General features: G+C 69.9%; 59 protein-coding genes, 1 tRNA gene and 1 pseudogene (2 of these 61 only partly in view). 32 read left to right on the top strand and 29 right to left on the bottom strand.

The features are described from left to right. The 5 genes from OVA26_RS05655 to OVA26_RS05635 form a co-directional block, all read left to right on the top strand. Positions 1-103, top strand: partial view of a small multidrug efflux protein gene (locus tag OVA26_RS05655; RefSeq protein WP_268103360.1) — the 3' portion only. 398 nt of this gene lie to the left of the window's left edge; 103 of the gene's 501 nt are visible here — the last part of the coding sequence; the start codon falls outside the window, past its left edge; the stop codon is at positions 101-103. 158 nt (positions 104-261) lie between these two features. After that, on the top strand, positions 262-732 hold the full coding sequence (locus OVA26_RS05650; RefSeq protein ID WP_268103359.1) for a hypothetical protein: 471 nt from the start codon (positions 262-264) through the stop codon (positions 730-732). 32 nt (positions 733-764) lie between these two features. Beyond that, positions 765-1,106, top strand: a complete 342-nt coding sequence (locus OVA26_RS05645; RefSeq protein WP_268103358.1) for a hypothetical protein — start codon at positions 765-767, stop codon at positions 1,104-1,106. Continuing rightward, on the top strand, positions 1,103-1,339 hold the full coding sequence (locus OVA26_RS05640; protein WP_268103357.1) for a DUF1653 domain-containing protein: 237 nt from the start codon (positions 1,103-1,105) through the stop codon (positions 1,337-1,339). Before OVA26_RS05645 ends, OVA26_RS05640 begins: the two co-directional genes overlap by 4 nt. A gap of 85 nt (positions 1,340-1,424) precedes the next feature. Further along, entirely contained in the window at positions 1,425-2,060 is a 636-nt protein-coding gene (locus OVA26_RS05635) for a hypothetical protein (RefSeq protein ID WP_268103356.1), read from the top strand. Here OVA26_RS05635 and OVA26_RS05630 read toward each other — a convergent pair. Beyond that, positions 2,057-2,908 carry an NAD(P)/FAD-dependent oxidoreductase gene (locus OVA26_RS05630; protein ID WP_268103355.1) on the bottom strand — a complete coding sequence of 284 codons (852 nt, stop codon included), beginning with the start codon at positions 2,906-2,908 and terminating at the stop codon, positions 2,057-2,059. The genes OVA26_RS05635 and OVA26_RS05630 overlap by 4 nt on opposite strands. Before the next feature lie 222 nt (positions 2,909-3,130). On the opposite strand from OVA26_RS05630, the gene OVA26_RS05625 reads away from it, so the two are divergent. Next, the gene (locus OVA26_RS05625) at positions 3,131-3,532 is read left to right on the top strand and encodes an aldehyde dehydrogenase (protein WP_268103354.1); all 402 of its coding nucleotides are present in this window, start codon (positions 3,131-3,133) and stop codon (positions 3,530-3,532) included. A gap of 47 nt (positions 3,533-3,579) precedes the next feature. Here OVA26_RS05625 and OVA26_RS05620 read toward each other — a convergent pair whose 3' ends face one another. The 4 genes from OVA26_RS05620 to OVA26_RS05605 form a co-directional block, all read right to left on the bottom strand. Further along, positions 3,580-3,837 carry a nuclease gene (locus OVA26_RS05620; protein ID WP_268103353.1) on the bottom strand — a complete coding sequence of 86 codons (258 nt, stop codon included), beginning with the start codon at positions 3,835-3,837 and terminating at the stop codon, positions 3,580-3,582. Positions 3,838-4,067: 230 nt separating this feature from the next. Continuing rightward, positions 4,068-4,799 carry an adenylate/guanylate cyclase domain-containing protein gene (locus OVA26_RS05615; RefSeq protein WP_268103352.1) on the bottom strand — a complete coding sequence of 244 codons (732 nt, stop codon included), beginning with the start codon at positions 4,797-4,799 and terminating at the stop codon, positions 4,068-4,070. A gap of 8 nt (positions 4,800-4,807) precedes the next feature. Beyond that, on the bottom strand, positions 4,808-5,398 hold the full coding sequence (locus tag OVA26_RS05610) for a Pycsar system effector family protein (protein ID WP_268103351.1): 591 nt from the start codon (positions 5,396-5,398) through the stop codon (positions 4,808-4,810). Next, positions 5,395-6,336, bottom strand: a complete 942-nt coding sequence (locus tag OVA26_RS05605) for a hypothetical protein (RefSeq protein ID WP_268103350.1) — start codon at positions 6,334-6,336, stop codon at positions 5,395-5,397. The genes OVA26_RS05610 and OVA26_RS05605 overlap by 4 nt, the downstream gene beginning before the upstream one ends. Positions 6,337-6,788: 452 nt before the next feature. Here OVA26_RS05605 and OVA26_RS05600 point away from each other — a divergent pair, with 452 nt between their 5' ends. The 4 genes from OVA26_RS05600 (at position 6,789) to OVA26_RS05585 (ending at position 12,833) form a co-directional block, all read left to right on the top strand. Further along, entirely contained in the window at positions 6,789-8,177 is a 1,389-nt protein-coding gene (locus OVA26_RS05600) for an MFS transporter (RefSeq protein ID WP_268103349.1), read from the top strand. A gap of 4 nt (positions 8,178-8,181) precedes the next feature. After that, positions 8,182-10,455: a molybdopterin oxidoreductase family protein gene (locus tag OVA26_RS05595; RefSeq protein WP_268103348.1), complete on the top strand. Its 2,274-nt coding sequence runs from the start codon at positions 8,182-8,184 to the stop codon at positions 10,453-10,455. Then, the gene (locus OVA26_RS05590; protein WP_268103347.1) at positions 10,448-12,013 is read left to right on the top strand and encodes an FAD-dependent oxidoreductase; all 1,566 of its coding nucleotides are present in this window, start codon (positions 10,448-10,450) and stop codon (positions 12,011-12,013) included. Before OVA26_RS05595 ends, OVA26_RS05590 begins: the two co-directional genes overlap by 8 nt. A gap of 187 nt (positions 12,014-12,200) precedes the next feature. Beyond that, positions 12,201-12,833, top strand: coding sequence for a LysE family translocator (locus OVA26_RS05585; protein ID WP_268103346.1), 633 nt, complete (start codon positions 12,201-12,203; stop codon positions 12,831-12,833). 103 nt (positions 12,834-12,936) lie between these two features. On the opposite strand, the gene OVA26_RS05580 is transcribed toward OVA26_RS05585, so the two are convergent. Then, on the bottom strand, positions 12,937-14,418 hold the full coding sequence (locus OVA26_RS05580; RefSeq protein ID WP_268103345.1) for an FAD-dependent oxidoreductase: 1,482 nt from the start codon (positions 14,416-14,418) through the stop codon (positions 12,937-12,939). 164 nt (positions 14,419-14,582) lie between these two features. Here OVA26_RS05580 and OVA26_RS05575 point away from each other — a divergent pair, with 164 nt between their 5' ends. Then, entirely contained in the window at positions 14,583-15,251 is a 669-nt protein-coding gene (locus OVA26_RS05575) for a TetR/AcrR family transcriptional regulator (RefSeq protein ID WP_056226574.1), read from the top strand. A 187-nt stretch (positions 15,252-15,438) separates the two neighbouring features. Beyond that, on the top strand, positions 15,439-16,680 hold the full coding sequence (locus OVA26_RS05570) for an acyl-CoA dehydrogenase family protein (RefSeq protein WP_268103344.1): 1,242 nt from the start codon (positions 15,439-15,441) through the stop codon (positions 16,678-16,680). Between the two features lie 40 nt (positions 16,681-16,720). On the opposite strand, the gene OVA26_RS05565 is transcribed toward OVA26_RS05570, so the two are convergent. Further along, positions 16,721-18,400 carry a PAS domain-containing sensor histidine kinase gene (locus tag OVA26_RS05565; RefSeq protein WP_268103343.1) on the bottom strand — a complete coding sequence of 560 codons (1,680 nt, stop codon included), beginning with the start codon at positions 18,398-18,400 and terminating at the stop codon, positions 16,721-16,723. 134 nt (positions 18,401-18,534) lie between these two features. Here OVA26_RS05565 and OVA26_RS05560 point away from each other — a divergent pair, with 134 nt between their 5' ends. From OVA26_RS05560 to OVA26_RS05550, 3 genes are all read left to right on the top strand, one after another. Continuing rightward, positions 18,535-18,882 (top strand): response regulator transcription factor, encoded by a 348-nt coding sequence (locus OVA26_RS05560; RefSeq protein ID WP_268103342.1) that lies wholly within the window; start codon positions 18,535-18,537, stop codon positions 18,880-18,882. 100 nt (positions 18,883-18,982) lie between these two features. After that, the gene (locus OVA26_RS05555) at positions 18,983-20,155 is read left to right on the top strand and encodes an AI-2E family transporter (protein WP_268103341.1); all 1,173 of its coding nucleotides are present in this window, start codon (positions 18,983-18,985) and stop codon (positions 20,153-20,155) included. A gap of 5 nt (positions 20,156-20,160) precedes the next feature. After that, the gene (locus OVA26_RS05550; RefSeq protein WP_268103340.1) at positions 20,161-21,204 is read left to right on the top strand and encodes an ATP-dependent DNA ligase; all 1,044 of its coding nucleotides are present in this window, start codon (positions 20,161-20,163) and stop codon (positions 21,202-21,204) included. Positions 21,205-21,375: 171 nt separating this feature from the next. Here the strand turns inward: OVA26_RS05550 and OVA26_RS05545 are convergent, their stop codons facing one another. After that, entirely contained in the window at positions 21,376-22,647 is a 1,272-nt protein-coding gene (locus tag OVA26_RS05545) for an MFS transporter (protein WP_268103339.1), read from the bottom strand. 55 nt (positions 22,648-22,702) lie between these two features. Here OVA26_RS05545 and OVA26_RS05540 point away from each other — a divergent pair, with 55 nt between their 5' ends. Beyond that, positions 22,703-23,653: an ArsR/SmtB family transcription factor gene (locus OVA26_RS05540; protein ID WP_268103338.1), complete on the top strand. Its 951-nt coding sequence runs from the start codon at positions 22,703-22,705 to the stop codon at positions 23,651-23,653. Here OVA26_RS05540 and ligD (OVA26_RS05535) read toward each other — a convergent pair. Beyond that, positions 23,650-24,675, bottom strand: coding sequence for a non-homologous end-joining DNA ligase (gene ligD / locus OVA26_RS05535; protein ID WP_268103337.1), 1,026 nt, complete (start codon positions 24,673-24,675; stop codon positions 23,650-23,652). The two genes, OVA26_RS05540 and ligD (OVA26_RS05535), sit on opposite strands and share 4 nt — an antisense overlap. A 437-nt stretch (positions 24,676-25,112) precedes the next feature. Between ligD (OVA26_RS05535) and OVA26_RS05530 the strand changes: the two genes are divergently transcribed. Further along, positions 25,113-25,739, top strand: coding sequence for a DUF1684 domain-containing protein (locus tag OVA26_RS05530; RefSeq protein WP_056226561.1), 627 nt, complete (start codon positions 25,113-25,115; stop codon positions 25,737-25,739). Positions 25,740-25,792: 53 nt separating this feature from the next. Here OVA26_RS05530 and OVA26_RS05525 read toward each other — a convergent pair whose 3' ends face one another. The 3 genes from OVA26_RS05525 to OVA26_RS05515 form a co-directional block, all read right to left on the bottom strand. Then, positions 25,793-26,887, bottom strand: a complete 1,095-nt coding sequence (locus OVA26_RS05525; protein WP_268103336.1) for an SseB family protein — start codon at positions 26,885-26,887, stop codon at positions 25,793-25,795. Positions 26,888-27,442: 555 nt separating this feature from the next. Next, entirely contained in the window at positions 27,443-29,878 is a 2,436-nt protein-coding gene (locus OVA26_RS05520; RefSeq protein ID WP_268103335.1) for an ATP-dependent helicase, read from the bottom strand. A 175-nt stretch (positions 29,879-30,053) separates the two neighbouring features. Beyond that, a complete protein-coding gene (locus OVA26_RS05515; RefSeq protein WP_268103334.1) occupies positions 30,054-30,530 on the bottom strand; it encodes a general stress protein in 477 nt (158 codons plus the stop codon). A gap of 140 nt (positions 30,531-30,670) precedes the next feature. On the opposite strand from OVA26_RS05515, the gene OVA26_RS05510 reads away from it, so the two are divergent. Further along, positions 30,671-31,078, top strand: coding sequence for a YccF domain-containing protein (locus OVA26_RS05510; RefSeq protein WP_268103333.1), 408 nt, complete (start codon positions 30,671-30,673; stop codon positions 31,076-31,078). Between the two features lie 3 nt (positions 31,079-31,081). On the opposite strand, the gene OVA26_RS05505 is transcribed toward OVA26_RS05510, so the two are convergent. Both OVA26_RS05505 and OVA26_RS05500 read right to left on the bottom strand, forming a co-directional pair. Continuing rightward, the gene (locus tag OVA26_RS05505) at positions 31,082-32,020 is read right to left on the bottom strand and encodes a hypothetical protein (protein WP_268103332.1); all 939 of its coding nucleotides are present in this window, start codon (positions 32,018-32,020) and stop codon (positions 31,082-31,084) included. A gap of 147 nt (positions 32,021-32,167) precedes the next feature. Continuing rightward, the gene (locus tag OVA26_RS05500) at positions 32,168-32,536 is read right to left on the bottom strand and encodes a VOC family protein (RefSeq protein ID WP_268103331.1); all 369 of its coding nucleotides are present in this window, start codon (positions 32,534-32,536) and stop codon (positions 32,168-32,170) included. A 55-nt stretch (positions 32,537-32,591) separates the two neighbouring features. Between OVA26_RS05500 and OVA26_RS05495 the strand changes: the two genes are divergently transcribed. From OVA26_RS05495 to OVA26_RS05470, 6 genes are all read left to right on the top strand, one after another. Beyond that, on the top strand, positions 32,592-33,029 hold the full coding sequence (locus tag OVA26_RS05495; protein WP_268103330.1) for a MarR family winged helix-turn-helix transcriptional regulator: 438 nt from the start codon (positions 32,592-32,594) through the stop codon (positions 33,027-33,029). Between the two features lie 36 nt (positions 33,030-33,065). Beyond that, a complete protein-coding gene (locus tag OVA26_RS05490) occupies positions 33,066-33,971 on the top strand; it encodes a DMT family transporter (RefSeq protein WP_268103329.1) in 906 nt (301 codons plus the stop codon). Next, on the top strand, positions 33,952-34,656 hold the full coding sequence (locus OVA26_RS05485) for a GntR family transcriptional regulator (RefSeq protein WP_268103328.1): 705 nt from the start codon (positions 33,952-33,954) through the stop codon (positions 34,654-34,656). The genes OVA26_RS05490 and OVA26_RS05485 overlap by 20 nt, the downstream gene beginning before the upstream one ends. 93 nt (positions 34,657-34,749) lie before the next feature. Further along, positions 34,750-34,822 (top strand) — tRNA-Met (locus tag OVA26_RS05480). 54 nt (positions 34,823-34,876) lie between these two features. After that, entirely contained in the window at positions 34,877-35,347 is a 471-nt protein-coding gene (locus OVA26_RS05475) for a helix-turn-helix domain-containing protein (RefSeq protein ID WP_268103327.1), read from the top strand. Beyond that, the gene (locus OVA26_RS05470; protein ID WP_268103326.1) at positions 35,344-35,760 is read left to right on the top strand and encodes an antitoxin; all 417 of its coding nucleotides are present in this window, start codon (positions 35,344-35,346) and stop codon (positions 35,758-35,760) included. The genes OVA26_RS05475 and OVA26_RS05470 overlap by 4 nt, the downstream gene beginning before the upstream one ends. A 12-nt stretch (positions 35,761-35,772) precedes the next feature. On the opposite strand, the gene OVA26_RS05465 is transcribed toward OVA26_RS05470, so the two are convergent. Then, entirely contained in the window at positions 35,773-36,111 is a 339-nt protein-coding gene (locus tag OVA26_RS05465) for a metalloregulator ArsR/SmtB family transcription factor (protein WP_268103325.1), read from the bottom strand. 66 nt (positions 36,112-36,177) lie between these two features. On the opposite strand from OVA26_RS05465, the gene OVA26_RS05460 reads away from it, so the two are divergent. From OVA26_RS05460 to OVA26_RS05450, 3 genes are all read left to right on the top strand, one after another. Further along, a complete protein-coding gene (locus tag OVA26_RS05460) occupies positions 36,178-36,945 on the top strand; it encodes a DUF2071 domain-containing protein (protein ID WP_268103324.1) in 768 nt (255 codons plus the stop codon). Positions 36,946-36,964: 19 nt separating this feature from the next. Further along, complete coding sequence (locus OVA26_RS05455) at positions 36,965-37,189, top strand: RNA-binding S4 domain-containing protein (protein WP_268103323.1); 225 nt, start codon at positions 36,965-36,967, stop codon at positions 37,187-37,189. 109 nt (positions 37,190-37,298) lie between these two features. Continuing rightward, positions 37,299-37,688: a nuclear transport factor 2 family protein gene (locus OVA26_RS05450; protein WP_268103322.1), complete on the top strand. Its 390-nt coding sequence runs from the start codon at positions 37,299-37,301 to the stop codon at positions 37,686-37,688. A 148-nt stretch (positions 37,689-37,836) separates the two neighbouring features. On the opposite strand, the gene OVA26_RS05445 is transcribed toward OVA26_RS05450, so the two are convergent. The 3 genes from OVA26_RS05445 to ykgO all read right to left on the bottom strand — a co-directional run bounded on the left by OVA26_RS05445 (position 37,837) and on the right by ykgO (position 38,652). Next, entirely contained in the window at positions 37,837-38,133 is a 297-nt protein-coding gene (locus OVA26_RS05445) for a hypothetical protein (RefSeq protein WP_268103321.1), read from the bottom strand. Continuing rightward, on the bottom strand, positions 38,130-38,438 hold the full coding sequence (locus OVA26_RS05440) for an ArsR/SmtB family transcription factor (RefSeq protein WP_268103320.1): 309 nt from the start codon (positions 38,436-38,438) through the stop codon (positions 38,130-38,132). Before OVA26_RS05440 ends, OVA26_RS05445 begins: the two co-directional genes overlap by 4 nt. A 91-nt stretch (positions 38,439-38,529) precedes the next feature. Then, positions 38,530-38,652, bottom strand: coding sequence for a type B 50S ribosomal protein L36 (gene ykgO, locus OVA26_RS05435; RefSeq protein ID WP_268103319.1), 123 nt, complete (start codon positions 38,650-38,652; stop codon positions 38,530-38,532). A 79-nt stretch (positions 38,653-38,731) separates the two neighbouring features. On the opposite strand from ykgO, the gene OVA26_RS05430 reads away from it, so the two are divergent. Further along, entirely contained in the window at positions 38,732-39,727 is a 996-nt protein-coding gene (locus tag OVA26_RS05430) for a GTP-binding protein (protein ID WP_268103318.1), read from the top strand. Positions 39,728-39,776: 49 nt separating this feature from the next. Further along, complete coding sequence (locus OVA26_RS05425; protein WP_268103317.1) at positions 39,777-39,986, top strand: hypothetical protein; 210 nt, start codon at positions 39,777-39,779, stop codon at positions 39,984-39,986. Between the two features lie 86 nt (positions 39,987-40,072). Here the strand turns inward: OVA26_RS05425 and OVA26_RS05420 are convergent, their stop codons facing one another. The 4 genes from OVA26_RS05420 to OVA26_RS05405 form a co-directional block, all read right to left on the bottom strand. Next, positions 40,073-41,146 carry an ABC transporter permease gene (locus tag OVA26_RS05420; protein WP_326493355.1) on the bottom strand — a complete coding sequence of 358 codons (1,074 nt, stop codon included), beginning with the start codon at positions 41,144-41,146 and terminating at the stop codon, positions 40,073-40,075. 11 nt (positions 41,147-41,157) lie between these two features. Then, positions 41,158-42,222, bottom strand: a complete 1,065-nt coding sequence (locus tag OVA26_RS05415; RefSeq protein ID WP_268103315.1) for an ABC transporter ATP-binding protein — start codon at positions 42,220-42,222, stop codon at positions 41,158-41,160. 132 nt (positions 42,223-42,354) lie between these two features. Then, positions 42,355-43,284 (bottom strand): NAD(P)/FAD-dependent oxidoreductase, encoded by a 930-nt coding sequence (locus OVA26_RS05410; RefSeq protein ID WP_268103314.1) that lies wholly within the window; start codon positions 43,282-43,284, stop codon positions 42,355-42,357. A gap of 118 nt (positions 43,285-43,402) precedes the next feature. Then, on the bottom strand, positions 43,403-44,395 hold the full coding sequence (locus OVA26_RS05405) for a glycerophosphodiester phosphodiesterase family protein (protein ID WP_268103313.1): 993 nt from the start codon (positions 44,393-44,395) through the stop codon (positions 43,403-43,405). A 142-nt stretch (positions 44,396-44,537) separates the two neighbouring features. Here OVA26_RS05405 and OVA26_RS05400 point away from each other — a divergent pair, with 142 nt between their 5' ends. After that, entirely contained in the window at positions 44,538-45,410 is an 873-nt protein-coding gene (locus tag OVA26_RS05400; protein ID WP_144782679.1) for a Bax inhibitor-1/YccA family protein, read from the top strand. A gap of 143 nt (positions 45,411-45,553) precedes the next feature. After that, complete coding sequence (gene ligD, locus OVA26_RS05395; protein WP_268103312.1) at positions 45,554-46,783, top strand: non-homologous end-joining DNA ligase; 1,230 nt, start codon at positions 45,554-45,556, stop codon at positions 46,781-46,783. On the opposite strand, the gene OVA26_RS05390 is transcribed toward ligD (OVA26_RS05395), so the two are convergent. Further along, the gene (locus tag OVA26_RS05390) at positions 46,750-47,307 is read right to left on the bottom strand and encodes a TetR/AcrR family transcriptional regulator (protein WP_268103311.1); all 558 of its coding nucleotides are present in this window, start codon (positions 47,305-47,307) and stop codon (positions 46,750-46,752) included. The two genes, ligD (OVA26_RS05395) and OVA26_RS05390, sit on opposite strands and share 34 nt — an antisense overlap. A gap of 69 nt (positions 47,308-47,376) precedes the next feature. Here OVA26_RS05390 and OVA26_RS05385 point away from each other — a divergent pair, with 69 nt between their 5' ends. Then, a complete protein-coding gene (locus tag OVA26_RS05385) occupies positions 47,377-48,090 on the top strand; it encodes an MBL fold metallo-hydrolase (RefSeq protein WP_268103310.1) in 714 nt (237 codons plus the stop codon). A gap of 187 nt (positions 48,091-48,277) precedes the next feature. Here OVA26_RS05385 and OVA26_RS05380 read toward each other — a convergent pair whose 3' ends face one another. The 6 genes and pseudogenes from OVA26_RS05380 to OVA26_RS05355 all read right to left on the bottom strand — a co-directional run. Beyond that, on the bottom strand, positions 48,278-49,645 hold the full coding sequence (locus OVA26_RS05380) for a glycosyltransferase (RefSeq protein WP_268103309.1): 1,368 nt from the start codon (positions 49,643-49,645) through the stop codon (positions 48,278-48,280). Between the two features lie 488 nt (positions 49,646-50,133). After that, positions 50,134-51,714, bottom strand: a complete 1,581-nt coding sequence (gene guaA / locus OVA26_RS05375) for a glutamine-hydrolyzing GMP synthase (RefSeq protein WP_056226495.1) — start codon at positions 51,712-51,714, stop codon at positions 50,134-50,136. After that, the gene (locus OVA26_RS05370; RefSeq protein ID WP_056226492.1) at positions 51,711-52,232 is read right to left on the bottom strand and encodes a DUF3817 domain-containing protein; all 522 of its coding nucleotides are present in this window, start codon (positions 52,230-52,232) and stop codon (positions 51,711-51,713) included. Before OVA26_RS05370 ends, guaA begins: the two co-directional genes overlap by 4 nt. Before the next feature lie 10 nt (positions 52,233-52,242). Beyond that, positions 52,243-53,136, bottom strand: coding sequence for an SURF1 family protein (locus OVA26_RS05365; RefSeq protein ID WP_268103308.1), 894 nt, complete (start codon positions 53,134-53,136; stop codon positions 52,243-52,245). A gap of 13 nt (positions 53,137-53,149) precedes the next feature. After that, on the bottom strand, positions 53,150-54,265 hold the full coding sequence (locus tag OVA26_RS05360; protein ID WP_141375816.1) for a GuaB3 family IMP dehydrogenase-related protein: 1,116 nt from the start codon (positions 54,263-54,265) through the stop codon (positions 53,150-53,152). A gap of 73 nt (positions 54,266-54,338) precedes the next feature. Further along, positions 54,339-55,250 (bottom strand): annotated as a pseudogene (locus tag OVA26_RS05355) (ABC-F family ATP-binding cassette domain-containing protein) (it continues 777 nt past the right edge of the window).

Below are 55,250 nucleotides of genomic sequence, written 5' to 3'. Positions count from 1 at the left end.
CGTCCCGCCGATGCGCGTCATCGCCTGGCAGGCCGCCGCGATCGCGCTGTGGACGACGATGATCACGCTGATCATCACGGGCGTGATCCGCGCCGTGGCGTGACGAGAGCGGCAGGGTGGATGCCGTGACCGAGGCCGCAACCGAGTTCTCGGCCGACTCGGTGAGGTCATAGCGAAGACCTCGGTGTACGCAACCTCCGCACAACGTGCGTATGCGTGGATGGAAGAACCCCGCCCGGATTCGAAAGGACCCTGAGCCCGATGCCGCAGCAGACCGTGACCCTGACTCTCGGAGAGCCGATCTACGCGCAGGCCCTCTATTACACCGCGATGTTCTCGCGGAAGCCGTTCCGCGAGGCGCTGCTCGTCTACCGCCGGGGCGGGACGTACACGATCCTCTCCCCCGGCGAGGATCATCACGGGTGCTGGGTATCGGCCACGGCCCCTCTCGATCCCCCGCGGCACGTCTCGTTCATGTCGTGGCCGTCCGCCGACTGGGACCACGACATCGCCGCCCACACCCTCACCTTCGCGCCCGATACCGGCGCGTTCACGCAGGAGCTGCGCCTGCCGGGCGAGCCCGTTCCGCGCGCGCAGCACGGATACGCCGTCGCCGTGCCGTCGCCCAGCGAGATCGATCCGGGTCTCGGGTGGGAGGCTCTGCGGGAGCGGTACGCGGCGACCTTCGGTGCGCTGCACGACCTCGTCGGGGTGCGGGGGTCGGGCAGCTGACCGACAGGCCGGTCCCCCGTTAGTCTCGACTCATGACCTGCTCCGCTCGCCCTACCTTCGCCGAGATTCACGAGTGGGTGACCGAGTACGAGAAGCACGACAGTGTCGCCCACGCCACGGTTCACGTGCTCCGCCAGGACGATCCCGAGCACCTCGAGTCCGGCATGGTGGCGATCCATCTCAACCACGGCCCCGCATCGATCTCGTTGAACGTGGACTGCGAGCGGACGTGGACGGCCTCGCTCTCGGAGCGCTCCGGCGAGTTCCCCCTGTCGGGCGGCAATCTCATCGCCCTCGGCGAGGAGCTCTACACGACGGGCAAGCTGTGCGAGTACCTGCAGGCGCGCACCGACGAAGCCGTCGCGGCCTCGTGACCGACGCCGAGCTGCCGCACATCGAGCCCGGCATCTACGAGCACTTCAAGGGCCAGCGCTACGAGGTCTTCGGTATTGCGAGGCACTCCGAGACCGAAGAGGTCTTCGTCTCGTACCGCACGCTCTACGGCGACCACTCTTTGTGGGTGCGCCCGATCGCGATGTTCACCGAGCACGTCGAGCGGGACGGGTACTCGGGGCCGCGGTTCCGGCGCGTCGGCCCTTCGAGCTGACATCGCGCCCGGTGTGCTCCGTCGGGTTCACGGCATCCGTTCGACGTTCCCCTCGACGGCAGCTCTCCCGTGACAGAGTGACGGCGTGAAACTGTATTCCGACTTCGCCGTGCAACGCGGGCGTCAGGTGATCGCCGACATTGTCGCTCTCGCGCTCATCGCGGTGAGCATTTTCGCGGGGATCACCGTCTTCTCCGCCGTCGACCAGTTCGCGCAGTTCGGCCGTCAGCTGCAGACCACCGGCGTGGACTTTCGCACGTCGATGACCGACGCGGGCACGCGACTCGGAGGAGTTCCTTTCATCGGAGAAGGGATCAGCAGCCCGTTCACCACGGCGAGCTCCGCGGGCGACACCCTCACGGCGGTCGGCCAGACGCGGCAGGACATCGTTCGCCAGGCGGCGATCGCGCTCGGCGTCGGAGTCGCGGCGCTACCGATCCTCATCGTTCTGCTGATCTGGCTGCTCCCCCGCCTCCGCTTCGTCTCGCTGGCGACGCGCACCCGGGCTCAGGTGCGCGCGGGCCTCACCACCGACCTTCTCGCGCTGCGGGCTCTCTCGCATCAGAAGGTGGGCACACTCACGAAGGTCGACCCCGACGCGGCGGCCGCCTGGCGCCGCGGCGACCCCGTCGTCATGCAGCGCCTCGCCGGTCTGGAGCTGAGGTCTGTCGGCATCCGAATCCCCTCACCGGGGCCGAATACCGCGGCGAGCGTGCGTTAGGACCGTCCGTCACGAACGAGGGCGACGGATGCCGCGATGTCGGCCGCCGCGGTCAGCCCCGACGCCATCGCGGTGACCACCGCAGCGGGGATTCGAGAATCGACCCTCTTCGCGACGTCGCCCGCTGCCCACACGCCCGCTCGGCTGGTGCGCCCGAGCGCATCGATCTCGATCCCCTCCGGGGCGGAGCGGATGCCGAGATCGTCCGCGATCCCCGATCGAGCGCGTGCGTTCGGGGGGATGAACGCGCAGGCAGCCTCGACCGCGTCGCCGTCGCGCAGGTCGATCCGCACCCCGGTAGCCGACCGGCTCACGGACAGGACATCTGCCGGTGCGACGACCGGTACGGATGACGACAGCCCGCGTAGCAGCCCGCCCACATGCTCGGCGTGGCCCCCGTCGGAGATGACGGCGATCGGGCCGGGCGCGAACTCGTGACCGTGGCAGTAGGGGCACGGCAGCACAGTGTCGCCCCAGAGTTCGCGAACCCCGGGGATGGGCAGCAACGCGTCGTCGACGCCGCTCGCGAGAAGGAGGTGTTCGGCGCTCCACTGCGCGCTCGGGGTGACGAGCACCAGCCCGCTCCCGTCCTCGCGCGCGGTCTCGACGCGCTCGGGCACGCGGCGCACCCAGGGATAGGCGACGAGTTCTTCATGCGCGGCGGCCCGGAGCGCTGCGGGCTCCGCGCCCGCCCACCCGAGCACATTGCCCATCACCGGCGAAGAGGCGTTCCGGTACCGCCCGTCGTCGAAGACGACCGTCTCAACGTGCATTCGCCCGAGGGTGAGAGCAGCCTGCAGGCCCGCGGGGCCGCCCCCGATGATCGCCGCCTGATACTTCCACGTCACTGGATCACTATGACGAATCCAGCGCCGACAGCCAAGGAAGATCGCCCGCTCGAGGGCGGTTGATCGGAGCCGCCCAAGACGATGTGAGCCGGCATCGGCGGTTTGATCAACCTCCCCTGAGCCCTGTCGAATCACGCGGCTCGCGGCGTAGCATCGCCGGTACGCCGGAGTCCCTCCGCGGCATCCGGTCCCTCCGAACCGACGAGAACACGGGAGATCCAGATGGACACGATGGCCATGATGAAGTCGATGGACATGGGCGAGATGACCATGGACATGGATGCCATGCAGGAATGCATGCAGTCCCTCAACGCGTGCGCGATGGCCGCGGCCATGTGCGCTGGCAGCGACATGATGCACGGTGCCGAGATGGCCACGTGCTGCGCCATGTGCTCGAACATGGTCGAGATGGCGCAGGCGACGATGCACATGATGATGCGTCCGGCCGGCATGAACATGGACGTGATGAGCGCCATGATGACCGCCTGCATGACCATGGGCAAGGCGTGCGCTGCCGAGTGCCGCGCGCACGGCGACATGGACGAGATGTGCCGCTACTGCGCCATAGCCTGCGACGACATGGTCATGAAGTGCGAGGCCATGATGGCCTCGATGACCGCCTGAGTTCTCTTCTTCGCGCGGCCGCTGACGTTTCGTCGGCGGCCGCTCGGCTATGCGGCGCGCGCGGTCGTGATGATCGCCGACGCGCTGAGCAGCTCGGCGACCGGGTGGTACGCCACCGGCTCCCCCACCGCGATGTCGACGGCCGGGCCGACGATCCGCAGCTGCACCGTCGTGCCGTTCAGCAGAGTGACCGTTGCGGTCGAGCCATCGACCTCGATGATGAGGCCGTCCCACCACGCAGACGGGTTCGAGGCTGCCATGCAGCGCTGGATCGGGTGGACTGTCGACGAGATCGTGCGGGACATGGCTTCACCTGCCTTCGGAGTGGTTGGTGTGATGAAGCTACGGGATGCCGCGGGGGCGGGCGATCTGGGGCGTAGTGGGGCGTAACACCGCCGATTGACTCGGGAGGACGAACCCACATCTTCCGCCTTCCGACTGAAGCGAACGGCCTCAAGCGCACGTCAGACGACCTTCCGAGCAGTGCCAAGACCAGATGTTCACCAGTCTCACTTGAGGTGGCTGTGGAATTCTCTCACGGCAGGTCATCAATCCAATTGCTCATGTCCCCACGCACCACGTCTCCACGGTAAACCGTCCCAATACCCGACACTTGAGCCGAAGAGAGAAGGCTCTTATTGACTTCATTGAGATTCTGCTGAAAATCGGCTCCCACGTATATCGCAGGGCGCCCCCATCCGCGACCCCCCTCATGCGCGAGATGAGCCGCACTGTTGACGACATCTCCCATGTAGATCACATCATTTATCCCACTACCATTAAACCCAGCTTTAATCATCAGCACGCGACCATAATCTACACCAATGCCGACTCGAAGTGGCGACAGTTGCCTTTTCTTGAGGTGGTAGTTTAATAGCTGAAGAGCGGTGTTCGCGGTGAAGGCTATTGAGAACACATCGTCAATATGGTTCACATGCGTCGTCTTGTAGGTAGCCCAAACGCAGTCGCCAACGATATTCACCTCGCGCACAAATGGATCAGAATTCAGCACAGCTACCATCTCGGAGATGAATGCCCGGTATATTTTGGCTAGTGTGGGCCGTTGATAGGTTCGCGGCAAGCCCGAAGAATCTCGGACGTCAATGAATATCGCCGAGCACATGCCGTAAAAACCGTTCGAGAACGTGAGCCTCTCGCGGTCCGCCAGACCCTCCATCTCTTCGAAGTTCCCGATTGGCTGATCTAAAATCTCTCCAATTCGATCTGAGCTGCTTACGAAGCTGTACGATCTAAAATTGCCGTCCATTGTGACTCTTAAAGAACCGTCAGAAGTGCAGTACTCGCCACGCCGAGACCTGCCAAGAAAGCAGACCGTATGGCCCACCTCGCGAGAGAAACCTTTGTCGTCGCTATCTTGGCATTTGCGTGGATCTGGTGCGCAATGTGCCGGACTAGTTCGCGCTCGTCTGCGGTCAGAGTGCCAAGAACATCCGAAAAGCCAACACGATTACGCTTGAAATTACGGGAAATGCTCGCGTAGAAGAGGAGGTTGACCGCGTCGGGAACTGCGTCGCGGTCGACCGAACGGGGACTCAGCGTCAGACCACAAAGAACCGCGGCTGTAACCAGCAATAACGCAGAACCGGCCGCAACCGGGAAGATAATTTCACAGTCGGCCTGAGTGTTCCGAGTCAGATTGAACAGCATGGCCCCAAGCGCCCCGACGAAAGCCAAAGTAACCCCAGCTTTCGCGTCAGAATGACGAATCCAGTCGTTGACGAGGGCCAGTGCCTTCCACGCATGGTCCGCGTTAGGCTCGACGCGGAGTTCCGCATGCGAACCTCCTCCCAAATCCGTCGACGTACCCCGAGATCGAACGAATAACCGGCGGGTCCAGTTGCTCATCTCAAGCCCGCCCGCCGGTTACGCAAATCCGCTCGCTGTTGGCTCGCTTTTTTCGCTATGGCATTCGCGAACAGCTTTTTAGTCAACGCTGTGCGCGCCTCTGCTGCCTCCGATCGCACTTTCAGGCCGCCAAGGATGGCCGAGACGTATTCGTCGCCGTGAACCTCGCACCACGTGGCGGATAGAACGCGACCTTGCCTCTCAGCATTGCTGTCCGGAATCTTCTCGATAGTTACGTCCGCCCACAAGCTTGAGCTTGGTCCGCCGCTACACGGGCAGGTGAGTGCAAGATAGTCATTTTTCTCGATGTGATCCCACACTGAACCCGTCACGATGAGCTCGTGACGATCGGCCTGCTGGGCCGATTTAGCGGCGAAGTTGACAGGTACCCCAGCCCACACCGGCTCTTGCTCGGACAGGTTACGTGGGGTCCCGACGCGTTTGACAAGGACCCTGCCGGAAGAGATCCCGACTTTGAACCCAGTCGGGTGGTCGCTTGCATGTACGGGCCACTTGGCTTCCAGCCTTGGAATGAGATGGCGCTGACTGAAGGTCTTCACAGTTATTCCAGCACAGAGCGCTCGTTCGTACCGCTGGTCGCCCCAGAAGAGAGCAAACGCTCCATCGCCCTGAATAGCAATGAAGTCTGCGCCGAAACTGTTGTAGACGGCTACTGTTCCGCCGGTTGCCGCCTCGTAGATACTGGCAGTCGAGGCCGCATGCTTGCCAGTTCCAAGATGCGTGGAATTTTTGAGGTCCGCAACGACTGCAACCACATCTGGGACTTGAATCCACTTGCGCGCTTCAATGGGTAGGTCGGAAACCTCGAAGTCGTCCGCCCATTTCTCAACCGCGGGTTTCGAAGCAAATTCCTCTTTAGTTGTGTCATCGAGCTCCCCCAGCACGTCACTAAGTTCAACATCATCCATTTTCGGCATCGCTGACCCCCTTGGATTGACTGTAGCTGTAACCTCCGACATCGCCCGCTAGAGCCCCTTCCCGTCCGGCCTGTGACACCAACCCGCTTGTCACACGCTCAGGCCAGCGGCGACTCAACGGAGTAAGAGCACTGTTTGTACGCGGGGCCAGCGGCCCTGCGCAGCACTGGTGGCCTCGCGCGCGCGACGCTTACATGCATCCAGAGAGCCGCGCCTACACTCAGGCTCACTTACGACCGGGGTACGCCGAGAAACTACGCAACATCGCCTCACTCGCGCCATGTAACGCCCAAGTAAACTCCCCCTCTCCCCCACCCCCACCCCCGGTGAGCCACTCGTTACCTCCCCGCCCCCGACGACGCAGTCCCGGGTAACCCCTCCTCCCTACGCTGACGGCACGCCCCGCCCATGCGAGGCGCTGCACCTCCCCGCATCGCCCACCGGAGGACCCCGTGACCGTCACCGACCCGCGCCCCGAAACCGCAACGCCGCCCGCGGCTGCAACCGAAACAGCGGAGCTGCAACACCGCCCCGGCCGCTGGATCGACAACTGGAACCCCGAGAACGCCGAGCAGTGGAACGCCGAGGGCAAGGCCATCGCCGCCCGCAACCTGCGGTGGTCGATCTTCGCCGAGTTTCTCGGGTTCGTCGTCTGGCAGCTGTGGTCGGTCGTCGTCGTCTCGCTGCCGGCGGCGGGCTTCCAGCTGTCGACGGGCGAGATCTTCTGGCTCATCTCCATGCCGAGCCTCGTCGGTGCGACGCTGCGCATCCCCTACACCTTCATGGTTCCGCGCTTCGGCGGCCGCAACTGGACGATCGTCTCGGCCGGCCTCCTGCTCATCCCGAGCATCGGACTCGCGATCGCGGTCAGCAACCCCGCGACCCCCTTCGGCGTCCTCCTGCTGATCGCGGCCCTCGCCGGGTTTGGCGGCGGCAACTTCGCCAGCTCCATGTCGAACATCACCTTCTTCTACCCTGCCGCGCAGAAGGGATACGCCCTCGGACTCAACGCCGCCGGCGGCAACCTCGGCGCCTCGGTCGCGCAGTTCGTCGTCCCCATCGTCATCACCGTCGGCGCCGCGGCCACCCTCAACCTGCCGCTCGCGGGCCTCATCTGGGTGCCGCTGATCCTCGTCGCGATGGTCGGCGCGTACCTCCGCATGGACAATCTCTCCGCCGCGAAGGCCGACATCACGGCATCCCTCGCCGCTCTCAAAGAGCCGCACATGTGGGTGCTCTCGCTGCTCTACATCGGCACCTTCGGCTCGTTCATCGGCTTCGCGGGCGTCTTCCCGAAGCTGCTCGCCGACACCTTCCCCGACTTCAAGGGAATCGCGATCGGCACGGCGACCGTCACCCTCGCCTTCCTCGGCGCCCTCGTCGGCTCGCTCGCCCGCCCCTACGGCGGCAAGCTCGCCGACCGCTTCGGCGGCACCGTCATCACGATCGGCGCATTCACGGTGATGGGTCTCGGCATCCTGAGCGTGACCCTCACCCTCCCGACGCAGAACTTCGCCATCTTCCTGCTCTGCTTCCTGGTGCTGTTCGCGGCAGCGGGCATCGGCAACGGCTCGACCTACCGCATGATCCCGACGATCTTCGCCCTCCGTTCCAACGGCGGCATCGGCGCACAGCGCAAGGCGGCCGCGGCCCTCGGCCTCATCTCGGCGATCGGCGCGTACGGCGGCTTCTTCATTCCGCAGGTGCTCGGCTTCTCGAAGACCACGTTCGGCTCGTACGTGCCCGCGCTCGGCAGCTTCGTCGCCGCGTACGTGATCTTCCTCGCCCTCACCGCGGGCGTGTACCTGCGGATGTCCAAGAAGACCGGCACCCGGATCTGACGCCATGAGCTCCGCCGACACCCACTGCCCCTACTGCGCGCTGCAGTGCGCGATGACCGTCACCCACCAGGGTGAAACGACGGTCACCGGCCGCGACTTCCCCACCAACCGGGGAGGACTCTGCGCGAAGGGCTGGACGTCGGCGGAGCTCCTCGAGTCTCCCCACAGGCTCCGGATGCCGTTGCTTCGCCAACCCGACGGCACCCTCGCCGAGACCACGTGGGAGGAGGCACTGGATGCCGTGGCCCGGGCCTTCCGCGAGACGAAGGCCACGTACGGTCCCGACGCGAACGCCATCTTCGGCGGCGGCGGACTCACCAACGAGAAGGCCTACCAGCTCGGCAAGTTCGCCCGCATCGCCCTCGGCACCTCGCGCATCGACTACAACGGCCGGTTCTGCATGTCGTCGGCGGCAGCGGCAGCCAACCGCGCTTTCGGAATGGACCGTGGCCTGCCGTTCCCGGTCACCGACCTCGACGACGCCGCGACGATCCTGCTGCTCGGCTCGAACGTCGCCGCGACCATGCCGCCCTTCCTCGCGCACCTCGCCGGGGCACGAGCCGCGGGCGGACTCATCGTCGTCGACCCGCGCCGCTCGGCCACCGCGCGCCTCACCGAAGACGGCGCCGGCACGCACCTGCAGGCGGCTCCCGGAACCGACCTTCCGCTCCTGCTCGGCCTGACGCACATCGTGATCGCCGAGGACCTCGCGGACCGTGCGTATCTAGACGAGCGCACGGCGGGCTTCGACGCCGTGCGACGGAGCGTGGCGCCGTGGTGGCCGGAACGGACGGCATCCACCACCGGAGTCCCCGTCGCCGACCTCCGCACCACCGCGCGTCGCCTCGCCGCGGGACGCGCGTACATCCTCACCGGACGCGGCGTCGAACAGCACGTCGACGGCACCGCCACCGCGACCGCCGCGATCAACCTCGCGCTCGTGCTCGGCCTCGTCGGCCGCGACGGCTCGGGCTATGGCACCCTCACCGGCCAGGGCAACGGCCAGGGCGGACGCGAGCACGGCCAGAAGGCCGATCAGCTGCCCGGCTACCGCTCCATCCGCGACCCCGAAGCGCGCCGGCACGTCGCCGGGGTCTGGGGCGTCGACCCCGACGAGATTCCGGATGCCGGCATCCCGGCCACCACCCTGCTCGGCGAGCTGGGCGGGCCGGTGAAGACACTGCTGGTCGCCGGCTCCAACGTCGTCGTCTCGGCACCCGACGTCGACGCCGTGCGCGAGCGACTGAGGGCCCTCGACACTCTGATCGTCTGCGACTTCTTCCTCTCCGAGACCGCGGAGCTCGCCGACATCGTGCTGCCGGTGCTGCAGTGGGCCGAAGAGGAGGGCACGATGACCTCGCTCGAGGGTCGCGTGATCCGCCGCCGGCGCGCCCTGCCCGGCCCCGAGGGCGCCCGCAGCGAGCTGTGGATCATGGCCGAGATCGCGCGGCGTCTGGGCGCGGCATCCACGTGGTCGATCGATCCGGCCGAGGTCTTCGACGAGCTCGCCCGCGCCTCCGAGGGCGGCATCGCCGACTACTCCGGCCTCTCGCACGCGCTGCTCGACACCGGCGTCGAGGCGTACTGGCCCTACCGCTCGTCGGGCACACCGCGTCCGTTCACGGAGCGTTTCGCCCATGCCGACGGCCGCGCGCGGCTCGTCCCCGTCGAGGCGACTCCCCCGACCCCGACCGACCGCGGCGCCGACCTCACCCTCACCACCGGCCGATACCTGCAGCAGTACCAGTCGGGAACCCAGACGCGCCGGGTCGCCGAGCTCCACAACGCCCGCCCCGAGGCGCGGCTCGAGATCCATCCGGCGACGGCGTCGCGTCTCGGCATCCGCGACGGGGTCCTCGTCGCCGTCTCGAACGAGCACGGCACCGTGCGCGCGCGGGCGAGCGTGACCACGGATATCCGCCACGACACGGTGTTCTTGCCGTTCCACTACGCGGACGAGGGGTGCGCCAACCGCCTGACCGAGGCGATCGTCGACCCGACCTCGGCCATGCCCGAGTTCAAGCGCACGCGGGTTCGGGTCGAGGCGATCCCGGATGCCGCGACCCCTGCGGCTCGTCACGTTACGGCTGCGCCGGTCGTCGTGGCGGAGCACCCGGGCGTGGCGCCCGCGCTCGTCGGCGTCTCGGGAGGTGCGGCGCCGGGCGCGCTACTGGCGGGCGCGCTGTTGGCGGGCGCGACATCGCCGAGCGGACCGTCGACGAGCGCCGCGTCGTCGAGCACTGCGTCGTCGCGCACCGAGGAGGAGACCCATGTCTGAGCGTGTGGTGCTGGTGGGCTACGGCCCCGTCGGGGCGCGGCTGGTCGAAGGGCTCCTGCCCGCGGTGCGCGAGGGGCGGATCGACCTCACCGTCGTCGGCGCCGAACCGCACGACGTCTACAACCGCGTGCTGCTCGCCGAGTACGCCGTCGGCCGCACCGATCGCGACGGGCTCGACATGAGCGATCGCCGCGTCGCCGAAGACGCGGGCGTGCGCTTCGCGCTCGGGACGACGGTGGTCGGCGTCGACCGGAATCTTCGGGTGGTGCGCCTGCACGACGGCATCCGGATCCCCTACGACCGACTCGTGCTCGCCACCGGTGCGCGGGCGAATGTGCCCACGCTCGCCGGTCTCGAGCGGGCGCAACGGCACCGGTCCGCGCGGCCGGCGGAGCCCACCGCCCTGGATCAGGGCACCGCGCCGCTCCCCCGCGGCGTCGTGGCCCTGCGCGACCTCGCCGACGCCGAGCACGTGCGCGCGGCGGTCTCGGCGGGCCAGCGCATCGTCGTGCTCGGCGCGGGAGTGCTCGGCATGGAGCTCGCCCTCGCCGCCGCCGAAGCGGGCGCCGAGGTGGTCGTCGCGTACCATTCAGCCGCCCCGATGAACCGGACGCTCGATGAGAACGGCGGACGCGTACTCGCCGCCGCGGCGAGCGCCGTGGGCGTCGAGATGAGGCACCACGCGCGCGCCGAGAGCATCGTGCAGCGCTACGACGATCACGGTCAGGCCTGGTTCGACGGACTCGTCTGCGCCGACGGCAAGGTGCTCGCGGGCGACCTGCTCGTGCTGTCGTGCGGCGTCGGAGCGCGCACCGAGCTCGCGTCGCTCTCGGGCCTCGCGACCTCGGCCGGCGTGCTCGTCGACGCGGCGTCGCGCTCGTGGAGCGACCCGAACGTCTTCGCCATCGGCGACTGCGCGCACGTCGCCGATCCCGCCGACGCCGAGCCCGACGGTCGCGTGCCGGGTGGCCCGAGCGGACTCGTCGGACCCGGCTGGCGGCAGGCCGACCGCCTCGCGGCGCTGCTGTCGTCGGGGGTCGAGGGACCCGCCTCCGTCGAACGCCCCGGCGTGGTGATGCTCAAAGCCGAGGGCATCGACGTGGTCGCCGGAGGCACTGTCGACGCTGATCCGTTCTCGCACGCTCCCGGATGCCACGGCCCCCAGGTCACGCTCTGGACCGACCCCGCGCGCGGCGCGTACGTGAAGCTCGTCACCGTCGAGGGCGTGCTGACCGGCTTCGTCGCGGTCGGGATGCCGCGGACCGGGGCCGAGCTCACGCTGCTCTTCGAGCGCGGGTCGGAGCTGCCCGCCGACCGCTCGTCGCTTCTGCGCCTCGACGCCGCGGATGCCGGCATGCCCGCCGTCGGCGACCCCTTCGCCGCGGATGCGACCGTGTGCTGGTGCAACGGGGTGAGCGCCGGGGCGATTCGCGAGGCGGTGGCCGCTGGCGAGCCGACGGTCGCGTGCGTGAAGTCCGCGACCCGCGCCGGCACCGGCTGCGGCGGCTGCGTCGGGCGCATCACCGAGCTGCTCGCGCGCGAGGCCGTCCCGGCCTGAGGCGGCGGGGCGTTACTTCCGACGGCGGGTCGCGGGTCTCGCCCGCGGCCCGTGCCGAACTCCTGAGCAACCGGGCGACCACCCCGCCTTGAGCGCGTCCGAGGCCGTCGGCATCCTGAATCTCAGGAGTTTGGCCCGTCACGCCGCGCGATACCGCCCCGAACCGCGACGGCAGTACAGTTCACGCATGCCTCCGATTCAGAACCTGCTGGCGTTCGTCGCGGCGTCGCTCGTGCTCATCGTCATCCCGGGTCCCGGCGTGCTGTTCGTGATCGGGCGCTCCATCGCGCTCGGCCGCCGTGCGGGGCTGCTCAGCGTGCTCGGCAACGCGATCGGCAACATCCCCGCGATCCTCGCGACGGCGTTCGGCATCGGGGCGATCGTAGCCTCGTCGATCGTGGCGTTCACCGTGCTCAAGACCGTCGGGGCGGCGTACCTGGTGTGGCTCGGCATCCAGGCGATCCGTCACCGCCGCGATCACGTCGCCGGCCCCGCGCCGAGCCCGAAGTCGCGCTGGACCCTCCTGCGTCAGGGCTTCGTCGTCGGCGTCACCAATCCCAAGACGATCGCATTCTTCGTCGCCGTGCTGCCGCAGTTCGTCGACCCTCACGCGGGAGCCGTGTGGATGCAGCTGCTCGCGCTCGGCCTGATCTTCCAGGTGCTGGCCGTAATCTGCGATTCGACCTGGGCCCTCGCCGCCGGCACCGCGCGCACCTGGTTCGCGGGGTCGCCGAAGCGCCTGTCGGCCCTCTCGGGCACTGGCGGGTTCATGATGATCGGCCTGGGCGGCGCGCTGGCGCTGACCGGCGCGAAGAGCTGACACCGGGCCCGCGAGACTGCACTTCGCTGACAACTCAGCATCATCCTGCAGCGGATGTGTCAGCGAGATGCAGTCTCAGCGCCCCGTCGCGACCGCCGCGTCCTCAGCGCCCGCGCACACCCAGATCGGCGGATGCCGCACCCTCGAGCCGCGTGCCGTCCGGCGCGTAGCGCGAGCCGTCGACGGGGCTGTCCCAAGAGCGTTCCGCGTCGTTCCAGGTGAGCGGGGCCGGGGCGACCACCGCGCGCGTCTGTCCCTCGATCGTCGAGACCGCCGCGGTCCGGAGGCCCTGCCGCGATACGAGACCGGCGCCCTCGGCCGGCCGCTTGACCGGCGCCGGAGCCGCCGCCGCGAACGCCCCCGCGGCCACGCCGACGCGCCGTCCCACCTCGCCGATCCCCCGGCCGAGGTCGGCGGGAACGGTCATACGGGTGCCGATCGTGCGCATCCACTGCGGGCGGTCGCTGCGCGAGACCCCGCGGATCTCGTCGGTCAGCCGCATCGCGGCGGCGGGGCCGTTGGTCAGCCCCCACCCCGCGTATCCGGTGGCGAAGCGGAGGCGCCCGAGGCCCCTCGGCATCCCTCCGACGAAGGGCACGAGGTTGTGCGACTGGTAGTCCTGGCCCGACCAGCGGGCGATCTCGGCGCCGACCGGCAGCGTGCGACGGGCCCAGGCGGCGAGGCCTTCGGCGAGAGCGACTTCCGAGGGGGCGGAGCCGACCGGATGCCGTGCCCCGGTCACCAGCAGAACACCGCGTCCGAACGAGGACGGTGCCGCGACGACGCTGCGGCCGTCGGCGCCGACCTCGCTCCACATGCCGCCGGGGGCCTCGGCATCCCCCTCCATCTCGAACGCGATCGCCCACGAACGCAGCGCGCGCGTCTTGAGGTCGTAGAGGCCGCGGCGCGCGATGGGCGTGCCGGTGGCGAGAACGATGGTGTCGCCGAAGATCGTGCCGTGGTCGGTGTCGACGCGACCCGTGGGGAGGGCGTGGACGTCGGTCACGCGGACGCCCGTGTGCAGCGTCGCCCCGGCCGCGAGGGCTGCTTCGGCGAGCGTGCGCGAGAGCGCCGCGGGGTCGAGGGCGAGCTGATCGTCGAGGGCGAGTGCCCGCACGGGCGTGCGACCGCCGAGGTCGGAGGGAGCGTCTTCGCGGACGGAGAGCCCCGCCTCGCGCGCGGCGTCGCGCACCGCGTCGATCGCCGAATCGGTCGCGATGCCCCGACCGAACGTGAAGGCGGTGCGCCGGTCGGCGGCGGCACCGGCGCGCTCGGCGAGCCACTCCTGCCCCGCGCGGTTCGCGTCGACGTAGGCCTTCACGAGCCCGGCCGGGTGATGCGCGCGGAGCGCCGCGAGGGTCGTCCCCTGCAGAAGGGATGCCATCCCCACCGACGCCCCGGTCGCCCCCTGGCCCACCTCGCCGGCGTCGACCAGGGCGACGTCGACTCCCGCTTCGGCGAGCATCACCGCGGTCGATAGGCCGGTGATCCCCGCCCCGACGACGACCACGTCGTGCCGCGCGTCGGGTTCGAACGGCGTCCCGTCGAGGGACGTCTGGTCGCGGTGCCACAGGGAGGAGGTCATGCGTTCATCTCATCGCGGGCGCGGGGGTCTCGGCATCCGGTTGCCTCCATCGTCCGAATCGTCTATCGCCGCGTGAGCGGTCGAGAAGTGTCGCCGAGGATCGATCTGGGCGACACTTTCCGACCCCTCACGCGAGCGGCCGTGCCCGTCGATAGGCTCGGGACGTGACCGACAGCGCCGCCCCCTCGAGTCGGACGGCCGTCGTGTCCGCCGCGATCGACCTGTTCGTCGAGCACGGCTACGACCAGACTTCCGTCGAGCAGATCGCGCAAGCGGCGGGGGTGTCGCGGTCGACGTTCTTCCGGCAGTTCGGTGGGAAAGAAGACGTCGTCTTCGCCGACCACGAGGTGCTGCTCACCGAAACGCGCGCGTACCTCGCGCAGCCGCACGACGACCCGTGGGCGGCGGTGTGCGAGGCATCGGTGCGGGTGTTCCGGCACTTCGCCGCCGACCCCGAGGTCGCCCGGCGCCGCTACGCGATCGTGCGGCAGATCCCGGGCCTGCGCGACCGCGAGATCGTCACGGTGTTCCGCTACGAGCGCCTCTTCGACGAATACCTACGTGAAGCGCTCCCCGGTCTCGACCCCCTGGATGCCGTCGGCTTCGCGGCCTCGGTCACGGCGGTGCACAACCACGTGCTGCGGCGGCTGATGCGGGGTGCGCGGGTGCCGGCATCCATTCTTCGTCGCGCCCTCGACGACGTGCTGCGCCGCTACGGCGTGCACCCCGACGGGGACGACGCGGCCGGAGACGACCTGATCGTCGCCGCGTTCCCGCGGCGCATGCCCGCGGCCGAGGTCACGCGGCGGCTGCGCGGGGCGCTCGGGGACTGAGCTCGGGGCGCGGCGCTCGGGGGCTGAGCGCGGGGACGCGGCCGCTCGCTCGGCCGCCCCGCCTGAACGTTGAGTGTCCAAGACACCCGGACACTTCCGAAAATCGTCCGCGTGTTCTGAACACTCATCGTGCGATGAGCCACCAGAACCGTGACACCGAGTACCAACATGCGCGATACTGGGACCCATGACCATCGACGCCGATGCCCGCACGCTCCCCGGTGAGCGCGTCGCCCACTACGACCTGCTCGGTCGCCGCGACACCGACTACTACGCGGTGTTCGCCGACATCCCCGACGCCGACCGCGCCGTGTGGGACACCGCCAAGGCCTTCGCCGACGAGGTCGGCACGCGCATGCAGGATGAATGGGATGCCGCGAGCTACCCGATCGACCTCGTGAAGCGCATGGGCGAGCTCGAGCTGTTCACCGACGGCATCGAGCACGACGAGCTGCCCTACACCTCGCCCCTGGCCGCGGGCCTGGTCAACATGGAGATCTCGCGCCACGACGGCTCCCTCGCCACCGCCCTCGCCGTGCAGGGCGGACTCGCGCTGCGGACGCTCGCGTTCTACGGCTCACCCGAGCAGCAGCAACGCTGGCTGAAGCCCCTCGCCGACGGAACCGTGCTGGGCGCCTTCGCGCTGACCGAGCCCGACCACGGCTCCGACTCCGTCTCGCTCGAGACCACGGCGACGCGCACCGACGACGGCTGGTCGCTCAGCGGCACGAAGAAGTGGATCGGAAACGGCGCCTCCGGAGGCATTACCTTCGTCTGGGCCCGCGTCGAGAACGAGGGCGGCGACGACCACGGCAACGTGCGCTGCTTCCTCGTCGAGCAGGACACCCCCGGCTACACGGGCACCGTCATCACCGGAAAGGTGTCGCTGCGCGGCATCCACCAGGCTCACATCGCGATGGACGACGTGCGTCTTCCCGCGGATGCCGTGCTGCCCGGCACTCACACCTTCAAGGACGCGTCGGTCGTGCTCTTCGCCACGCGTTCGGGCGTCGCCTGGTCGGCGCTCGGCCACGCGACTGCCTGCTACGAGATCGCGCGGACATATGCCACCGAGCGCATGCAGTTCGGGAAGCCCCTCGCAAAGTTCCAGATGGTGCAGGAACGCCTCGCGCAGATGCTCGACGAACTCACCGCGATGCAGCTGTACTGCCGCCGTCTCGCCGACCTGGAGTCGTCGGGCGGCCTGCGCCCCACCCAGGCGTCGCTCGCGAAGTACCACAACACCCGCGCCGCGCGCCGGGTCGCCGCGATCGCCCGCGACCTGCTCGGCGGCAACGGCATCCTGCTCGAGAACGGCGTCATGCAGCACATGGCAGACATCGAGGCGATCCACACCTACGAGGGCACCGAAAGCGTCCAGGCGCTCCTGCTCGGCCGTGACATCACGGGCATGAGCGCGTTCGTCTGATCCCGGATGCCGGGTGACCGGCACCCGCGCGCCGAGGGGGCTAGGCGGACACCACCGCCTGCGCTGCGAGAACCGGGCTCGCGACGGAGCGCATCGGCAACACCACCGTCACCGTCGTCCCCACCCCGGGGGCGCTCTCGATCTGGATCTCCCCGCCGTGGGCGTCGACGATCTTCTTCACGATGGACATGCCGACGCCGATTCCTTGGATGGCGTCGTCTCGCACGGCCTGCGCTCGATAGAAGCGGTCGAACACGCGCCGTCGAACGTCCGCGGTCATTCCGATGCCGGTGTCCGCCACTGAGATCGAGAGTTCTTCGTCGCCTCGTCGCCGCACACTGATCGTGACGCGCCCCCCGCGCCCGGTGAATTTCGTCGCGTTCCCGACGAGGTTCTCGACCACCTGCGCCAAGCGCATCGAGTCCGCCTCGATGAGAAGGTCGGCGGACACGTCGGTCAGCAATTCGATATCGGCACGCTCGGCCAGCACGGCGAACGGTTCGACGGCACGCGCGATGATGGATGCCACGTCCACCTCCCTGCTGTCGAGCTGCATCTGCGAATCGGCAGCCGTCAGCAATTCGCTGACGCGCTCGAGCAACGTGTCGGTGTTGCGCAAGATCGTCGCCAGCCAGGAGTCGATGCCGAGCGTCTTGGCCCCTTCCCCGAGGACGTCGACGATCTCTTCCGTGTAGCCGATGATCGAGGTGAGCGGAGTACGCAGCTCATGTGACACCGTCGTCAAGAACTCCTCACGCACCTCGATGGCCTCGACCAGCTCGGTGACGTCATACGCGGCGATCACCGTGCCGAGCAGACGGCCGTCTTCTCGGTGCACGCGCCGCGAAGAGGCCATGATGGCGATCTGACTGCCCGGGGGGCCGAGCCATTCGATGTGGTTCGCGATGATTTCACCCCGCAGGGCACGCGGAATGATCTGATGCTCGAGCGGGATTTTCGTTTTCCTGTCGGCCATCAATGCGTCGGGCCCTGCATACGGGGGAACGTCGAGACGGAATCCGACGATATCGACCATCTTCGCCGCGGTCGCATTGGCGAGCACGAGCTCGTTTCGCGCGTTGTAGTACGCAACGGCTCCGCTGACGGTGTCGAACACGGAACGCAGGAGCAATTGCGCCTCGTGGGACTGATCCAAAGCGGTGCGAAGCTTCGCCGTCGCGTCTTCCGACATTCGGCGCCGCATTTCGAAATTCCGCGAGCCCAGATGGATCGCGACCGATATCCCGGTCGCGATGAAGGGGAGCGTCAGAACATTCACGAGGGCGAGGAGAGTCGTCACGGGTCGTCCGCCGAGAACGAAAGGAAGACCGGCGATGACGATGCCCGAGACGAGGATCAATGCGAGTCCCGGCCACCCGAACCGGTATGCGATCCATGCGAAGGGAATGAGGGACAACAGTCCCGCGGACGGCAGATAGGGCAGGAGCGCGGTGCGCACCAACGCGATACTGACGATGTCGAGCACGGGGATGACGATGATCCACCCCGTGTGCATCCACGTCTGCCGGGGCAGGAGGAACAGGGCCGAGGCAGCCGCCACCACCCCCAAGCCCAGCCACAATTCCGCCGATCGTTCGAGTTCGGGAACGGCGACGAGCATTGCGACCGAGAGCAGCGTGACCCCCAGCAAGAAGGGCAGTTGCAGACGCACGAACAACTGACGCGGAAGAAGGGGCGTCCAGATAGATCGTTCGGGCATTCCGTCCCCTTCCGCGCGCCACAGGACGGCGCTGCCTGGAGTGATTTTGTCAGGATCTGAGATGAGGTTGCGCACGCCGACCATCGCCGCACTTTCCGGGCAAGATATCTCCTATGGGAGCTTCGGTTGTGGTTGTGGACGACGACGATGACATCGCCGGTCTGTTGCTGATGGGGCTCGAGCGTGCGGACATCTCAGCAGTCCGGGCAAGCAATGGGGAGGAAGGAGTCGACGCGGTGTTGCGCGAACGGCCGCGCGTCGTTCTTCTCGATTGGATGATGCCCGTCATGGATGGCATCCGGGCATGCGAGAAGATCCGAGCGACGCGCGATATCGAGCAGCCCCGCATCCTCATGCTCACGGCCCGCGCGCAGACCGAAGATCGGTGCCGAGCGCGCGAGTCGGGCGTCGACACGGTCATCCCGAAACCCTTCCGACCGCGGGCTGTCGTCGCGCAGGTTCAGGAGATCATGGGGCGCTGACCGAGGAGTCCGGCGAAGCATCGTCGCCGCGCCCTAATCCGCCCCGCCACCCGGCGCAAGGTACACCGGTCATGTCGGAGGCCGCCGCTACCGTGTGAGCATGGGCCTGTTCTCTCGTCACCCCGCGCCGCGCGACGCCATCACCTCCGTCGCGCAGGCCGTCCAGACTCCGCCGAAGAGCCTGTGGGCCGACGGGTTCGGCCGGCTCGCGGTGCGGGCCGTGCAGATCATCGTCATCGTGGTGCTCGTCGCGGGGATCATCTGGGGCATCCAGCAGGTGACCCTCGTCATCATCCCGCTGGTGCTCGCGCTCATCTTCGCCTCGGCCTTCGGCCCGGTCACGATGTGGATGCGCCGCAAAGGCGTGCCCGCGGTCATCGCTACGCTGCTGACGCTCTTGGCCGTCGTCGTGGTGCTCGCCGGCCTCGGCTGGCTCGTGGCGAACGCCGTCATCAACCAGTGGGACTACCTCAGCTCGCAGGCCGTGCAGGGCTTCGAGCAAGCCCAGGACTGGTACCACACGCTGCCCTTCGCGATCTCTCAAGACCAGGTCAATCAGGCGATCCAGGGTATTCAGGGCTTCGTGACGAGCTCGTCCTTCGGCACCGGCGCACTCGCGGGCGTGAGCGCGGTCGCCTCGTTCGTGACCGGCTTCGTGCTCATGGTCGTCATCCTCTTCTTCTTCCTCAAAGACGGCCCGCGCATGTGGGAGTTCGTCCTTCGTCCGTTCCACGGCAGCGACTACGAGCGGGCGCGCCGCATCGGCGACAAGACGGTCACGGTGCTCGGCTCGTACGTGCGCGGCACGGCATCCGTCGCCGCCGTCGATGCGATCGGCATCGGCATCGGCCTCGCGATCCTGCAGGTGCCGCTCGCCCTGCCGCTGGCCGTGCTCGTCTTCCTGCTCGCGTTCATCCCGATCGTGGGTGCGGTCACCGCCGGCATCCTGGCCGCGCTCGTCGCGCTGGTCACCAACGGTCCGATTGTGGCCCTCATCGTCGTCGGAATCGTCGTGCTCGTGAACCAGCTCGAAGGCAACTTCCTCCAGCCGGTGCTCATGGGTCGCTCGATGAAGCTGCACTCGTTCGTCGTGCTCGTCGTGCTGGCCGGTGGTACCGCGATCGGCGGCATCCTCGGCACCCTGCTGGCCGTGCCCCTGACCGCCGTGGTGTGGGGCATCATCACCGTCTGGAACGGCCCCGACAAGCCGGCCGAGTGGGCGCGCCGCAAGAAGCGTAAAGATCCCGTCCCCCTGTCGGGTAACGAGAGCTGACGCCCGTGCCGTACGACATCCCGGCGCCGATGCTGGCGAAGTCCGTGCCTGAGGTGCCCGAGCACGCGAAGGTCGAGGGCGGCTTCAGCTACGAGCCCAAGTGGGACGGCTTCCGCGCCCTCATCTCGTGGGACGGCACCGACGTCGAGATCGGCAGCCGCGGCGCCAAGCCGCTCACCCGCTACTTTCCCGAGCTCGTCGCGGCGTTCGCCGAGCTGCTGCCCGAGCCGTGCCTCATCGACGGCGAGGTCGTCGTGGCCCGTGGGGCGGAGGGCGAACAGCGCCTCGATTGGGAAGGCCTCTCGCAGCGCATCCACCCCGCGGCCTCGCGAGTGAACATGCTCGCCGAAGAGACCCCGGCCATGTTCATCGCGTTCGACCTGCTCGCCCGCGGCGACCGCGACCTGCAGGACGAGCCGTTCTCGGAGCGACGGGCGCAGCTCGAAGACCTGTTGGGTGCCGTGCCGCATCCCGTGCACGTCACGCGAACCACCGACGACCCCGACCTCGCCCGCCGCTGGCTGGCCGAGTTCGAGGGCGCGGGCCTCGACGGCGTTATCGCCAAGCCCCTCGCCCAGCCCTACACACCGAACAAGCGCACGATGTTCAAGATCAAGCACGCCCGCACCGCCGACGTCGTCGCCCTCGGGTATCGCATCCACAAGTCGGGTGAGGGCGTGGGCTCGCTGCTCGTCGGCCTCTACGACGACGAAGGCCGTCTGCACGGTGTCGGCGGCGTCTCGGCGTGGACCGACAAGCGCCGCAAAGAGCTGATCGACGAGCTCGCGCCCCTGGTGGAGCGCGACGCCGACGGCGAGGCGGTGGTCGGCGAGACCGATCGCTCGCGCTTCTCGGCGTCGAAGGACGTGTCATTCGTGCGGCTGCGCCCCGAGCTCGTGCTCGAGGTGCGCTACGACCAGCTCGAGGGCATGCGCTTCCGCCACACCGTGCAGTTCGACCGCTGGCGCCCCGACCGCGACGCCCGCTCCTGCACCTTCGCGCAGCTCGAGACCGTCACCTCGTACGACCTGGGCGACGTGCTCGACTGAGACCGGCTGCTCGTCGAGCTGGCGGTGCGGTCGGGGTATGGCATCCGTGCGCTCTGATCTGTCCGCGCGCGTCTCGAAGACAGGGAACGCCACCGGAACAGGCCAAAACTGGCGGCGCAACCGTCCTGTCCTCGACGCCGCGTCATGTTTTCGTGACGGCGATCGCGGGCGCTACCCCGCGGCGTCCGCCTTCAATGCCGCCCGGCGGGCGATCACCACGACGCCCGCCGCAGCTCCGGCGAACATGGCGGCGAGGATGACCCACCCGCCCGTCCCGAGGTCGATCGCCGTCAGCGTCACGACGGCGGGCGCGATCATCGCCCCCACCGCGTACCCCGTGCCGTAGACGCCCTGGTAGCTGCCCATACGCTCCTGCGGGGCGAGGTCGAAGCTGAGACTCCAGCCCGCGGCGCTCGACATGATCTCGGCGAGGGAGTGCACGACGGCGGCCGCCAAGAGCACCACGATCACCAGCGTTGCGGGCCCCCAGCCCTCTCCCCCGACCCATCCGGCACTCGCCCACAGCGCGCACGCCGCCACCATCAGCCACCCGGCGCGCGTCATCGCGCGTCCCGCGCCGGCGAAGGTTCCGGTGCCGCGGCTCATCCGCACCTGCAGCAGCACCACGACGATCGTGTTGACCAGCAGGAGCGGGCTCACCACCACGTCGGCGGCGATCGTGTGCGCGACGACCCACAACGGCACACCGATTTCGAAGACCCCGAACTGAATGCCGAAGACCCCCATCAGAGCGGTCAGCCACAGGAAACGTGGGTCGCGGTAAGGACTCCGGCCTCCCGCGGCGGCGGCCGTCGAGTCAGGTGCCGTGACCACGACGTCGACGCGCGCCGGGTCCAGGCCGGCGACGAGCACCGCGGAGGCCAGGAAGAGCGACCCGGCGAGAGTCATCGTCAGGTGGAAGGCGAAAGGCGTCCCGAGTGCCAGGGGAATCGCCGCGATCGCGGTTCCGACCCCGATGCCGACGTTGGTCACGGTCCGCATCGTGGCGCGGATCCGCACGCGATCCTCGCCGCGGAACGCGCGGCCGACCACGGACGAGCGCACGCTGCCGCCGCCCTGCTGGGCGAGCAGCACGAGAGATGCGACGACCACGAGCGTGGGCAGATCGCGCACGAACAGGTAGCCGATGAGGGCGCCGCCCTGCACGACGTGCAGCACGACGAGCATCGTGCGCGCGCTGAAGCGATCGGACAGGTGCCCGAAGACGAGCGAGCTCGCGACACCGACCGCGCCGGCGATCGTGAGGCCGATTCCGACCGTGACCGGCTCGAGGCCGACGATGAGCGTGAGGTAGAGCGTGGTGAGGGTGAAGAACGCGCCGCGACCGAGGGTGTCGACCAGGGTGATCGTCAGCAGGCGACGGAGCGTCTTGTCCGTTTGCACGAGGGTTCTCAGGGGGACGGTGGGGATCGTGCTGGTCACGTCTCCATTGATCCAGGCTTAGCGGGGCCGTTCAATCGATGTAGCGTAGGGCTTCATGATCCGATACGAGTTGGACGCCGCCGACATCTCGGCGATCCGCTTCGGCATCTCGCCGCTGTCCGAACTCGGCCTCGGTCTGCGCGCGCTCTCACAGCCCGACGGCTTTCCGCTGCAGCGCCCGTGGCTCGAGCGGATCGCGTCGGTGCGCCCGCTGCTCGACCTCGAGGTGCTGCTCGCGCTCGTCAACGACCGCAGGTGGACCGCCGACTTCGTGAACCCTCGGCCGGCTTCTCCGCTGACCTCGCTCGATGACGAGCTGACCGCGCTCGGACGGATCACCCGCGCCCACTTCATGACCGACCTCGAGCGCGTGCACGGGGAGGTGCCCGCGGTGTTCCGGGGCCGACACGACCTGGTCATCGCCCGCCTGCAACGTGCCCTCGCCACCACGTGGGATCTGTGCTTCGCCCCGCACTGGGCGCGCATGAGCACCGTGCTGCGCGCCGACATCGCTTACCGCGGCCGCATCGCCGCCCAGGCCGGGATGGGCACCGTCCTCAACGGACTCTCGGATGCCGCCCGCTACGACGGCCGCCACCTCGACGTTCGGCTGTGGAACCCCGAGATCCGCCGTCGCCCGGTGCGCGGCGACGGGCTCACTCTCGTCCCCTCGATCTTCACGGTCCGCGTCTCGACGCCCATCGACGACGACCTGCCGCCGACGGTGATGTACCCGGCCCGTGGCCAAGGGGCGATGTGGTCGACGAGCGGGCAGCCCGCGCCGGACGCCGTGTCCGACCTCCTCGGGCGGACGCGCGCCACCCTGCTCGCGGCCCTGGGCGAGCCGGCATCCTCCACCGATCTCGCTCTGCGTCTCGGGGTGTCGACCTCGGCGATCAACCAGCACCTGCGCGTGATGGAGCGCGCGGGCCTGCTCAATCGCGCCCGCTACGGACGAGCGGTGCTGTACTACCGCAGCGCCGCGGGAGACGCTCTGACCCCCTAGGCGTCCGGATTCTTGGCGCGGGACGGCTGCACGCGCGGCGGCTCGCCCGGCATCTTCGGGAACTCGGGAGGGAACGGCAGCTCCCCCAGACCGTTGTCGAGGTCACGCTGCCACCACTCCAGCAGGGTGTCGATGCGTCCGGGCTTGTCGGCGAACCCCTTCCAGGGATCACCGACGGATGCCAGTCGCTCGGGGATCGAGCGCACGGTGAACGCGAGCGGGTCGAGGTCGTCGAGCTCGTCCCAGGCCACCGGCGTCGACACCGTCGCGGTCGGAAGGGCCCGTGGCGAATACGCCCCGGCCATGGTGCGGTCGCGATTCGCCTGGTTGAAGTCGACGAAGATCCTCTCGCCGCGCTCTTCCTTCCACCAGTTGGTGGTCACGGCATCCGGCATCCGTCGCTCCAGCTCGCGTGCCGCGGCGATGACCGCGTGCCGCACGTCGAGGAACTCGTGTGTCGGCTCGATCGGGCAGAACACGTGCAGGCCGCGGTTGCCACTGGTCTTGATCCAGGGCTCGAGCCCGGCCTCGCGCAGCACCGCGCGCAGCTCGTGAGCGGCGGTGACGGCCTCGGCTATGCCCGTTCCCGGCTGCGGGTCGAGATCGATACGCAGCTCGATCGGATGGTCGGGATCGGTCGCGAGCGAGGCCCACGGGTGGAACACGATCGTGTTCATCTGCGCCGCCCACACCGCCGACGCGATCTCGCCGAGGAAGAGCTGCGGATGCCGCCGCCCGCTGTTGTACGTCACGGTCACCGCCTCGACGAAAGCGGGCGCACCCTTCGGCGGGTTCTTCGAGAAGAAGGCCTCGCCGCCGACGCCCTCGGGAAAGCGCTCGAGCGAGACCGGCCGGTGCCCGTTCGCGGCGATGAAAGGCTCGGCGACGGCGATGAGGTACTCGGCGAGCTCGCGCTTGGTGATCCCGACCTCGGGCCACAACACGCGGTCAGGGTTCGAGATGCCGATCTCGCGCTCGCCGTCGGGTCCCGGAACGGTCAGCGTGATGCGGGGGGATGCCATGACCCGACGCTAGTGCGCGGGCCGGGGCCGTGTCTGCCCCGTTGCGGGCATTCGGGCGGGGCTCCGCTTCTGCGGGGTGCCACTACCGTGGGGTGTCACTGCCGTGGGGTGCCGCGCCCGTTCCGGGGCACGCTTCGTGGGGCACCCTTGCCGTGGGGCGCCTCGGCCGTTCCGGGGCACGTTTCGTGGCCCCGGGGCGCGAGAGATGGCCCCGGGTCCACCTACGCACGGCACCCGCACGCTCCCTGCCACCCTCGCTCGGCCCGCGCACCGCATCCGCCCCCTGGGCCACACCGCATCCGGCGCGGATCAGGTCGCCATCCGTGGCCCCGGGGCGCCAGAAGTGGCCCTGAGGCCACGTACGCACACCACCGACGCCCCGCGGCGGGCGTGTCCAGCCCGAGCCGCGGCATCCGCCCCGGTCCTACGCTCGGTGTATGACCTCCGCCGCCGCCCGCTCCGCCCTCGACATCGCCGACTGGCGCCGCCGCGTGTTCGCGCTGTACGACGCCGTGCGCGAAGCCGATGATCCCGAAGACGCTCACGAGCTCTGGCGGATCGAGCGCGACGCGCTGTTCGCCGATCACCCGGCCACTCCCCTGCTCCCGGAACAGCGCGAGGGCTTCGTCGGACTGCCGCTGGCGCCGTACGACGCCGCGTGGCGGTTCGAGGTCCCGCTGCTCGACGCCGACGAGGCGTCGTTCGTCGCCACGACCGGCACCGACGGCGAGGTCGGGTTCGAACGCATCGGTCGCGTCGAGCTCCCCGACACCGGCTCGCTCGATGTCTGGCGGCTCACCTCGTATGGCGGAGGGTTGTTCGTCCCGGTACGGGATGCCGCAGCCGGACGCCCCGGCGGCACGTACGGCGGCGGGCGCTACCTGCTCGACACGATCAAGGGCGCCGACCTCGGCCGCGGCACCGCCCCTGACACCCTCGTCATCGACTTCAACTTCGCGTACAACCCGTCGTGCGCCTACGACCCGATGTGGGCGTGCCCGCTGGCCCCGGCCGGCAACGTCCTACCCGTCGCGGTGCCGGTCGGCGAGTTGTACGGGGTCTGACACGAACGACGGCGGGCCGCCCCGAGAGGGAGCGGCCCGCCGTCGTTCGTGTCTTACGCGGTGGGTTCGGCGCCCTCTTGCGCGAGGGCGATCACGGGTGCGAGCTCGTCGCGGTCGATGCGCATCCACGGTCCCGCCGGATCGATCAGGATGCCGGTGAGCCCGGTGTCCCCGGCCAGCGCCTTCGCGAGCTGGTCGCGCTTGATGGGCAGCGGCTGGTCGCCGCGACCGAGGGCGAGCAGTTCGAGCGGGTGCGTGAACACCTCGAGGAAACGCTCGCCTGTCGCCGAGCGTGACTCGGCGACGCCGATCGGGCCGCCCTCCTCGGAGCGGTTCACGCCGATCCACAGCGGAGCCTCGGCGACGATCGCGTCGACGATGGTGGATGCCGTCGAGTCGTCGCGGGTCTCGCACAGGGCCGTCTTGATGCGGAGTTCGGGGTCGACTTCGGCGACCATGCGCTCGAGCAGCGCCTTGGGGAGCACCGCGCGGTTCGCGCCCGACGCGGGGTCGAGGATGATGCCCGCGTAGGGACCGGCGAGCACGTGACGCAGCAGGGCCATGACCGGCTGCCCCATCGCCGAGGTGTCGCGGTCACCATCGGCGTCGACGCTGGCGCGCAGCGCCAGTCCACCACTGTAGGCGAGCACGAGCTGCTCGTCGCCGTTGTTGGCCACCGCGAGCGGCAGGTCTTTGCCCTCGGCCAGCAGCGCGCGGGCGTCGCCCTTCACCCGCAGGAAGACGTGCCCCTGCAGCAGCTGACGCGCGATGTTGAGCAGCTGAGCGGGCTCGGGCTGACCCTCGATCTCAGCGAGAGCGTTACCGAGCAGCACGTTGTCGCGCAGCCCCGGCACCGTCTCGGGCGCCTCGGGCGCTTCCATCGCGCCGGGCTGACGCGCCGAAGGGCGAGCAGCAACGGGTGGGGTCGACGACGGTTCGGGGGTGTCGGGGCCGGCACCCACACCGCGGAACGACGACATCGAGATGCCGACGGTGGGGGCGGCCTCGGCCGGAACCTCCGGGGCCGGAGCAGCGTCGCTCGGGCCTGCGGGATCGACGGGCTGTTCGCCCGGCTCGATCGTAGTGTCGGGCCGGTCGACCGATGCGTCGTCGGAGTCGGACTTCTTGCGGCGCGAGAAGAGAGCCATTGTTTCAGCCTAGCCGGGGCGCTCCCCCGCCCGGTCCGCCGAGCGCGGCGCCGTGGGGTCGGTAGGGTGCGCCCGGAGGATCGGCGGGTCGCGCGTGACGCGGGCCCGGCGGGCTCCCGTGCACGTTTGGGGCGGGATCCGTAGCTTGGGGCAGCAGTTTCACGCCCCAATTGACAGAACACGCCCCAAACCCCGGGTTTCACGCCCGGCGCGGAACGACACCGCGATCGCCCCACGGTGCGCACATCCGCAGATGTGGGGCGGAAGCCGCAGCCTGGGGCAGCAATTTCACGCCCCGAACCACGGAACACGCCCCACACCCGAACCCCGTGTCGTGGGGCCGGCGGGTTGGGGACCTAGCGCGTGCAACGTGCGCACTGCACGCCCTCCGGCACGGAACACGCCCCATTTGACAGAATCCGCCCCGAACCGCCCCGCGCGCGGGGAAAACCTCTCGCACGCGGGAGACCCCGGCGCCTGCCGCCCAGCCCAGCGCCCGGCGCTCAGCCCAGCGCCCGGCGCTCAGCCCAGCGCCCGCCGCCCGCCGCCCGCCGCCTACAGCTTGGTGATCGGCGCGATCTTGACGAGCAGTTTCTTCGGGCCGACGGTGTCGAAGCGCACGTGCGCCACGCGCTTCGCGCCCTCGCCGGTCACGGCATCCACTCGGCCCTCGCCGAAGTCGTCGTGCCGGATGCGGTCGCCCGACGCCAGCTGCATGTCGCCGTTGTCGCGGACCTTGGCCGGGATGCGGTTGGGGAACTTGCTCGGATCGGCCGGCGCGCGCTTGGGCAGCGGCACCAGGTCGTCACCGTACCGGCTTCCGCCCCCGGGCTGGCCGGGGCGTCGTCCGCCGCGGGCGTTGAGCGCGCGCGACTGCGAGCCGCCACGGCCGTTGACGTCGCCCGGCGACTGCCGCCAGTCGATGAGGTCGGCGGGGATCTCCTGCAGGAACCGACTCGGCATCGCCACCGTCACCTCACCGAACTGCGCGCGGGTCATCGCGAGCGAGACGTGCAGGCGCTTGCGGGCGCGCGTGATACCGACGTAGAACAGCCGCCGCTCCTCTTGCGGACCACCGGGCTCGTTCGCCGAGATGCGGTGCGGCAGCAGATCTTCTTCGACACCGGTGAGGAAGACCGCGTCGTACTCGAGGCCCTTCGCCGTGTGCAGGGTCATGAGCGACACCGAGCCCGATGCGTCGTCGAGATCGTCGGCATCGGCGACGAGGGTGACCTCGGTCAAGAAGTCGATGATCGTGCCCTCGGGGTTGTTGCGCGCGAATTCGCGGGTCACGGCGACGAGCTCGTCGAGGTTCTCGAGGCGCGCCTCGTCTTGCGGGTCTTTGCTGGCGCGCAGGGCATCGAAGTAGCCGCTCTTGTTCAGCAGCAGCGTAAGGCCTTCGGTGACCGAGGTGGAGGGGGCGAGCTCTCCGGATGCCGGGAGCATGATCGCCGTGGCCTCGGTCAGCACCGCGTCGAGCTGGTCGATGGCCTTCTGCAGCTTCGGGCCGACACCGATCTGGGCCGAGTTGGCGAGGGCATCGCGGAAGGTGATGCCGTGCTCGGCGGCGTATCGAGCGATGGCCGTCTCGGTGACATCGCCGATGCCGCGGCGCGGACGATTGAGGATGCGACGAAGCGCCATCGAGTCGGCGGGGTTCGCGACGGCGATGAGGTACGCGAGCGCGTCCTTGATCTCGGCGCGCTCGTAGAACTTGGTGCCGCCCATGATCTTGTACGGCACCGCGGAACGGATGAAGATCTCTTCGAGCGCACGGGACTGCGAGTTGGTGCGGTAGAACACCGCGACTCCGGAGTACGGCAGCCCCTTCTTGTGCAGCGCCTCGATCTCGTCGGCGACGAACTGCGCCTCGTCGTGCTGCGAGTACCCGGTGAAGCCGATGATCGGGTCGCCCGCGCCGACGTCGGTCCAGAGCTTCTTGTCTTTGCGGTCGAAGTTGTTCGAGATGACCGCGTTGGCCGCCGAGAGGATGTTCTGCGTCGAACGGTAGTTCTGCTCGAGCAGCACGACCTTGGCGCCCGGGTAATCGCGCTCGAACTCGCTGATGTTGCGGATGTCTGCACCGCGGAACGCGTAGATCGACTGGTCGGAGTCGCCGACGACGGTCAGCGAGGCGGCGTCTTCGCCGGTGGGCTCGGCGTCGAAGATCATCATGCCGCCGGACGAGAACGGCTCGGCATCCGATCCCGGAGGCCGCGTGAGCTCGTGGATGAGCGCGTACTGCGCGTGGTTGGTGTCCTGGTACTCGTCGACGAGGATGTGGCGGAACCGCGTACGATAGCGGTCGGCGACCTGCGGGAACGCCCGGAACAGGTAGACCGTCTGCGCGATGAGGTCGTCGAAGTCGAACGCGTTGGCCCGCTGCAGCTCGCGCTGGTACGAGCCGAAGATCTCGACGAACACACGCTCGGCGGGGTCGCTCATGTTCGCGGACCGCGCGTAGGACTCGGCATCCGCCAGCTCGTTCTTCAGCTTCGAGATGCGGCTCTGCGTGCCGGCGGGGGTGAGGCCGAACGAATCGCCCTCGTGCTCCTTGACGAGCCGCTTGATGAGGGCGCGCGAGTCGCCGGAGTCGTAGATCGTGAACGACTTGGTGAAACCGAACTGCTCGGCCTCGCGTCGCAGGATGCGCACGCACGCCGAGTGGAACGTCGAGATCCACATGCCGTCGGCCTTCTGCCCGATCAGCTGGTGCACGCGCTCGCGCATCTCGCCCGCGGCCTTATTCGTGAAGGTGATCGCGAGGATCTGGCTGGGATACGCCTCGCGCGTGCGTAGCAGCGACGCGATGCGGCGCGTGAGCACGCTCGTCTTGCCGGAGCCGGCGCCCGCGACGATGAGCAACGCCTGGCCGCGATAGGTCACGGCCTCGCGCTGCGGACCGTTCAGCCCCTCGAGGAGGTCGGCGTCGGGTCGGGATGCCGACGGTCCGGGACCGTCGACGATGAGGGGCGTGGAGGCGTCGGTCATGGCGTGGTCAAGTCTAGGCGGGGCCTCCGACATCGGCCCTGTCGGCGGCTACGCCCGAGGGTTTGCGGCGTGCAACCGTGGCCCCGGGGCCACGGATCGCGCCCCGGGGCCACGAACGACGCCCCGGGACCGGCCACCGGCCCCCGCGCCCCAGCTCTTCGGCCCCGCGAACGCCTCAGCTGCGCGCTTCGCCCGCCGCACCCGACGACAGCAGCGACTGCGCGCGCGAGAAGTGCTCGGCATCCACCGTCACGTCCCACCGCTCGGCTTCGAAGCCCTGCACCGACGAGAAGTCGCGGCGCCCGCCCGTGAAGGCGTGCCCGACGAAGCCGAAGACCGCGCCCCACACGGCACCGAGCACGAGGCCCAGGAGCACGAACCCCAGGAACCCTCCCACGCTCAGCAGACCGATGAGGACGCCGATCATGAGGCCGAACCACGCACCCGAGGCGGCGCCGAGGCCCGCGGCGCGGCCGCGCGTGAGGCGTCCGGTCACCTGCTCGACGATGCGCACACCCGTTCCTACGATCGCGGTGTGCTCGACCGGGAAGCCTGCATCGGACAGGCGGTCGACGGCGGCCTGCGCCCCGGTGTAGTCGCTGAAGCTCGAGAGGACGCGGCGCTCGGGCGTGGCACGGGTGATGTCGGACATGGCGGGTTCCTTCCCTCGGTGACCCCACGCTAACGACGCCGCCCGCACCGCGCGGGGCGGTTGCGCGCGGGCCGGGCCCCGGTTAGCGCCGAAGTATCACACCCCGGATGCCGTTCAGCCGACACCGCGATGATGGATCCATGCGGCTGATCCTCAACGTCCTCTGGCTCGTGCTCTCTGGCTTCTGGCTCTTCCTCGGCTATCTCGCCGCGGGGATCGTCCTGTGCATCCTCATCCTCACGATTCCTTGGGGGATCGCGTCCTTCCGCATCGGGCTGTACGCCCTGTGGCCGTTCGGCCGCGAGATCGTCGCGAAGCGTTCGGCCGGCGTCGGTTCGTTCCTCGGGAACGTGGTCTGGGTGATCCTGGCGGGCTGGTGGCTCGCCCTGGGGCACATCTTCACCGGGCTGCTGCTGTGCGTCACGATCATCGGCATCCCGCTCGGCATCGCGAACTTCAAGCTCGTCCCCGTGTCGCTCATGCCGCTCGGCAAAGAGGTGCGCGAGATCGGTCGCGGCGGACCGTTCGACCAGACGCTCGGCCGGTAGGGCTCAGCGCGCGGAGCGCACGTACACCCGGCGGGGCAGGGCGAGCAGGATGCCGACCACCGTCGCGATCCCCCCGATCACCGCCGTGACCGTCATGAGTTCGATGGGGAACGCCCCGTCGCGCACCCCCGCGAAGCGGGCCAGATCCCAGGGCAGGATGCCGATCTGCTCGTTCCACGAGCGCAGCGCGTCCCGCGCGCCCACCACGGCGATGGTCACCGCGGGTAGGGCGTACCCGACGCCCATACCGGCGAGCGCGACGCCGGCCGCGCGGCGCCGACCCAGCTGCGCCGACAGCGACCAGCCGGCCACGACGAAGACCCACGCGACGAGCGCGAAAGCGACCGCGAGGTAGAGGATGCGCACCCACGGTTGCGCCCAGATCGCCTCCCAGATCCCCTCGGGACCCGACAGCGATACAGCCAGCAACGCCACCACGCAGCGCAGGACGAGCGCGCCGCCGACGGCCGCGATGATCGGCCACGGCGAGCGTCGCCCGAGCAGCAGCCGCACCGCGGCGGCGAACAGGAGCCAGCCGGCCACGGCGATGACCATTCCCCACAGCCCGTCGCGCGGAGTCTGCACCACGCGCGTGAGCACGAGCAGTCCGCCCGGCACGAGGATCATCAGCCAGCGGTCGAGTGGCAGCAGGCCGAGGCTCGATTCGCGCGCCCGCCAGGGTCGGGTCGACGCGATCCACGACGCGCGCGCGGCGGCGGCCCCGGGGCGGCGGACCAGACGGGTGCGGGCGGCGACCGCTCCGATCAGCAGCCAGACCACGCCGAGGGCCAGGAGCACCCGGGCGATCCACTCCGTCGCCGGGTCGACCGTCATCTGCTCTCGCGCGAACGGGTCGACCATCACGGCGAGAACCGTGCCGATCGCCAGGAGGATCGCGGCGACGCTGAGGGCCAGGATGCCTCGCCCCGCCGTCGTCGCCATATACCTACGTTACCCGTCGGACTCGAGGCTCCCGACCGGTCAGCGGTGCGCAGCGGCACGGGTGAGTTCGCGCGAGCGCCGGGGTGCCGGCATCCCTCTCCGAACGGCGATTCAGGAGGCCGGCGCCACGCGCGCCCGCGACGGGGCTCAGGCCTTGTCGTGCAGGGTCACGTGGTACCCGTCGGGGTCGGCGAAGGTGAAAGTGCGCCCGAAGGGGCCGTCGATCGGCTCCATCACGATGCGGTGCCCGTCGGCGACAAGCTCGTCGTGCATCTGCTGCACCTCGGTGCCGTGGAGCCACAGCGCGACGCCGACACCGGGCTGGGCGACCCCGGTGAGGTCGGTGCCGGGAGCGAGGTCGCGCAGCGCGAAGGCGATCGGCGCGGTGTCGAAGACGACCGCGTGGGGCGGGCCGGCGGGTGAACGGCGCAGGCCGAGGTACTTCTCGTAGAAGGCGTGCGAGGCGGCGAGATCGCGCACCTGCAGTGAGATGAAGTCGGGTCCGGTGACGGGCATGAGTTTCTCCTTTTGTGTCAGTTATCTGACACCCACTGTATGTCAGAATACTGACATGACGCAAGAGGCGATCGACCTGGACACCTCCCTGGGCTACCTCCTGAAAGAGGCGGCGAGCGCGCTGCGCGCGGCGATGGAAGACGTGCTGCGCCCCCTCGGCATGACGATCACGCACTACTCCTGCCTCGAACTCCTCGCCCAGCGGCCGGGCCTGTCGAACTCCGACCTCGCGCGAGGGGCCTTCGTCACCCGGCAGTCGATGAACGTCCTCCTGCAGAACCTCGAACGCGAGGGCGTCGTCGAACGCCCCGATGCCGCCCCCGTCGGCAAGGCCCTCCCCACCCGGCTCACCGCGAAGGGGCAGCGCTCCCTCGACGCGGCGAGCGCGGCGGTCCGCTCGGTGGAGAAGCGCATGCTCAGCGGAATGACGGATGCCGAGCAGGCGGCGGCCCTGCACGCCCTGCGGTCGATGGTGACGTCGCTCCGCAGCTGACCCACGCCGAGCGCGGGATTGTGTAACAATCCATCCATGCTTCCCGCCCTCGCGATCCTCGCCGCGGCGCTGTGCTTCTCCACCACCGGCACGGCGCAGGCCCTCGCGGGCGTCGACGCCTCTCCCCTCGCGGTCGGAGCGGCGCGGATCGTGGTGGGAGGCGGCATCCTGGGCCTTCTCGCTCTCGCCCAGCGTTCGCCCGGTCGCGCGCGCAGCGGATCCCGCGCGTCCACCGCGGCGCTGATCGCCGTCGGAGCCCTCGGCGTCCTCGCGTACCAACCGCTGTTCTTCCTGGGCACGCGCGAAAACGGCGTCGCCATCGGCACGGTGGTCGCCCTCGGCTCCGCACCCATCGCGACCGGGATCGTCGATGCCGTCCGCCTGCGCCGCGCTCCCACGCCGCGCTGGATGCTCGCGACCGCCGTCGCGCTGATCGGCGTGGTCCTCGTGTCGGGCGTGACGGGCGGGGCGACCGCTCTCGCGCCCGGCGGCCTGCTCGCCTCGGCCGGCGCGGGAATGTCGTACGCCCTCTATACGGTGTGCGGCAAAGCACTGATCGAGAGGGGGTGGAACTCCACACGGGTCATGGGAGCGGTGTTCGGCGTCGCCGCCGTGGCGAGCCTTCCCGTCCTCGTCCTCGCCGGGACGTCGTGGCTGCTCACCCCGAACGGCCTGGCCCTCGCCCTCTGGCTCGGGGTCGTGACCACGGCGATCGCGTACCTGCTGTTCGGATGGGGGCTCGCCCGCCTGAGCGCCGTCACGGTGTCGACCCTGACCCTCGCCGAGCCCCTCGCCGCCACGCTTCTGGGCCTGTTCGTCTTGCGCGAGCACCTCACTCTCGTGAGCGGCATCGGCCTGGCCCTCATCGCGGTGGGTCTCGCCGTGGTGTCGGCTCCGTCTCGCAGGCGTGAGGAGGTCCCGGATGCCACGGCCCGCGCGTGACACCAGTGACGGCGCCGCGGCGGGCACGGGCGAGACGCACCCGCGCCGCCGTGAAGCGCCCCTACCCGGCCCCCGCACCGCGGACGCTGTCGCCGACACCCTGCGCGCCGCGATCCTGTCGGGCGAGCTCGCCCCCGGCACTCCCCTGCGCGAGGAGGAGCTCAGCGCGACCCACGGCATCTCGCGGCACACCGCCCGCACGGCGCTCGCGACCCTCACGGCGGAGCGCCTCGCCACGGCCGAGCCCTACCGCGGCGTCCACGTGTCCCAGCTCGACGACGACGCCCTGATCGCCCTGCAGCAGTTGCGCTGCGCTCTCGAGACCGAGGCGCTGCGGATCGTGCGGGATCGCGGCATCCGCCCCTCCGAGGTCGATGAAGCTCTCGACGCTCTCGCCGACGCCGAGGCCGGAGGCGACTGGGCGGGAACCCTCGACGCGCACGCCCGCGTGCACCTGGCGTTGGTCGCCGCGGCGGGGTCTCCGCGCATCACCGAGGAGTACCGCCGCCTCGACGGCGAGATGCGCCTGCTGCTCACGCACGTGCGGCCCGCCTACGCACCCGGGGCGCTGACCGCGGAGCACCGCGCGTACGTCGACGAGGCGCTCCGCGACCCCGAGCGGGTCGTGCGCGCACACCTCGAGCACTCCACGAGGGCGATCATCGACGGGGGATCCGGTCGCTGATTCAGGGCCCCACCGCCACACGGCGACACATCCCGTCACCTCGCGCAACGCCCCTTCGTCGCTCGCGCGCCCCGGGTTAGCGTGGGGGCACATCGCGGCGATCCGGGCGGTCCCGGGCCTCGGCTCATAACCGAAGGCGTGGCGGGTTCGACTCCCGCCGTCGCGTCGACACCCCTGGGCAGATCGACGGATCGCTAGGGTATATCACGGAGGTATAGCCGTGACCCGAAGCTTCGACCGCAGCCGCGCGTCGCACCTCGTGCGAGCTGCGCGCCTCGACCGCAAGATGTCTCAGGCAGATCTCGCGCGCGCGGCCGGGATGAGCCAGCCCAATGTGGCGGCCATCGAGAACGGGACGAGAAACCCCAGCGACGACGCCTTCGAGCGCCTGCTGCGGGCCGCCGACTACCGACCCAGCCTGGCCGTCGAAGAGAACGCCGAAGCGATCGTCGAGGCAGGGCTGCGGCACGGACTCCGCGACATCCGCGTCTTCGGTTCGGTCGCGACCGGCGCCGATCACTTCACGTCAGACATCGACCTTCTCGCTCGCGTCGACGCAGGACGCGGCTATTTCGACATCGCGGCCTTCGCGCACACCGTGGAAGAGCTCACGGGCTTCGCCGTCGACGTGATCGTCGACGACGAGCACCGGCCTGCCTTCCTCGACTCGACGGCGTTGGCCGCCCTGTGACGGAATCCGAGTCGCGACCGGCCGCGCGCTTCCGGCGCGCACCGAGGGCGGAGCAGCCTCCTGCACCGCATGCCCAGGCGAACTTCCTCGAGAGCGTCGACGCGATCGAGGCCTTCCTCGGCCACGCGACAAGCGGAGGGAGGAGCGCGTTCCGGCGCACCTCGCCGTCGTACGCGTCCGGCTCGATGGCGATCATCCGAGCCGCAGCGCTCTTCGATACCGCCGAGTTCGCGCCGTTCATCACCGACACCCCCGCCGAGGTCGTCACCGCCCTCCGGACGATGCGCAACATCGCGTCGCACGCGGGATACCGGGCGATGAACGACGACCTCTTCTGGGTCACGCTGACGGTCGAGCTTCCCCCGCACATCGCCTCGTGGCGACGCGCGGCCGAGGACTCCCCGTCGCACTGACCCGCGGCGCTCCTACACCTCTGCCGGCAGCGCTCCGCCTCGGGCGGGACGCCTCTTGCGCACCTCGCGCAGCACGATCTGCTCGGGGCACACCGTCGACAGGAAGTCGCCCACCGACAGCGCCAGACGCTCTCCCACGAGCGAGTACAGGATGCGGTTCGCGTCACGTCGCTCGGAGACGAGACCGGCTTGACGCAGCACACCGAGGTGCCGAGAGATGGTGGGCCCGCTGGCATCGAACCGCGCCGCGATCTCCCCCGCGGCCATCTCGCCGTCCTTCAGGTCTTGGAGGATCTGGCGGCGCGTGGGGTGCGCGAGAGCCGCGAAGATGTCGGATGCCGCGTCGGTCACGATCCTCAATCTAGCACTGACGCTAAATTGCGTGTAGCTTCTTCGCTAAATAGCGAAGGAGATCCGATGAGGACGCAGATCGACACCCTGGGCCGATGGACGGCGAGCAGGCGCCCCGTGGCCCCCATCCCCCGGATGGCCGCGACGATCACGCAGCGCGTGCTCGTGAACTACCGCGTCGACCCCGACGTCGCCCGGTCGCTGCTGCCCGACGGCATCCGCCCCCAGCTCGTCGACGGGAGCGCCGTGGCCGGCGTCTGCCTGATCCACCTCACCGCCTTCCGCCCCGCGTGGTTCGCTCCGGCGATCGGCCATCACAGCCGCAACGCCGCTCACCGCATCGCGGTCGAGGGGGACACTGCCGGGGGCCCGCAGACAGGCGTCTACATCCCCCGTCGCCACAGTTCATCTCTTCTCGCACGACTGGTCGGCGGACGCGTCTTCCCCGGAACGCACGCCGCCGCCCGCGTCGATTTCCGCTCCACCGCCGACGACCTCGAGGTCCGCGTCGAGGCCGACGATCTGCGCGTCCGCGTCGCCGCGCGCCGGGGTCCCGGCATCCCGTTCCGCAGCACCCTCTTCGAGACCCTCGAGCAGTCCTCGACCTTCTTCCGGAAGGATGCCGTGGGCTGGTCGCCCACGCGCTCCGGTGCGCTCGAGGGGCTCCGGCTCGAGACCGACGCGTGGAAGGTCGAGCCGATCGACGTCACCTCCCTCTCCTCGACCTTCTTCGACGCCCTGCCCGACGGCGCCGCGCAGTTCGACCACGCCCTCCTCATGCGCGACGTGCCGACGCGATGGAGCAGCGCTTCGACACCCGCGACGATCTCGTGACTGCTGTCAGACTGAACGTATGACCTGCTCCGCGCCCCAGGATGTGCCCGTCGGCAGCGAGGGCATCCGCCTCGGCCCGTTCATGAAGTTCGCCAGCATCCTCGACTCGGGCGGAGACGTCAAAGAGGCCATCATCGACGGCTACGTCCACGTCAACGGCGAGGTCGAACGCCGCCGCGGCCGCCAGCTGCAGGTGGGCGACGTCGTGACCTTCGAGGGACGCTCCTTCCGCGTGCAGGCCTGACGCGACCCGACCGTGCCGCGATGAGCCGTCCCTCGTCACGTGACGCGGCCGCCCTGCTCCGCCGCAACAGCGCTTGCGCACCGTCCTTCGCTCCGGAAGCCTGACCCGCATGGACAATCGCGAGAATGCCGCCGCCGCAGAAAACTGGATCGCTCGTTACGTCCGCGCGTGGTCGACGAACGACCCGGACGACATCCGCTCCCTTTTCACGAAGGAGGCCGAGTACCGCGACGGACCGTCGACCCCTCCGTGGGTGGGTCGCGATGCGATCGTCGACGCGTGGCTCGCGCAGAAGGACGAACCGGGAACGTGGTCGTTCACGTACGAGCTCGTCGCGGTCGACGGCGACGTCGCCGTGATCCGCGGGTGGACGGACTACCCCACCGCCACCGCGAAGGCGAGACACTACGACAACCTGATGGTCATCCGGCTCGCCGAAGACGGTCGTGCCGCGCTCTTCACCGACTGGTGGGTGGCGTCGACACCATCCGATTCGTGAACGGATCCGTTCCGCACCGCCATGTCTATGTATCGACCCCCTCTTTCCGCGTCCAGGCCTGACCGGGGGCACGCGAAAGGCCCGCCACCCCGAGGGGGAAGCGGGCCTCGAGACACCCCGCGCTCGTGACACGGGATGCCGCTCGAGCTCAGTGCTCGTCGTAGTGATCGGTGTGCAGCGCGTGGCGGTGGCCGTCGTGCACGTAGTCGGCGTGGTCGTCGTGCGTCACCTTCTCGTGGCCGCAGTCGTCGCCGTGACGGTGCTCGTCGACGCCGTGCTCCGCCTTCGACTCGTGCTCGTCGTAGTGATCGCCGTGCAGCGCGTGGTGGTGCGTGCCGTGCACGTAATCGATGTGATCCCCGTGCTCGATCTTCTGGTGGCCGCAGTCGTCGCCGTGCGCGTGCTCGTCGACGGAGTGCTCGGCGTGGGTCTCAGCAGTGCTCATTCTTCGTTCCCCTGATCGGTCGGTTCGGTGACGTGGGCGATCGCGTCGAGCACGACGTGAGCGACGTGCTGGTCAGCGAGGGCGTAACGGATCTCTTTGCCCTCGCGTTCCGAGCTCACGAGTCCCGACTGCCGCAGGGTCCGCAGGTGCTGCGACACCAGCGGCTGCGAGAGTCCGGTGCGCTCGGCGAGCGCCCCGACCGTGAGCGGTTCGCGGCTCAGCAGCCAGACGAGCGCCAGGCGCGACTCGTTGCCGAGAACCTTGAACAGCTCGGCGGCCGCGTCGAGCCCCGCGATCTTGTCCACGGCATCCAGATCACCACACACATGCACAAATTGCAATGTGTTCACCTATTCGGGAACGGTTCTCGTTTCCGCTATCGCGACAGGGCGACGATCACCCCTGCCGCCCCTTGAAGCGCGGGTTGAGCTTGTTGATCACGAACACCTTGCCGCGTCGGCGCACGACCTGCGCACCGGGCTGCTTCTTCAGGGACCTGATCGACGCGCGGACCTTCATGGCATCCTCCTTGTTGATAAGCGTTATCAATAACAAGCTAGAGTGTCCACACTCCCCTGACAAATGAGAGGTGGATGCCATGCCCCGCACGATCGCCATCATGGGCGTGTGCGCCCCCGAGCGCCGCACCTACGCGGAACGGACCGCCGTCGCGCTCTCACGACCCCTTCACCTGCTGCGCTACGCCGACCTGCGCGTGTCCCACGCGCTCCCCCTCCCCCGCCCGCGGGCGAACGACGCGCAGACCGTGGTCGACCTCGGCACCGACGTCGACCTGATCCACGCGATCGCGGCGCGCGGCGGGTCGGAGGTCGAGGCGGTGTGCGTGGTCGACGCCCGCCACATGATCGGCGACCTCCTCGACGACGCCGCCCTCTCGGCATCCGCGAGACCCGGCGACACCCGCGGCGACATCGGCGCCCGGGCGCGCCAGGCGGCGCTGGCATTGGAGCTCGCGACGCGCATCGTCTGGGTCAACTGGGAGCAGGTGCCCACGCCGGCGCTTGCCGTCCAGATGGCGCTGGCGTCGCACCTGAACCCCGCCGCCGTCGTGCGCCTGTCGCGCGACCCGCTCAGCGACCTGCGCTCGGCCGCGACGTACGAGGGCGAGATCCTCGAGCGGGCGGGGTGGGTGCGTGCGTTGAACGGCGAACACGACCCCTACATGCGCGACAACCGCGTGATGACGCTCGCGTACGAGCAGGTGCGGCCGTTCCACCCCGCGCGCCTCTCGGCGACCCTCGATCGCCTCGACGCCGGCGCCGCCGGCCGGCTGGTGCGCTCGGCCGGGTTCTGCCGCCTGGCATCGCGCCCCGGCATCCTGGCCCGCTGGGAACACGTCGGGTCCGCGATGTGGATCGAACCGCTCGGCGCCGACGACGGCCGCATGGGCCTGGGGCAGGAGATCGTCTTCACCGGTCTCGACCTCTCGGCGCCGAGACTCGCGCACCTCCTCGACCACGCCGTCCTGACCGACGACGAGTTCGCCGGCGGTCCCGCGACCTGGCTCGCGTTCGACGACCCCCTGCCGGCGTGGCCCGCGGTGGAGTCATCGATTCCGGATGCCACCGACTGACCGTGTCAAGCCGGTCGCCCGCACCGTCCGGGGAGAGGAACGTGAACGCATGAGCACTCCTGACATCCCCTCCCGCCACTCCGACGACGCCCGCGCCGACTCGGCCGCCCCCACCGACGCCGTCACCGACGAGGTCCGCGAAGACGCCGCCCAGGCCGAGGAGCACGTGAACCTCGACGACCGCACCGGCGACGCCCTCGACGGCGACGCCGCTCCCGCCGACGACCCCGGCTTCCCCGCCGCCGAAGGCCACGCCTGACCTCCCCGCACTCGAGAGGGGCGCCCGTTCTGCTGCGGCAGGGGGGCGCCCCTTCGTTCGCTCGGTCTCGATGACCGCGTGGGCAGCTAGGCGATGCGCGTCCCGGGCGGCAGCCGCTTCGCGGGCGTCCGCGTGCGGAAGATGCCCCACGCGAGCAGCCCACCGGCCAGCAGCAGCTGGAAGAACAGCCCCACGAACCAGCTCGGCGCGGTGCCCGCGATCCGTTGCTCGGTACTCGGATACGACTCGACGCTCGACCCGCGCGAGAGAGCGCACCCGTCGAACGACGTGGTCGCATCGGGCGCGATCTGCGCCAGGCGGACGCCCGACGCGATCTGAGAGAACAGATCGGTCGGGTTGCCGTTCTCGTACGTCGGCGGAGTCGCGTCGGCGAGGATGACGAAGGGGTTGGCCGCGAGGATCCACCAGACGCGATCGAACCGGGGTTGCTCGGAGACGTAGCTCGACTCCACGCACGGCAGCTCGTCGTAGCTCGGGCAATTCGGCGAGGTCGAGGGCGAACTCAGGTCGCACCCCAGTGGCACCGCGTTCCAATCGACGTCGCGGCTGATCGTCGTCGTCTGCGTGCGCAGAGCAGCACCCCCGAGCCCGAACGAGATGAGCGTGCCCACCGTCAACGCCGCCACCAAGAGATACGTCGACGCGACCGAGAAGATCGGCCGGGCGATCACCGCGCTCAGCCCCACTCCGATCGCGGCCACAACGCCGACCTCGATGATCAGGATCAGCAGCGACGTGACGATCGCTCCGGGGTTGAGTTCGCCGGCAAGAGTGGCGACGACGAGGAACGGCAGCGCCACGACGAGGAACGCCAGTCCCGAGATCCACGCGGCGAGGAACTTGCCGATCACGATCTCGCTCGTGGTGACCAGGGTGACCTGCACGGGTGCGAGGGTCGCGGCATCCCGATCGCCGTTCACCGCGCTCCCGCTCAAGGTGGGCGACACCAACAGCGTGAGCAGCAGGACGAGCATGATGACGAGCGAGAAGAACCACTCGCTGCCGCCGGTGGTCAGCGAGAACGCGGCGAACGAGAGGCTCAGCAGCGCCACCAGGATGACGGCGAAGATGCCGAGGAGCACGTACCACCCGACGGAGCGCACGCGCTGGCGCAGCTCGATGCCGATGATCGTACGCAAGCGATGCAGGTTCACGAGGTGCTCCCGTCGTCGGTGCGATCGGCATCCGTCACAGGATGCGCGGCGGGCGGCGCCCAGGAGCCGGGCGGAGACGCATCTCGCGGCCCCGCCGGGCCATCGGGGAGGTCGGGTGTCGGAGGCGAGGCCTCGGCCCTCAGGTCGAGGAACGCGTGCTCGAGGTCGCCCACCGCCGGGGCGAACTCGACGATCGGGAGCCCCGCGCTCACGAGCGAGCGCAGCCCCGCGACCGCTGCCGCCTCGTCGGAGAAGGGCACGAGGACGTCGCGCCGGTCGACCCGCACCTCTTCGGCCGTCCGCCCGAGGGCGGCCGTAACGTCGCCCCGCACGGACTCGGTCGACCGAGCGAGGTCTGCGGCGACACGCACACGCCACACCCGCACGCGGGTCGCCGCGGCGGCGACGCGATCGGTGCCGACGGTCCGCCCGTCGACCATGAACACGGCGTCGTCCACGACCTCTTCGAGTTCGGACAGCACGTGGCTCGAGATGAGGATCGTGCGCCCCTCGCCCGCCAGCCGCCGCAGCAGCACGCGCAAGGCGATGCGCGCCTGGGGATCGAGGCCCGACGCGGGCTCATCGAGCAACAGCACCCGGGGGTCGTGCACCAGAGCACGCGCGAGCGCCAGTCTCTGCTTCTGCCCGCGAGACAGCACGCGAGCGGGCGACGCGGCGAGCGCACCGAGGTCGACGAGCTCCAGTAGGTGGTCGGCCCGGGCCCGCGCGTCGTCTCGCGACAGGTCGTAGAGCTGCGCCGTGGCGACCAGCACCTCGCGCGAGGTGAGGCTCGGCCACGCGCCCAGGGAGTCCGGCATCCATCCGAGAAGGCGACGCGCGCCGGCCGGGTCGGAGACGGGGTCGATGCCGCCGATGCGCATCTCGCCCTCATCGGGCCGCAGCAGGGACGCGAGCATGAGCATGAGGGTCGTCTTGCCCGAGCCGTTGGGCCCGACAAGCCCGGTGACCCGGCCGGGCAGCGCCGTGAACGTCACTTGCTGCACGGCGTGCACCGCGCCGAAGGACCGTTTGACTCCTGCGACGTCGATACCGGCATCCATAGCCTCACCATAGAGGGAGCCCTCGACACCCCCGAGGGCAACCGACGTCGATCCCCCCGTCCGTCCTCGGCGATTCCGCGGCGCGCCCGGGATTCGCGCGCGCTCACCGCCCGCGCGTGTCCTCGACGTGATTCAGGATGCCGCGAGCGCCCGCCCCAGGGCATCGCCCGACGCCCACGCGGTGCGGACGGCGGCGCTGTCGCCCCACGCGTCCCCGCACGCGGAGAGCCCCGGCGAGCGGAAGAACGGCTGTCCGGTCGTTCCGGCGGGCCGGGCGAAGGTCCAGCGATGCGCGTGCGTCGACACCGGCTCGACGTCGATGCGCAGCAGCCGCCGGGTCGCCGCGAGCACCGGCGCGATCGCCGACTCGGGGTCGTCGAGGTGCTGTCGGGCGCGGTCCGCCGTGGTGTGGACGACGAGCACGGGCGCGCCGTCGCCGCGGCGATCGCCGTCGTCGGCGACGAAGGACACATCCGCGTCGCCGTCGGCGAAAGCGCCGTGCAGGTCGGCATCCCACTGCCGTCGGTCCCACCGTAGGACGACGGCGATCACCGGTTCCCACTCCTGCCCGCCGCCCGGCGCTTCGCCGGTCAGCCGCGCCGCCTGCGGGGCCGGCATCGCCAGGACGACCTCGCCCGCCTCCTCGCCGTCGACGCGGAACGGCGCCGCGCTCTCGACGACGCGCTCCGACGAGACGTCGAGGCCCTCGGCCAGGTCGACGGCGAGCGAACGCAACCCGGCGGGAGCGGCCCACCGCATCGGTCCGGGCTTGGGCGTCCACCCGCCGTCGGCGTCGATCACCTGGAACGTGTCGGTCCACGGCCGCGCGAGCTCGCGCTCCTCCCAGTCGGCGACGACGCGCGCAAAGCCCTCGGCCTCGCCGACCACGAAGTACGAGGCTCCGAGGTCCACGGGTCGACGGTCGATCGTGCGGCTCGACAGACGCCCGCCCACCCGGCGCCCGCGATCGAGCACGCGCACCGAGCGACCGGCATCCTGAACCGCCCGCGCGCACGCGAGCCCCGAGATCCCGCCGCCGACCACCGTCACATCCGTCGTCATGCGGCCATCCTGTCGGCTGCGCGCACGCCGGGGGTCGGGGTTGCGCGGGCCAGAACTCCTGAGGATCGTCGCCCCGAGGCGGTTCCGGGACCGAAACGACCGGTGGGAGGGTCGGGACTCAGGAGTTCCGCGCCGTCCCGAAGAACCCGACGCCCAGATCGGGATGATCCACGAACACCCCGTCGAGCCCGGCATCGCGCAGCACGGCCCACTCGCCTCGCCAGTCGCCGAACGCCCCCTCACCGCCCGGGCCGCGGAAGGCGGGCAGCAGGAAGGCGTTCTCGGGCCGACACGTCCAGGTGAACACCCGCAGGCCCCGATCCTGCGCCTCGCGCACGAACCGCGCCGGCCCCCGCGCGACGCCGCGCTCGTCGGGCGCGAGCACCGAGCGCTTGTCCGGGCTGATGCCCTGCACCTCGCCGGCGAGGGCCTGGAGACCCGCCGCGGTCCGCATCGAGGCGTACGAGGCGGCGTCCGCCCCGTCCCGCTCCCGCAGATCCCACGGCGTCCCCTCCGCTTCAATGAGTTGCACGAGCGGAACCCGGATGCCGCGCTCTCGCAGCCGCGCCAGGACCAGGGGCTCGAACGACTCGATGACGAGCGCGTCCTCGGCATCCCGCCATCCCGCGGCGCGCAGCTCGGCGTCGACGAGCTCGGCCAGGTCGAACCCGAGTCGGGCGAGCGATGCCGCGTGCTTGATCTCGAGCACCACCGCCACCCCGCCCTGCCGCGCGAGGTCGAGGACGTCGCGAAGGCGCAGCACGGGTTCGGAGTCGTCGCGCGCCGCGCTGTCGGGGCGGAGGGCGGGGATCCGCTCGCGGCACTGCAGCGTCCGCAGCTCATCCCACGTGAAGTCCTCGACGAACCAGCCGCTCAGGTGCTCGCCGTCGACGACCTTCGAGGTTCGTCGCTCCGCGAACTCCGGTCGCGTCGACACGTCCGTGGTGCCCGAGATCTCGTTCTCGTGCCGCACGACCAGCACGCCGTCCTTCGAGGGGACGACGTCGGGCTCGACGGCATCCACCCCCTCCGCGATCGCCCGCAGATACGAGCTGCGCGAGTGCTCGGGCAGGTACCCGGGGGCACCGCGATGACCGATGACGAGAGGCACCTCGACACGCTAACGGCACCGGGTGAACAGCGAGTGCGCTCAGAGCAGAATCCCAGTCAGCACAAGGAATCCACCGCCCCGCTCGGCTAGTGTTGTCTGACAGCACGGTGCTGTGATCACCATCTTTGGAGTGTGAGTTCCCGTGGCCCTCAACAACCCGGCATTCAACAACCCGGCGTTCCAGGACCCTCGAGCCGGTGGCGCTAACACGCGCTACAGCCCGCCCCCGGCCGTCGATCCCGCCGCCGCCGCCTCGATCGAAGGCGCGTACGCCGCCCCGTCGGCGAGCGCCGTCGAGACCGGTCGCATGACGGTCGAAGACACCGTCATGAAGACCCTTGCGCTGTTCGGCATCCTCGTCGTCACCGCCGTCGTCGGCTGGATCTGGTCGATGGCCGGCGTCAGCGTCGCCAACCCGAACCCGAGCGCGGCGCCGATGATCATCGGTGCGCTGGTCGGCTTCGTGCTGGCCATGGTCGCGACCTTCAAGAAGAAGCCCTCCGTCCCCGTCTTCATCGCCTACGCGGCGTTCGAGGGTCTGTTCGTCGGTGGCATCTCGGCCTTCTTCGAGTTCATCTTCCCGGGCATCGTCCTGCAGGCGACCCTCGGCACCCTCTCCGTCGTCGGCGTGACCCTCGCCCTGTTCGCGAGCGGCAAGATCCGCGCCTCGGCGCGCGCCACCAAGATCTTCATGATCGCGATGGTCGGCTACCTGGTGTTCAGCCTGGTCAACCTCGGCCTCATGCTGTTCAACGTCCCGATCGCCGGTGGCGCGTTCGGCCTGCGCAGCTCGATCGAGATCTTCGGCATCCCGCTCGGCGTGATCATCGGCGTCTTCGTGGTCATCATGGCCGCGTACTCGCTGGTGCTCGACTTCGACCAGATCCAGCGCGGCGTCCGCAACGGCGCTGCCCGGGTCTACGGTTGGGTCGGCGCCTTCGGCATCATGGTCACCGTCGTGTGGCTGTACGTCGAGATCCTGCGCATGATCGCGATCCTGCGCGGCAACAACTGACGCAATCGCTTCACACGAAGGGCCGTCCCGTCTCGGGGCGGCCCTTCGTCGTGCGCGGCCCGCGCGCGTCGGCCCGGGCGAAGCCCCCGCGCCGCGCCCGCAAGGGGTGCGAACCCCGGATGCCGCGGCGCTAGCCTCGCGCCATGAGTCCCGCGAAGACGCCGCCCGAGATCCTCGATGTCGACGGCCACGAGGTACGCGTCACGAGCCCCGACCGCGTCGTCTTCGCCGAGCCGGGGCTGACCAAGCTCGACCTCGTGCGGTACTACCTCTCGGTCGCCGAGGGCGCCCTGCGCGGAGCGGGCGGTCGACCGATGGTGCTCAAGCGCTTCTCGAAGGGTCTCCACCAGGAGCCGTTCTTCCAGAAGCGCGTCCCCGAGAACCACCCCGACTTCGTCGACACCGCGACCCTGCGCTACGCCTCGGGCACCTCCGCCGAAGAGACGGTGATCCGGGATGCCGCGGGCCTGGCCTGGGTCGTCAACCTCGGCTGCCTCGACCTGAACCCGCATCCCGTCCGCGCCGAAGACCTCGACCACCCCGACGAGCTGCGGGTCGACCTCGACCCGATGCCCGGCGTGGATTGGTCGCAGATTGTCGACGTCGCGTTCATCGCCCGCGATGTGCTCGAAGACCACGGTCTCATCGGTTGGCCCAAGACCTCGGGCTCGCGCGGCCTCCACATCCTCGTGCGCATCCGCCCCGAGTGGGACTACACCGACGTCCGTCTCGCCGCCGAAACGCTCGCGCGCGAGGTCGAGAACCGCGCGCCGGGACTCGCGACCGCCCGCTGGTGGAAGGAGGAGCGCGGCGAGAGCGTGTTCGTGGACTTCAACCAGAACGCCAAGGACCGCACGGTCGCCTCGGCGTACTCGATCCGCGCGCTGCCCGATGCCCGCGTCTCGACTCCCCTCACATGGGACGAGGTCCGCGACCGTCGCCCCGAGGAGTTCACCGTGCTCACGGTGCCCGACCGGTTCCGCAGCATCGGAGACCCGCACGCGGGCATCGACGACGCCGCGGGGTCTCTCGACGCCCTTTTGTCCCTGGCGAAACAGCTCGGCCCCGCCGAGAAGCCTCCGCGGGGATCCGACGGTTCCGGACGCCGCGCCTCGACGATGCCGCTCGTCGAGGTCGCGCGCACCAAAACCAAGCCCGAGGCCCTCGACGCTCTCGAGACGTGGAAGCAGCGGCATCCGGAAGCGACATCGCAGCTTCACCCCGCCGATGTCCTCGTCGACGGCATGCGCGGGTCGAGCTCGCTCTGGTACCGCGTTCGCGTGAACCTCCAGCACGTTCCGGATGCCGAGCGCCCGGCGCAAGAGGATCTGATCGCCGACTACGATCCCTGGGCCGGCCGCTCCGCCCCTTGATCCGGCGTGAGTGAGACGACCAGGTGGCGCCGGCCGTAGCGGTACGCCTCGTCGAGGTCACCGCCGAGGCGGAAGGCCCCCGCGAGCTCCATGGTGACGAACCCGGTGGCCCACGCCGTCAGCAGCCTCGCCGCTTCGAGCGCATGAGCCTCGCCCACGGCGACGGTCGTCGCCCGCAGCACCGGAGCGCTCGTGGCGGCGAGGCGGTCGGCATCCACCACCGTCGTGAACAGCAGACGGAACGCCTCGGGCCGGTCGTGCCCGAACGCGCGGAAGGCGACCAACAGGCCGTCGAGGTCGTCGGATGCCGTCTCGAGCCGCGCCGTCAGGTCGTCGGCCGCGGCCGCCCCGACGAGTCCGAGCAGGGCCTCGCGGTCGCGCACCCTCTTGTACAGCGACGGAGCCTTGACGCCTACCGCCTGAGCGACGGCCTGCATCGTCACGGCGCCGGGTCCGCCCTCTTCTAGCAGTCGCGCCGCCGCCTCGACGATCTCATCGAGCGACGTTCTCTCCGGTGTGGGCACGAACCCTCCTCATGGCTATGCTTATAAGCTATCATGACTAATGCTCGTAGCCATCAAGGAAGGCACCCCGTGAGACTCGCGCCATCGCTCCACCGCATGGGCAATGACATCGTCGCCTCGTACCTCATCGTCACGCCCGAGGGCATCACCCTCATCGACGCCGGCCTCCCCGGCATGTACGCCGACCTTCGCGCGGAGGTGGACGCCACCGGCCGGTCGCTCGACGACATCCGCGGCGTCATCCTCACCCACGGCGACAGCGATCACGTGGGCTTCGCCGAGCGCCTCCGCCGCGAGCGCGGCGTGCCCGTCTTCGTGCACGCGGCCGACGCCGATCGCGCCCGTGGCGGCGACAAGCCCAAAAGTGCGATGGGCCCGTTCCGCCTCGGCCCGCTGCTGCGCTTCGCCGCCTTCGGCATCCGCAAGGGCATGCGCCCGCAGTGGCTGACCGAGGTGCGAGAGGTCGCCGACGGCGAGACCCTCGACCTGCCCGGGAGCCCCCGCATCGTCGGCATGCCCGGCCACTCCCCCGGCAGCGTCGCGGTCTTCTCCCCCGCAGTGCGCGCCGTGTTCGTCGGCGACGCCCTTACGACGCGCCACGTTCTCACCGGTCGCACCGGACCCGGACCCGCGCCCTTCACCGACGACCCGGCCGAGGCGCTCGCCTCGCTCGATCGCATTGCGGGAGTGGATGCCGACTGGGTGCTGCCCGGACACGGCCCGGCGTTCCGTGGTTCTCCGGCGGATGCGGCGGATGCGGTGCGAAAGGTCGCGCGCGGCTGAGCCGGCGCGGACCATGTCGGTCGGAGCGGACGCGCCGCCCTCCATCGACGGCCCGGTGGAGGCACTCTCCTCGTCGATCGTGTCGGGGGCGTGGGCGCCGAGTGGGTGCTGCCCGGCGTACCGCGGCTCTCCGGCCGATGCGGCAACGCGGTGCGCAAGGTCGCGCGGCTGTCGCGGGCGCCCGGCGTCAGCGCCGGCGCGGCCTCCCCAGCACCTCGCGTGCGACCGCGGCGAGCGTGCGCATCGCGCGCGCCGGGCCCACGGCCTCCGCCGCGTGCCGCGCCTCGGCCGCGAGACTCTCGCGCAGCCCGTCGTCCGTGAGCATCCTCCGCAGCGCGTCGACCAGAGCGTCGTCATCACCGTCCGGAACCAGGATGCCCCCACCCGACGCGAGCATGTCGCGCGGGCCGTACCGGATGTCCCACGCCACCACCGGCGTGCCGTGCGCGAGCGCTTCGGCGAGGGCAAGCCCCTGCCCCTCGAAGGCGGACGTCGTGAGGTACACCGCCGCACGGTCGAGCACGGCGCCCGGGTCGGTGGTCAGCCCGGGCAGCGAGACGGCGTGCTCGCGTCCGCGCTCGGCGACGAGGGCCTCGAGCGCCCCGCGCTGCGCCCCCTCGCCCCAGAGCTCGAGTCGGGCGTCCGGCACGTCGGCGAGAACGCGCGCGAAGGCCTCGATCGCCCGGTCGAGCCGTTTGCCGGGGGCGAGCCGCCCCAGCACCACGACAAGGCCACTCTCGCGCTGCGACGCCGGCACCACGGCATCCGGAGCTTCCACCCCGTGCGGTGCGACCACGTCGTTCGGGGCAGTGCCGAAGCGCGCCCGCACGTCATCGCGTTGGTACGCGGTCGGCCACAGCACGGCGTCGAACCGCGGCGCGATGTCGAACCACCGCGTCCACAGGGGGTTCAGCTCGGAGTCGGCCTGGAACGGCGGCTCGAGGTGGATCGTGTGCACGGTGTGCACGATCCGCACAGCGTCGTCGCCCCAGCCCGCGATGAGCTCGCCGAGCTGCCTGGACTCGCAGATGACGACGATGGGCCGGTCGTTCTCGGCGCGGAGCCGATCGGCCAGGGAGGTCAGCCACGCGCGGTACAGCGCCCCGAATCCGTCGATCACGCCGGCGGCTTCGCCCGCGGCATCCCGGATCACGATCGGCGCGGTCGTGAGGTGCCAGTCGGGGCCGATGACCACGGGCAGCTCGACCGCTCCCCCGGCCACGCTCCGGTACTCGAGCATCGGATCGGCATCGCCCGCGTGCGCCGCTTCGCGCAGCCATCCCGCGGCTCCCCCGTCGGCGTCGACGGCCTCGTCGAAGAGGTTGCGGAAGATCCCGGATGCCGAGGCCGCCCCCCGCTCGACGAAGGTCGCGCGCTGCACGGAGTGAGCGTCGGCGTCACCGGGATCGACGGTCAACAGCCGCGGATCCGCACCGGCATCCGCCATCTGTCGCGCCCGCGCGAGCGTGGCGATCGTGTATCCGCCGTCGAGGTCGGGGATCAGCCGGCTCGACAGGATGAGGTACCACGCGTCGGGGAAGTCGCCGGAAGTCACGCCCCCATCCTCCCCCACCCGCGGCGCGCCCCTCGGCGTGCGCGCGGTGGGCTACCCGGTCTGTGCATCGGGGCGCGGGCGGTGGCCCCGGGGCGCCGCCCATGCAGTTGCCGACGTCGCCGGGGCGCCGAGCGTGGCCCCGGGGCGCCAGACGAAGCCCCGGGGCCACCTGTGAACGTGGTTTGGGGCGCATGCCGTCATTCGGGGCGTATTTCTCTCGCGCCGAACGAGAAATCCCGCCCCAATTCCCACAGCCCGGGCAGGCGGAGCGCGCACCTCGCCGCGCACGCGAGGCGAAGTGGCACGCCCTCCTGAGTCGATCGGGGTAGGGGCCCTCCCCCTACCTCCGCGTCCAGACAGAGCGCCGCCGGCGCCGGACGGCGAAGGGGCACCGTCTTCGGGTCGATCGGGGTAGGGGCCCCGCTCTCGACCCGAAGGCGGTGCCCCGGAGCCGGCCGACGACGTCGGCGCGGGAGCAGGCTAGATGCTCACTCCCACTCGATCGTCCCCGGCGGCTTCGACGTCACGTCGAGAACCACGCGGTTCACGTCGCGCACCTCGTTGGTGATGCGGTTCGAGATCTTCGACAGCACGTCGTAGGGCAGGCGCGTCCAGTCGGCGGTCATCGCGTCTTCGCTCGAGACGGGGCGCAGCACGATGGGGTGGCCGTAGGTGCGGCCGTCGCCCTGCACGCCAACCGAGCGCACGTCGGCGAGCAGCACCACGGGGCACTGCCAGATCTCGTTGTCGAGGCCTGCCTTGGTCAGCTCGGCGCGCGCGATGGCGTCGGCCTCACGCAGGATCTCGAGACGGTCAGCGGTGACCTCGCCCACGATGCGGATGCCAAGGCCGGGCCCCGGAAAGGGCTGGCGGCCGACGATCGCTTCGGGCAGTCCGAGTTCGCGTCCGATGGCGCGCACCTCGTCCTTGAAGAGGGTGCGCAGCGGCTCGACGAGCTCGAACTGCAGGTCTTCGGGCAGGCCACCGACGTTGTGGTGGCTCTTGATGTTGGCGGTACCGGCTCCGCCGCCCGATTCGACGACGTCGGGGTAGAGGGTTCCCTGCACGAGGAAGCGCACCTGCTCGCCCTCGGCCTTCGCCTCGGCGACGAGGTCGGCCTGCACCTTCTCGAACGCGCGGATGAACTCGCGGCCGATGATCTTGCGCTTCTGCTCGGGGTCGCTGACACCGGCGAGGGCGTTCAGGAACGTCTCTCGCGCGTCGACGGTGATGAGCTTCACGCCCGTCGAGGCGACGTAGTCGTTCTCGACCTGTTCGCGCTCGCCCTGGCGGAGCAGCCCGTGGTCGACGAACACGGCGATGAGCTGGTCGCCGACGGCCTCGTGGACGAGAGCTGTCGACACGGCGGAGTCGACGCCGCCGGACAGCGCCGAGATGACGCGGCTGCTACCGACCTGCTGGCGGATGCGCTCCACCTGCTCGGCGATGACGTTTCCGCTGTTCCAGTCGGCCGGGAGTCCTGCAGCCTTGTGGAGGAAGTTCTCGAGCACGTGCTGACCGTGGTCGGAGTGCTTGACCTCGGGGTGCCACTGCACGCCGTACATCCGGCGCGCGTCGTTCGCGAACGCGGCGACGGGGGTGTGCGCCGTACGGGCGAGGACCTCGAAGCCCTCGGGGGCGCGCGAGACCTGGTCGCCGTGGCTCATCCACACGTTCTGCTCGGCGGGCTGCCCCTCGAGCAGCGTGCCCTCGGTGACGACCGTGGCATCCGTCGCTCCGTACTCGCGGAGGCCCGTGTTCGCCACCTCTCCGCCGAGTGCTTTCGCCATGACCTGGAAGCCGTAGCAGATGCCGAGGGTCGGGACGTCGAGGTCGAAGACGCCGGAGTCGAGGCTCGGGGCTCCCTCTTCGTACACCGACGAGGGGCCACCCGACAGGATGATGCCCACGGGGTTCTTCGCCGCGATCTCTTCCGCCGATGCGGTGTGCGGGACGATCTCGCTGTACACGCCGGCCTCGCGCACGCGGCGCGCGATCAGCTGGGCGTACTGGGCGCCGAAGTCGACGACGAGGACGGGGCGCTGGGACGTTTCGGTCTGTTCGGTCACCGGTTGCCTTCCGGGGCGGGAACGGGAGCGGAGGCCTTCGCGGCCTCACGCTCGGCGAGGTAGGCGCGCACGCGACGGGCGGTGCGCACCTCGAGGATGAAGGAGAGGAACGGCACCACGCCACCGAGGGCGAGGAAGACGAACCGACGGAACGGCCACCGCATGAGGCTCCACACGCGGAAGCACGAGATGAGGTAGACGACGTAGAACCAGCCGTGGACCACCAGGATCGCCAGCGAGATGTTCACACCGTCGCCGGTCGACAGGATCGAACACCCGTTGCCGCCCGGAACGAAGAGCGAGAACCACTGGCAGTCGGGGCCGGGCACGGCATCCGCGAACCACAGGAAGCCACCGGATCCGCCGAGGAACAGCTCCACGTGAATGGGCGTGTACTTCAGGATCATCTCGGCGACCAGCAGAAGCAGGCCGACACCCGTGATGATCGAGCAGATCTGGTAGAACTTCAGGGCTCCGCGGATCGCCGGGAACGAGGCGAGCTTGGGGGCGCGGGGCATGGAGGCCAGTCTAGTCGCGGGATTCCGCGGCTCCCGCCGGACTGCTCGACGCGGAGCTTTCCGCGACGGGCTCGGCCTCTTCGTCCTCGAGATCCTCGACTTCTTTCTCCCACGCGTCGCGCGCGAGGCGGTACCAGAGGTACAGCGCGAAGCCGGCGAAGATGGCCCACTCGGCGGCGTAGAAGATGTTCAGCCAGTTGACCCGCGAGCGTTCGTCGGGCGCCGGGGAGGCGATGGCGTCGAGGGGGCCGATCGCCGTCTGGGAGGCGATGTACTGGCGGTAGACGTCGAGGTTCTGGGTGTCGTGCCATCGGCCCAGCAGCATGGCGGGCGACATCTTCACGAGCGTGAGGGGGTCGGCATTCGCCGGCGGTATCGACGCCCCTTCGTCGGAGATGAGTCGTCCCGTCACGTCCACGACCGCTGTCGGGTCCGCTTCGGCCTGGGCGCGCAGCTCGTCGGCGGCGGCGTCGGCCTCATCGAGGCTGCTCGTCCATCCGGTCGCGACGGCGATCGACGTCGGTGTGGTCGTTCCCGAGACGCGCAGCTGACCGGTCACCCAGTAGCCCTGCACGTCGTTGTTGAAGCGCGACGAGACGACGATGAAATCGGATGCCACCCACGTGCCACTCGTCTCGACCCGCTGACCGACGAGAGGTTCCGGCAGGTAATCGCCCGGCTTCACAACGTCGGCGAGAGGTTGCACGACCTCGGTCAGCCCCGGCTCGGGAGGAGAGGTGTCGACCGCGCGTCCGAGCTGCCACTGCCCGAGCCAGGCGAGCACACCCGCGACGACCAGAGAGAACGCCAGGAGCGCTATCCAGCGCGGCCGCAGCATGACCTCCCGCAGCGTCGGCGGGAAGATCTGCGGCGGTGCCGGCTCGGTCGTGGGGGTGGAGGTCATGGGGCTTTCGTGATCAGTGCCCGTAGGGGGCGACGACGACCTCGACGCGCTGGAACTCCTTGAGGTCGGAGTATCCCGTAGTGGCCATCGACTTCTTGAGCGCACCGATGAGGTTGGCGGTGCCGTCGGCGACGGGGGCGGGGCCGTAGAGGACCTGCTCGAGAGGACCCACGCGGTCGACCTCGACCCGGCGTCCGCGGGGAAGCTCGGGGTGGTGCGCCTCGGGACCCCAGTGATACCCGCGCCCGGGGGCGTCGGTGGCGCGGGCGAGCGCGACACCCAGCATGACGGCGTCGGCGCCCATGGCGAGGGCCTTCACGATGTCACCCGAGGTGCCCACGCCGCCGTCGGCGATGACGTGCACGTAGCGTCCGCCCGACTCGTCGAGGTAGTCGCGTCGGGCCCCGGCAACGTCGGCCACGGCCGTGGCCATGGGCGCGTGCAGCCCGAGCGTTGCGCGCGTCGTCGAAGCGGCGCCGCCGCCGAAGCCGACCAGCACGCCCGCGGCACCGGTGCGCATGAGGTGGAGAGCCGCCGTGTAGGTGGCGGCGCCGCCCACGATGACGGGGACGTCGAGGTCGTAGATGAACTTCTTGAGGTTGAGGGGCTCGGCCACCTTCGACACGTGCTCCGCCGACACGGTGGTCCCGCGGATGACGAAGAGGTCGACGCCCGCGGCGACGACGGTCTCGTACAGGTCGTTCGTGCGCTGCGGGGTGAGGGCACCGGCGACGGTGACGCCCGCGGCGCGCACCTCGGCGAGGCGGTCGCGCACGAGCTCGGGCTTGATCGGCTCGGCGTACAGCTGCTGCATGCGGCGCGTGGCGTCGGCCTCGGGCAGCGTCGCGATCTCGGCCAGCAGCGGCTCGGGGTCGTCGTAGCGCGTCCACAGGCCCTCGAGGTCGAGGACGCCGAGCCCACCCAGGCGCCCGAGCTCGATCGCGGTGCGCGGGCTGACCACGGAGTCCATGGGCGCACCGAGCACCGGGATCTCGAACGGGAACGCGTCGATGGTCCACGCGGTCGAGACGTCTTCGGGGTTGCGCGTGCGCCGCGACGGCACGACGGCGATGTCGTCGAAGGTGTACGCGCGGCGGGCGCGCTTGGCGCGGCCGAGATCGATCTCCATGGTCACCCGACCAGCCTACCCGCGCCCTCCGACATCGCCGTCGGCGAACGGTTCGACGCCGGAGCGGTTCTCGTCACCGGGCCCGCACGACCCGTTTCTCGTCCCACACGGGCTCCGCCGCCTCGTACACTTCTCCGTCCGAGCCGAACACGACGAACCGGTCGAACGAGCGCGCGAACCACCGGTCGTGCGTGACGGCCAGCACGGTGCCCTCGAACCGCGACAGCGCGTCCTCCAGCGCCTCGGCCGAGGCGAGGTCGAGGTTGTCCGTCGGCTCGTCGAGCAGCAGGAGTGTCGTGCCCGAGAGTTCCAGCAGCAGCACCTGGAACCGCGCCTGCTGCCCGCCGCTCAACGTGTCGAACGCCTGCTGGGCCTGCGCGATGAGGCCGTAGCGATCGAGCGCCGAGCTCGCGGCATCCCTCGGCATCCCCGCCCGGTTGTCGTCACCGCGATGAAGCAGGTCCAAGAGGGTCCTCCCGACGAACTCCGGATGCCGATGCGTCTGGGCGAACCACCCGGGGACGACCCGGGCGCCCAGGATGGCGCGGCCGGAGTGGGCGACCCGATCGAGCCCGGCGCCCACGGTGGTGACGTGCCCGAGACGCGCGTCGGGGTCGGTGCCTCCGCCGGCGAGAAGACGCAGGAAGTGGGATTTGCCCGACCCGTTCGAGCCGAGCACGGCGACGCGATCGCCGAACCACACCTCGAGGTCGAACGGCTTCATGAGCCCCGACAGCTCGAGCCCCTCCGTCACCACCGCGCGCTTGCCCGTGCGCGCTCCGCGGAGGCGCAGCTGCAGATCCTGCTCGGGCGGGCGCTCCTCGGGGGGACCTGCCTGCTCGAACTTCGACAGGCGCGTCACCGCCGCCTGGTAGCGCGAGGCGAAGCCGTCGTTGGCGGCCGCGGCCACCTTCATGCGGGCGACCAGCGCGCGCAGCTTCTCGTGCTCCTCATCCCAGCGGCGACGCAGCTCCTCGAGGCGGGC

Source organism: Microbacterium sp. SL62 (assembly GCF_026672635.1).
Taxonomy (GTDB): domain Bacteria; phylum Actinomycetota; class Actinomycetes; order Actinomycetales; family Microbacteriaceae; genus Microbacterium; species Microbacterium testaceum_A.
This window is presented reverse-complemented; position numbering and strand designations above follow the sequence as displayed.

Coding starts and splice junctions, on each gene's coding strand:
- OVA26_RS05650 (WP_268103359.1), top strand. CDS start 262: ATGCCGCAGCAGACCGTGACCCTGACTCTCGGAGAGCCGATCTACGCG.
- OVA26_RS05645 (WP_268103358.1), top strand. CDS start 765: ATGACCTGCTCCGCTCGCCCTACCTTCGCCGAGATTCACGAGTGGGTG.
- OVA26_RS05625 (WP_268103354.1), top strand. CDS start 3,131: ATGGACACGATGGCCATGATGAAGTCGATGGACATGGGCGAGATGACC.
- OVA26_RS05620 (WP_268103353.1), bottom strand. CDS start 3,837: ATGTCCCGCACGATCTCGTCGACAGTCCACCCGATCCAGCGCTGCATG.
- OVA26_RS05615 (WP_268103352.1), bottom strand. CDS start 4,799: ATGGACGGCAATTTTAGATCGTACAGCTTCGTAAGCAGCTCAGATCGA.
- OVA26_RS05610 (WP_268103351.1), bottom strand. CDS start 5,398: ATGAGCAACTGGACCCGCCGGTTATTCGTTCGATCTCGGGGTACGTCG.
- OVA26_RS05605 (WP_268103350.1), bottom strand. CDS start 6,336: ATGCCGAAAATGGATGATGTTGAACTTAGTGACGTGCTGGGGGAGCTC.
- OVA26_RS05595 (WP_268103348.1), top strand. CDS start 8,182: ATGAGCTCCGCCGACACCCACTGCCCCTACTGCGCGCTGCAGTGCGCG.
- OVA26_RS05590 (WP_268103347.1), top strand. CDS start 10,448: ATGTCTGAGCGTGTGGTGCTGGTGGGCTACGGCCCCGTCGGGGCGCGG.
- OVA26_RS05585 (WP_268103346.1), top strand. CDS start 12,201: ATGCCTCCGATTCAGAACCTGCTGGCGTTCGTCGCGGCGTCGCTCGTG.
- OVA26_RS05580 (WP_268103345.1), bottom strand. CDS start 14,418: ATGACCTCCTCCCTGTGGCACCGCGACCAGACGTCCCTCGACGGGACG.
- OVA26_RS05570 (WP_268103344.1), top strand. CDS start 15,439: ATGACCATCGACGCCGATGCCCGCACGCTCCCCGGTGAGCGCGTCGCC.
- OVA26_RS05565 (WP_268103343.1), bottom strand. CDS start 18,400: ATGCCCGAACGATCTATCTGGACGCCCCTTCTTCCGCGTCAGTTGTTC.
- OVA26_RS05555 (WP_268103341.1), top strand. CDS start 18,983: ATGGGCCTGTTCTCTCGTCACCCCGCGCCGCGCGACGCCATCACCTCC.
- OVA26_RS05540 (WP_268103338.1), top strand. CDS start 22,703: ATGATCCGATACGAGTTGGACGCCGCCGACATCTCGGCGATCCGCTTC.
- ligD (WP_268103337.1), bottom strand. CDS start 24,675: ATGGCATCCCCCCGCATCACGCTGACCGTTCCGGGACCCGACGGCGAG.
- OVA26_RS05530 (WP_056226561.1), top strand. CDS start 25,113: ATGACCTCCGCCGCCGCCCGCTCCGCCCTCGACATCGCCGACTGGCGC.
- OVA26_RS05525 (WP_268103336.1), bottom strand. CDS start 26,887: ATGGCTCTCTTCTCGCGCCGCAAGAAGTCCGACTCCGACGACGCATCG.
- OVA26_RS05520 (WP_268103335.1), bottom strand. CDS start 29,878: ATGACCGACGCCTCCACGCCCCTCATCGTCGACGGTCCCGGACCGTCG.
- OVA26_RS05515 (WP_268103334.1), bottom strand. CDS start 30,530: ATGTCCGACATCACCCGTGCCACGCCCGAGCGCCGCGTCCTCTCGAGC.
- OVA26_RS05510 (WP_268103333.1), top strand. CDS start 30,671: ATGCGGCTGATCCTCAACGTCCTCTGGCTCGTGCTCTCTGGCTTCTGG.
- OVA26_RS05505 (WP_268103332.1), bottom strand. CDS start 32,020: ATGGCGACGACGGCGGGGCGAGGCATCCTGGCCCTCAGCGTCGCCGCG.
- OVA26_RS05500 (WP_268103331.1), bottom strand. CDS start 32,536: ATGCCCGTCACCGGACCCGACTTCATCTCACTGCAGGTGCGCGATCTC.
- OVA26_RS05495 (WP_268103330.1), top strand. CDS start 32,592: ATGACGCAAGAGGCGATCGACCTGGACACCTCCCTGGGCTACCTCCTG.
- OVA26_RS05490 (WP_268103329.1), top strand. CDS start 33,066: ATGCTTCCCGCCCTCGCGATCCTCGCCGCGGCGCTGTGCTTCTCCACC.
- OVA26_RS05485 (WP_268103328.1), top strand. CDS start 33,952: ATGCCACGGCCCGCGCGTGACACCAGTGACGGCGCCGCGGCGGGCACG.
- OVA26_RS05460 (WP_268103324.1), top strand. CDS start 36,178: ATGAGGACGCAGATCGACACCCTGGGCCGATGGACGGCGAGCAGGCGC.
- OVA26_RS05455 (WP_268103323.1), top strand. CDS start 36,965: ATGACCTGCTCCGCGCCCCAGGATGTGCCCGTCGGCAGCGAGGGCATC.
- OVA26_RS05450 (WP_268103322.1), top strand. CDS start 37,299: ATGGACAATCGCGAGAATGCCGCCGCCGCAGAAAACTGGATCGCTCGT.
- OVA26_RS05445 (WP_268103321.1), bottom strand. CDS start 38,133: ATGAGCACTGCTGAGACCCACGCCGAGCACTCCGTCGACGAGCACGCG.
- ykgO (WP_268103319.1), bottom strand. CDS start 38,652: ATGAAGGTCCGCGCGTCGATCAGGTCCCTGAAGAAGCAGCCCGGTGCG.
- OVA26_RS05430 (WP_268103318.1), top strand. CDS start 38,732: ATGCCCCGCACGATCGCCATCATGGGCGTGTGCGCCCCCGAGCGCCGC.
- OVA26_RS05425 (WP_268103317.1), top strand. CDS start 39,777: ATGAGCACTCCTGACATCCCCTCCCGCCACTCCGACGACGCCCGCGCC.
- OVA26_RS05415 (WP_268103315.1), bottom strand. CDS start 42,222: ATGGATGCCGGTATCGACGTCGCAGGAGTCAAACGGTCCTTCGGCGCG.
- OVA26_RS05410 (WP_268103314.1), bottom strand. CDS start 43,284: ATGACGACGGATGTGACGGTGGTCGGCGGCGGGATCTCGGGGCTCGCG.
- ligD (WP_268103312.1), top strand. CDS start 45,554: ATGAGTCCCGCGAAGACGCCGCCCGAGATCCTCGATGTCGACGGCCAC.
- OVA26_RS05370 (WP_056226492.1), bottom strand. CDS start 52,232: ATGCCCCGCGCCCCCAAGCTCGCCTCGTTCCCGGCGATCCGCGGAGCC.
- OVA26_RS05365 (WP_268103308.1), bottom strand. CDS start 53,136: ATGACCTCCACCCCCACGACCGAGCCGGCACCGCCGCAGATCTTCCCG.
- OVA26_RS05360 (WP_141375816.1), bottom strand. CDS start 54,265: ATGGAGATCGATCTCGGCCGCGCCAAGCGCGCCCGCCGCGCGTACACC.